57 protein-coding genes and 2 tRNA genes (2 of these 59 only partly in view) are annotated in these 56290 nt (G+C 68.1%); 31 read left to right on the forward strand and 28 right to left on the reverse strand.

From position 1 onward, the window contains the following. Together KZC51_RS15375 and KZC51_RS15380 are read left to right on the forward strand one after the other, a co-directional pair. A protein-coding gene (locus tag KZC51_RS15375; RefSeq protein WP_443677132.1) for a 2-isopropylmalate synthase crosses the window boundary here: on the forward strand, positions 1–1529 show its 3' portion. It extends 277 nt beyond the left edge of the window; only the last 1529 of its 1806 coding nucleotides appear in the window; its start codon lies beyond the left edge, outside the window; its stop codon occupies positions 1527–1529. 12 nt (positions 1530–1541) lie between these two features. Then, positions 1542–1615, forward strand: a tRNA-Arg gene (locus KZC51_RS15380). Positions 1616–1636: 21 nt separating this feature from the next. Here the strand turns inward: KZC51_RS15380 and KZC51_RS15385 are convergent. The 3 genes from KZC51_RS15385 to KZC51_RS15395 form a co-directional block, all read right to left on the reverse strand. After that, on the reverse strand, positions 1637–2134 hold the full coding sequence (locus tag KZC51_RS15385) for an HNH endonuclease (protein WP_141871132.1): 498 nt from the start codon (positions 2132–2134) through the stop codon (positions 1637–1639). Between the two features lie 312 nt (positions 2135–2446). Continuing rightward, positions 2447–3169 (reverse strand): M23 family metallopeptidase, encoded by a 723-nt coding sequence (locus KZC51_RS15390; protein WP_247630906.1) that lies wholly within the window; start codon positions 3167–3169, stop codon positions 2447–2449. 329 nt (positions 3170–3498) lie between these two features. Then, positions 3499–4200: an iron-dependent transcriptional repressor DtxR gene (locus KZC51_RS15395; RefSeq protein ID WP_247630907.1), complete on the reverse strand. Its 702-nt coding sequence runs from the start codon at positions 4198–4200 to the stop codon at positions 3499–3501. A gap of 100 nt (positions 4201–4300) precedes the next feature. Between KZC51_RS15395 and serC the strand changes: the two genes are divergently transcribed. Continuing rightward, on the forward strand, positions 4301–5413 hold the full coding sequence (serC, locus tag KZC51_RS15400) for a phosphoserine transaminase (protein WP_247630908.1): 1113 nt from the start codon (positions 4301–4303) through the stop codon (positions 5411–5413). Positions 5414–5423: 10 nt separating this feature from the next. Here the strand turns inward: serC and KZC51_RS15405 are convergent, their stop codons facing one another. Together KZC51_RS15405 and KZC51_RS15410 are read right to left on the reverse strand one after the other, a co-directional pair. Beyond that, the gene (locus KZC51_RS15405) at positions 5424–6002 is read right to left on the reverse strand and encodes a DUF3027 domain-containing protein (RefSeq protein WP_247630909.1); all 579 of its coding nucleotides are present in this window, start codon (positions 6000–6002) and stop codon (positions 5424–5426) included. Beyond that, positions 5986–6366, reverse strand: coding sequence for a cold-shock protein (locus tag KZC51_RS15410; RefSeq protein ID WP_247630910.1), 381 nt, complete (start codon positions 6364–6366; stop codon positions 5986–5988). The genes KZC51_RS15405 and KZC51_RS15410 overlap by 17 nt, the downstream gene beginning before the upstream one ends. A gap of 116 nt (positions 6367–6482) precedes the next feature. Between KZC51_RS15410 and KZC51_RS15415 the strand changes: the two genes are divergently transcribed. From KZC51_RS15415 to KZC51_RS15440, 6 genes are all read left to right on the forward strand, one after another. After that, positions 6483–6758: a multidrug ABC transporter ATPase gene (locus tag KZC51_RS15415; protein ID WP_247630911.1), complete on the forward strand. Its 276-nt coding sequence runs from the start codon at positions 6483–6485 to the stop codon at positions 6756–6758. A gap of 10 nt (positions 6759–6768) precedes the next feature. Next, complete coding sequence (locus KZC51_RS15420; protein WP_247630912.1) at positions 6769–8478, forward strand: helicase-associated domain-containing protein; 1710 nt, start codon at positions 6769–6771, stop codon at positions 8476–8478. Positions 8479–8515: 37 nt separating this feature from the next. Next, positions 8516–10156 carry a DNA repair helicase XPB gene (locus tag KZC51_RS15425; RefSeq protein ID WP_247630913.1) on the forward strand — a complete coding sequence of 547 codons (1641 nt, stop codon included), beginning with the start codon at positions 8516–8518 and terminating at the stop codon, positions 10154–10156. 86 nt (positions 10157–10242) lie between these two features. Then, positions 10243–10935, forward strand: coding sequence for a response regulator transcription factor (locus KZC51_RS15430; RefSeq protein WP_141871123.1), 693 nt, complete (start codon positions 10243–10245; stop codon positions 10933–10935). A 40-nt stretch (positions 10936–10975) separates the two neighbouring features. Beyond that, the gene (locus tag KZC51_RS15435; protein ID WP_247630914.1) at positions 10976–12664 is read left to right on the forward strand and encodes a sensor histidine kinase; all 1689 of its coding nucleotides are present in this window, start codon (positions 10976–10978) and stop codon (positions 12662–12664) included. Positions 12665–12790: 126 nt separating this feature from the next. After that, complete coding sequence (locus KZC51_RS15440) at positions 12791–13078, forward strand: WXG100 family type VII secretion target (protein ID WP_247630915.1); 288 nt, start codon at positions 12791–12793, stop codon at positions 13076–13078. Positions 13079–13174: 96 nt separating this feature from the next. On the opposite strand, the gene groL is transcribed toward KZC51_RS15440, so the two are convergent. The 4 genes from groL to KZC51_RS15460 all read right to left on the reverse strand — a co-directional run bounded on the left by groL (position 13175) and on the right by KZC51_RS15460 (position 16825). Further along, on the reverse strand, positions 13175–14794 hold the full coding sequence (gene groL, locus KZC51_RS15445; RefSeq protein ID WP_247630916.1) for a chaperonin GroEL: 1620 nt from the start codon (positions 14792–14794) through the stop codon (positions 13175–13177). 124 nt (positions 14795–14918) lie between these two features. Next, on the reverse strand, positions 14919–15497 hold the full coding sequence (locus KZC51_RS15450) for a LytR C-terminal domain-containing protein (protein WP_308194312.1): 579 nt from the start codon (positions 15495–15497) through the stop codon (positions 14919–14921). A gap of 68 nt (positions 15498–15565) precedes the next feature. Further along, complete coding sequence (locus KZC51_RS15455; RefSeq protein WP_247630917.1) at positions 15566–15823, reverse strand: DUF3263 domain-containing protein; 258 nt, start codon at positions 15821–15823, stop codon at positions 15566–15568. 9 nt (positions 15824–15832) lie between these two features. After that, positions 15833–16825 carry a DUF2332 family protein gene (locus KZC51_RS15460; RefSeq protein ID WP_247630918.1) on the reverse strand — a complete coding sequence of 331 codons (993 nt, stop codon included), beginning with the start codon at positions 16823–16825 and terminating at the stop codon, positions 15833–15835. A 70-nt stretch (positions 16826–16895) separates the two neighbouring features. Between KZC51_RS15460 and msrB the strand changes: the two genes are divergently transcribed. Further along, positions 16896–17300 carry a peptide-methionine (R)-S-oxide reductase MsrB gene (gene msrB, locus KZC51_RS15465; RefSeq protein ID WP_247630919.1) on the forward strand — a complete coding sequence of 135 codons (405 nt, stop codon included), beginning with the start codon at positions 16896–16898 and terminating at the stop codon, positions 17298–17300. Continuing rightward, a complete protein-coding gene (locus tag KZC51_RS15470; RefSeq protein ID WP_247630920.1) occupies positions 17297–17851 on the forward strand; it encodes a nitroreductase family protein in 555 nt (184 codons plus the stop codon). Before msrB ends, KZC51_RS15470 begins: the two co-directional genes overlap by 4 nt. Positions 17852–17855: 4 nt before the next feature. On the opposite strand, the gene KZC51_RS17895 is transcribed toward KZC51_RS15470, so the two are convergent. From KZC51_RS17895 to KZC51_RS15490, 4 genes are all read right to left on the reverse strand, one after another. Beyond that, the gene (locus KZC51_RS17895) at positions 17856–18770 is read right to left on the reverse strand and encodes a DMT family transporter (RefSeq protein WP_372491810.1); all 915 of its coding nucleotides are present in this window, start codon (positions 18768–18770) and stop codon (positions 17856–17858) included. Positions 18771–18853: 83 nt separating this feature from the next. Next, a complete protein-coding gene (locus tag KZC51_RS15480; protein ID WP_247630922.1) occupies positions 18854–20119 on the reverse strand; it encodes a polysaccharide pyruvyl transferase family protein in 1266 nt (421 codons plus the stop codon). Further along, positions 20112–23405, reverse strand: a complete 3294-nt coding sequence (locus tag KZC51_RS15485) for a hypothetical protein (RefSeq protein WP_247630923.1) — start codon at positions 23403–23405, stop codon at positions 20112–20114. Before KZC51_RS15485 ends, KZC51_RS15480 begins: the two co-directional genes overlap by 8 nt. Beyond that, positions 23386–25905 (reverse strand): hybrid sensor histidine kinase/response regulator, encoded by a 2520-nt coding sequence (locus KZC51_RS15490; RefSeq protein WP_247630924.1) that lies wholly within the window; start codon positions 25903–25905, stop codon positions 23386–23388. Before KZC51_RS15490 ends, KZC51_RS15485 begins: the two co-directional genes overlap by 20 nt. 265 nt (positions 25906–26170) lie before the next feature. On the opposite strand from KZC51_RS15490, the gene KZC51_RS15495 reads away from it, so the two are divergent. From KZC51_RS15495 to KZC51_RS15545, 11 genes are all read left to right on the forward strand, one after another. Next, positions 26171–27397 carry a glycosyltransferase gene (locus tag KZC51_RS15495; protein ID WP_247630925.1) on the forward strand — a complete coding sequence of 409 codons (1227 nt, stop codon included), beginning with the start codon at positions 26171–26173 and terminating at the stop codon, positions 27395–27397. Then, a complete protein-coding gene (locus tag KZC51_RS15500; protein WP_247630926.1) occupies positions 27394–28677 on the forward strand; it encodes an MATE family efflux transporter in 1284 nt (427 codons plus the stop codon). The genes KZC51_RS15495 and KZC51_RS15500 overlap by 4 nt, the downstream gene beginning before the upstream one ends. Then, a complete protein-coding gene (locus KZC51_RS15505) occupies positions 28677–29528 on the forward strand; it encodes a dolichyl-phosphate beta-glucosyltransferase (RefSeq protein WP_247630927.1) in 852 nt (283 codons plus the stop codon). The genes KZC51_RS15500 and KZC51_RS15505 overlap by 1 nt, the downstream gene beginning before the upstream one ends. Further along, a complete protein-coding gene (locus KZC51_RS15510; RefSeq protein WP_247630928.1) occupies positions 29525–29848 on the forward strand; it encodes an STAS domain-containing protein in 324 nt (107 codons plus the stop codon). Before KZC51_RS15505 ends, KZC51_RS15510 begins: the two co-directional genes overlap by 4 nt. Further along, positions 29845–31197 (forward strand): PP2C family protein-serine/threonine phosphatase, encoded by a 1353-nt coding sequence (locus tag KZC51_RS15515; RefSeq protein ID WP_247630929.1) that lies wholly within the window; start codon positions 29845–29847, stop codon positions 31195–31197. The genes KZC51_RS15510 and KZC51_RS15515 overlap by 4 nt, the downstream gene beginning before the upstream one ends. Next, the gene (locus KZC51_RS15520) at positions 31194–31619 is read left to right on the forward strand and encodes an ATP-binding protein (RefSeq protein WP_247630930.1); all 426 of its coding nucleotides are present in this window, start codon (positions 31194–31196) and stop codon (positions 31617–31619) included. Before KZC51_RS15515 ends, KZC51_RS15520 begins: the two co-directional genes overlap by 4 nt. Then, positions 31612–31977, forward strand: coding sequence for an STAS domain-containing protein (locus tag KZC51_RS15525; protein WP_247630931.1), 366 nt, complete (start codon positions 31612–31614; stop codon positions 31975–31977). The genes KZC51_RS15520 and KZC51_RS15525 overlap by 8 nt, the downstream gene beginning before the upstream one ends. Beyond that, on the forward strand, positions 31977–32348 hold the full coding sequence (locus tag KZC51_RS15530; RefSeq protein ID WP_247630932.1) for a response regulator: 372 nt from the start codon (positions 31977–31979) through the stop codon (positions 32346–32348). Before KZC51_RS15525 ends, KZC51_RS15530 begins: the two co-directional genes overlap by 1 nt. 86 nt (positions 32349–32434) lie before the next feature. Next, complete coding sequence (locus tag KZC51_RS15535) at positions 32435–33331, forward strand: endonuclease/exonuclease/phosphatase family protein (RefSeq protein ID WP_247630933.1); 897 nt, start codon at positions 32435–32437, stop codon at positions 33329–33331. Between the two features lie 4 nt (positions 33332–33335). After that, a complete protein-coding gene (locus KZC51_RS15540; RefSeq protein WP_247630934.1) occupies positions 33336–33989 on the forward strand; it encodes an SOS response-associated peptidase family protein in 654 nt (217 codons plus the stop codon). A 3-nt stretch (positions 33990–33992) separates the two neighbouring features. Further along, on the forward strand, positions 33993–34376 hold the full coding sequence (locus tag KZC51_RS15545) for an MmcQ/YjbR family DNA-binding protein (protein WP_247630935.1): 384 nt from the start codon (positions 33993–33995) through the stop codon (positions 34374–34376). A gap of 21 nt (positions 34377–34397) precedes the next feature. Here KZC51_RS15545 and KZC51_RS15550 read toward each other — a convergent pair whose 3' ends face one another. The 4 genes from KZC51_RS15550 to KZC51_RS15565 are packed head-to-tail and all read right to left on the reverse strand — an operon-like array spanning position 34398 to position 37815. Then, a complete protein-coding gene (locus KZC51_RS15550) occupies positions 34398–35012 on the reverse strand; it encodes a response regulator (RefSeq protein WP_308194313.1) in 615 nt (204 codons plus the stop codon). Then, positions 35009–36100 carry a sensor histidine kinase gene (locus KZC51_RS15555; RefSeq protein WP_247630936.1) on the reverse strand — a complete coding sequence of 364 codons (1092 nt, stop codon included), beginning with the start codon at positions 36098–36100 and terminating at the stop codon, positions 35009–35011. The genes KZC51_RS15550 and KZC51_RS15555 overlap by 4 nt, the downstream gene beginning before the upstream one ends. Before the next feature lie 9 nt (positions 36101–36109). Beyond that, entirely contained in the window at positions 36110–36871 is a 762-nt protein-coding gene (locus KZC51_RS15560; RefSeq protein ID WP_247630937.1) for an ABC transporter permease, read from the reverse strand. Further along, on the reverse strand, positions 36868–37815 hold the full coding sequence (locus tag KZC51_RS15565; RefSeq protein WP_247630938.1) for an ABC transporter ATP-binding protein: 948 nt from the start codon (positions 37813–37815) through the stop codon (positions 36868–36870). Before KZC51_RS15565 ends, KZC51_RS15560 begins: the two co-directional genes overlap by 4 nt. Positions 37816–37992: 177 nt before the next feature. Between KZC51_RS15565 and KZC51_RS15570 the strand changes: the two genes are divergently transcribed. The 6 genes from KZC51_RS15570 to KZC51_RS15595 all read left to right on the forward strand — a co-directional run bounded on the left by KZC51_RS15570 (position 37993) and on the right by KZC51_RS15595 (position 44249). After that, the gene (locus tag KZC51_RS15570) at positions 37993–38904 is read left to right on the forward strand and encodes an ABC transporter ATP-binding protein (RefSeq protein ID WP_247630939.1); all 912 of its coding nucleotides are present in this window, start codon (positions 37993–37995) and stop codon (positions 38902–38904) included. Continuing rightward, positions 38901–39713 (forward strand): ABC transporter permease, encoded by an 813-nt coding sequence (locus tag KZC51_RS15575; protein WP_247630940.1) that lies wholly within the window; start codon positions 38901–38903, stop codon positions 39711–39713. Before KZC51_RS15570 ends, KZC51_RS15575 begins: the two co-directional genes overlap by 4 nt. A gap of 10 nt (positions 39714–39723) precedes the next feature. Further along, positions 39724–40968, forward strand: a complete 1245-nt coding sequence (locus KZC51_RS15580) for a sensor histidine kinase (RefSeq protein WP_247630941.1) — start codon at positions 39724–39726, stop codon at positions 40966–40968. Continuing rightward, a complete protein-coding gene (locus KZC51_RS15585) occupies positions 40965–41654 on the forward strand; it encodes a response regulator (RefSeq protein ID WP_247630942.1) in 690 nt (229 codons plus the stop codon). The genes KZC51_RS15580 and KZC51_RS15585 overlap by 4 nt, the downstream gene beginning before the upstream one ends. 100 nt (positions 41655–41754) lie before the next feature. After that, positions 41755–43257: a D-serine/D-alanine/glycine transporter gene (gene cycA, locus KZC51_RS15590; RefSeq protein ID WP_308194314.1), complete on the forward strand. Its 1503-nt coding sequence runs from the start codon at positions 41755–41757 to the stop codon at positions 43255–43257. Then, positions 43254–44249 (forward strand): SecDF P1 head subdomain-containing protein, encoded by a 996-nt coding sequence (locus KZC51_RS15595; protein WP_247630943.1) that lies wholly within the window; start codon positions 43254–43256, stop codon positions 44247–44249. Before cycA ends, KZC51_RS15595 begins: the two co-directional genes overlap by 4 nt. Before the next feature lie 47 nt (positions 44250–44296). On the opposite strand, the gene KZC51_RS15600 is transcribed toward KZC51_RS15595, so the two are convergent. The 4 genes from KZC51_RS15600 to KZC51_RS15615 all read right to left on the reverse strand — a co-directional run bounded on the left by KZC51_RS15600 (position 44297) and on the right by KZC51_RS15615 (position 46722). Next, positions 44297–45250: an aldo/keto reductase gene (locus tag KZC51_RS15600; protein ID WP_247630944.1), complete on the reverse strand. Its 954-nt coding sequence runs from the start codon at positions 45248–45250 to the stop codon at positions 44297–44299. Positions 45251–45312: 62 nt separating this feature from the next. Next, a complete protein-coding gene (locus KZC51_RS15605; protein ID WP_247630945.1) occupies positions 45313–45585 on the reverse strand; it encodes a hypothetical protein in 273 nt (90 codons plus the stop codon). A gap of 64 nt (positions 45586–45649) precedes the next feature. Continuing rightward, positions 45650–45722: transfer RNA gene (locus KZC51_RS15610), tRNA-Thr, on the reverse strand. 43 nt (positions 45723–45765) lie between these two features. Then, on the reverse strand, positions 45766–46722 hold the full coding sequence (locus tag KZC51_RS15615; RefSeq protein WP_247630946.1) for a DsbA family protein: 957 nt from the start codon (positions 46720–46722) through the stop codon (positions 45766–45768). Between the two features lie 228 nt (positions 46723–46950). Between KZC51_RS15615 and KZC51_RS15620 the strand changes: the two genes are divergently transcribed. Beyond that, positions 46951–48054 carry an ABC transporter ATP-binding protein gene (locus KZC51_RS15620; protein ID WP_247630947.1) on the forward strand — a complete coding sequence of 368 codons (1104 nt, stop codon included), beginning with the start codon at positions 46951–46953 and terminating at the stop codon, positions 48052–48054. An 82-nt stretch (positions 48055–48136) separates the two neighbouring features. Continuing rightward, the gene (locus tag KZC51_RS15625) at positions 48137–49441 is read left to right on the forward strand and encodes a DUF4032 domain-containing protein (protein WP_247630948.1); all 1305 of its coding nucleotides are present in this window, start codon (positions 48137–48139) and stop codon (positions 49439–49441) included. A 145-nt stretch (positions 49442–49586) separates the two neighbouring features. On the opposite strand, the gene KZC51_RS15630 is transcribed toward KZC51_RS15625, so the two are convergent. From KZC51_RS15630 to KZC51_RS15650, 5 genes are all read right to left on the reverse strand, one after another. After that, positions 49587–50228 carry an NAD(P)-dependent oxidoreductase gene (locus tag KZC51_RS15630; RefSeq protein ID WP_247630949.1) on the reverse strand — a complete coding sequence of 214 codons (642 nt, stop codon included), beginning with the start codon at positions 50226–50228 and terminating at the stop codon, positions 49587–49589. Positions 50229–50292: 64 nt separating this feature from the next. Continuing rightward, positions 50293–51300, reverse strand: coding sequence for a 23S rRNA (guanosine(2251)-2'-O)-methyltransferase RlmB (gene rlmB, locus KZC51_RS15635; protein WP_247630950.1), 1008 nt, complete (start codon positions 51298–51300; stop codon positions 50293–50295). Beyond that, positions 51293–52696 (reverse strand): cysteine--tRNA ligase, encoded by a 1404-nt coding sequence (cysS, locus tag KZC51_RS15640; protein ID WP_247630951.1) that lies wholly within the window; start codon positions 52694–52696, stop codon positions 51293–51295. The genes rlmB and cysS overlap by 8 nt, the downstream gene beginning before the upstream one ends. A 103-nt stretch (positions 52697–52799) precedes the next feature. Continuing rightward, positions 52800–54020, reverse strand: a complete 1221-nt coding sequence (gene ispD / locus KZC51_RS15645) for a 2-C-methyl-D-erythritol 4-phosphate cytidylyltransferase (protein ID WP_281732198.1) — start codon at positions 54018–54020, stop codon at positions 52800–52802. A 131-nt stretch (positions 54021–54151) separates the two neighbouring features. Next, positions 54152–54634 (reverse strand): CarD family transcriptional regulator, encoded by a 483-nt coding sequence (locus KZC51_RS15650; protein ID WP_017201416.1) that lies wholly within the window; start codon positions 54632–54634, stop codon positions 54152–54154. A gap of 135 nt (positions 54635–54769) precedes the next feature. Here KZC51_RS15650 and KZC51_RS15655 point away from each other — a divergent pair, with 135 nt between their 5' ends. Then, positions 54770–55240 (forward strand): DNA modification methylase, encoded by a 471-nt coding sequence (locus tag KZC51_RS15655; protein WP_247630953.1) that lies wholly within the window; start codon positions 54770–54772, stop codon positions 55238–55240. Positions 55241–55317: 77 nt separating this feature from the next. Here the strand turns inward: KZC51_RS15655 and KZC51_RS15660 are convergent, their stop codons facing one another. Together KZC51_RS15660 and KZC51_RS15665 are read right to left on the reverse strand one after the other, a co-directional pair. Next, positions 55318–56001 carry a response regulator gene (locus tag KZC51_RS15660; protein ID WP_247630954.1) on the reverse strand — a complete coding sequence of 228 codons (684 nt, stop codon included), beginning with the start codon at positions 55999–56001 and terminating at the stop codon, positions 55318–55320. Continuing rightward, positions 55998–56290: the 3' portion of a sensor histidine kinase gene (locus KZC51_RS15665; RefSeq protein ID WP_247630955.1), read on the reverse strand. Its footprint extends 928 nt past the window's final position; the window shows 293 of its 1221 coding nt (coding positions 929–1221); the start codon falls outside the window, past its right edge — the gene reads right to left on this strand; its stop codon occupies positions 55998–56000. The genes KZC51_RS15660 and KZC51_RS15665 overlap by 4 nt, the downstream gene beginning before the upstream one ends.

Consider the following 56290-nt stretch of genomic DNA (forward strand, 5'->3'; position numbering starts at 1 on the left):
TCGAGCTGATGGTCGCGATGGGCTACAAGGAGATCGAGGTCGGCTACCCCTCGGCCTCCCAGACCGACTTCGACTTCGTGCGACTGATCGCCGAGTCCGCACTCGCGCCGGACGACGTCACGATCGTCGTCTTCACGGCAGCCCGCCGCGACCTGATCGAGCGGACCGTCGCCTCCGTCCGCGGCATCCGAAACCCCGTCGTGATCCACGTGTACACCGCGACGGCGCCGACCTGGCGCGAGCTGGTGCTCGGACGCGACCGCGACGAGCTCAAGGACCTCATCCTGTCGGCAGGGCGCGATGTGCTCGAGCTCACCACCTACCTGCCGAACGTGCGGTTCCAGTTCTCCCCCGAGGTGTTCAACCTGACGGAGCCCGACTATGTGCTCGATATCTGCGACAGCATCACGACCCTCTGGGATGCGACGCCGGAGCACCCTGTCATCCTGAATCTTCCGGCCACCGTCGAGATCGCCACACCGAACGTCTATGCCGACCAGATCGAGTACATGCACCGCAATCTCGCTCGGCGCGACGGCGTGATCCTCTCGGTGCACCCGCACAACGACCGCGGTACAGGCATCGCGTGCGCCGAGCTCGCCGTGCTCGCCGGTGCACAGCGCGTCGAAGGCTGCATCTTCGGCAACGGAGAACGCACAGGCAACGTCGACATCGCGACCCTCGCCCTGAACCTGCACGCGCAGGGCGTCGATCCGATGATCGACTTCTCCGACATCGACGAGATCCGTCGCACCGTCGAGTACTGCAACCGGATCGAGGTGCATCCGCGGCACCCCTACGTCGGCGACCTCGTGCACACCGCTTTCAGCGGCACGCATCAGGACGCGATCCGCAAGGGTCTCGCCGCGCACCGGGCGAAGGCGCAGGCCATCGGTGCCGACGCCGGAACTCTGGACTGGCGCGTGCCGTACCTGCCGATCGATCCCGCCGACATCGGCCGCGGCTACGACGCCGTGATCCGTGTGAACTCGCAGTCCGGCAAGGGCGGGATCGCCCATCTGCTCGAGAGCGAGTTCGGCGTCGAGCTACCACGGCGTCTGCAGATCGACTTCGCACGGCACGTGCAGCAGCAGGCGGATGCGAGCGGAGACGAGCTCTCCGCGCAGTCGCTGTGGGAGCTGTTCACGCGGTGCTACCTTTCCGAGCGCTCCGACCAGGTTGCGCTCACGGATTACCGGGTGGACCGCGGCTCCACCCAGGTGCGGCTGATGGTCGGCGGGACGGCCTCCACCTCGGTCCACGAGGGAGTCGGTCCCCTTGAGGCGCTCACGGCGGCACTGCAGGCGGCGGGGGTGCGCATCGAGATCCTGACGCTGAACCAGACCAGTCTGGGAACCGGCAGCGCGAGCGAGGCCATCACCCTGCTCGAGTACCGCGACGAGTCCGGCGTGCGCTGGACCGCCGGCCGTGCCGGGTCCGTGATCGACGCGAGCTTCGACGCGGTGATCCGGGCCGCAGACCGTGCGATCACCACCGGGGACTCCACTGCGACCCGCACCGTCGCTTAGACTGGATCGCACGCCCCCGTAGCTCAGCAGGATAGAGCAGCCCTCTCCTAAAGGGCAGGTCGCAGGTTCGAATCCTGTCGAGGGCACACCCGGGCGGAGGCCGCCTGTCACGCCGCGAGCTCGAGATACGGCTCCCACCGCGGGTCGCTGCGCTCGGTCCCCCGCACCGTCCAGGCGGTTCCGTGCGGAGGCCGTGGCGTGAACCGCAGTTCCCATCGCATCTCCTGCGGGGTCCGGTCGCTCTTGACGTTGTTGCAGCGCAGACAGCACGCGACCAGATTCTCCCAGGAGTCCGCTCCGCCACGGGAACGGGGAAGCACGTGATCGATCGTCGACGCCGCCTTGCCGCAGTACCCGCAACGGTGATTGTCCCGTCTGAGCACGCCGCGTCGCGTCACCGGCACGCGTCTGCTGTTCGGAACGCGCACATAGCGGGCCAGGATGATGACCGCCGGCCGATCGTAGACCCCGTGGCTCCCCCAGACCGGGTCATCCTCCACACGTTCGATCACCGTCGCCTTGTCGTTCATCACGAGCACGAGGGCTCTCTTGAAGGACACGATCGCAAGCGGTTCATATCCGGCGTTCAGGACTAGTGTGCGCATTCGGAATCCTCTCGATCCGCCGGGACGGCTTCCCGGCACTCTCGAATCACGAGGTCGCGCAGAAGGCAGAGCGTTCGCAGGAACAAGAAAAGGCGCCGTCTAAAGACAGCGCCTTCCCTACACGGCCGTGCCGTGCAGTTCCTGCGGGCGATGCAGAAGGACGTGACGACCGAGTCCATCCATGGTTCGGATGTCCGGTATTCGCGTCATCAGCCTCTCCCGTCCGTGCGACAACGGGATCAGGCTAACCCATTCCCCTGAGAGCGGGGCGAAACTTCCGGTGAACGCTCGGGGCGTGTCCCGGTGCGCAGCTCAGCCGGCGTTGGCAGCCAGCCAGGAGTACGGCTCGACGAGCCCGCCGTTGATCCAGACCTCGAAGTGGAGGTGGTTCGCGGTGGAGCGACCGGTACTGCCGACGAAACCGATCAGCTGACCGGCCGCGACGGTCTGCCCCGCCTGCACCTGGCGCGTGCCGTAGGTCATATGACCATAGGTGGTCTGCACGCGCTGTCCGCCCACGACGCTGTCGATCATGACGCAGACGCCGTACCCGCCGATGCTCTCCGCGGAGGCACGGACGACGCCGGCGGATGCCGCGTAGATCGGGGTCATCGCGGGCGCGAGCATGTCGGCACCGTTGTGGCCACCACCGATCGTGCGGCCCTGGGTGTAGGAGCCGACGGGGAGCGGGTAACGCACCTCACCGGAACCGGGCGAGACGAGCGCGTACCCGGCGGTGCTGAAGTTCGATGCTGCGGCAGAGGACTTCGCGGCCGCAGCAGCGCGGGCGGCAGCGGCTTCCTCTGCCTTCTTCTTCTCGATCTCCTCCGGCGTCGTGGCCGTGAAGGTTCCGCGTGCGAGTGGAGCCGCGGTCGCCTGCGAGGCGACGACCAGGGACTGCGCATCGACCGCGGCGAGCTGCTGCACGGTCGTTGCGGCCTCGGCAGGCTTGGTTGCCGCGTAGGCGGGCAGAGCGATGCCGGCGACGAGCGCACCGACCGCGCCGAAGATGGCGACAGAACGGAGCGGCCTCACGGTCTTTCGAGCGACTGTCCGGCGGGCGGGTACTCGGTCTTCAGATTTCTTCGCGGGCGGTTCGATGTCTGCGGCCAAAACTTAGTCCTCCTGCGCCTGTGCGCTTCGGGTAGCGCTGGCTCGTCGGCACTCTGCTTCTCGGGGCACGAATGTTTCTCGGATACTCAGTGCGTTCATGCCGTGAAGATGACGAGCCGAAAGGCAATCTTCGCGGTTCACCGCCAGCGGGCTTCTTCGCTGACGACCTGACCGAGGCTACCCGAAGATAACGATCGTGTCACCCTGTGAACCTGGCAATCCTCGGGGAGGGAGCGAAAAACTCCGGAATATCAGGCCGGTTCACCCACCAGGAAGATGTGGGAAGCGAGCTCGACAGGCAATTCCAGTCCATCTTCCTTGCCGTCCATCTCGATCAGGACGTATCCCTCGCTGAAGCGGAAGTCGCCGTGGGCGCCGGGCACGACTCCCGCATCACGCAGCTGCTCGAGGAGCTCGGGGTCGACCTGCGCGGGCTCAGCCAGGCGACGCACGGTGCCGTCGATCGGAGCACCCGCGGCGTTCAACTTCTGGACGAGGCCGATGACGCCCTCGTCGAAAGTGCGAGCGGGGAGGTCGCCGAGCTGGTCGAGACCGGGGATCGGGTTTCCGTAGGGCGATTCCGTGGGGTGGCCGAGGAGCTCGACAAGTCGTCGCTCGACCTGCTCGCTCATGACGTGCTCCCACCGGCAGGCCTCTTCGTGGACGAACGCCCAGTCGAGTCCGATGACGTCCGAGAGCAGGCGCTCGGCGAGACGGTGCTTGCGCATCACGTTGACCGCCTTGTTCCGGCCGGAGTCCGTGAGTTCGAGCGTGCGGTCCTCTGAGACGACGACGAGCCCGTCGCGTTCCATGCGTCCGACGGTCTGCGAGACCGTGGGACCCGAGTGACCGAGGCGCTCGGAGATGCGTGCGCGCAGCGGCACGATGTTCTCCTCCTCGAGTTCGAGGATGGTGCGGAGGTACATCTCCGTGGTGTCGATCAGATCCGTCATGTGCAGGCCCTCCGAGGTTCTTAGGCAAGCCTACATTCCCGTGGGGACATCAGCCTCGCCCCGGTGATCGGGCCCTGCTCGCGCACTCTAGAATCGACCCATGGCGATCGAGATTCCCCGTGACCTCCTGCCCGTCGATGGCAGATTCGGCTGTGGCCCATCGAAGGTGCGCCCCGCGCAGCTCGACGCGCTGCTCGCTTCGGGGGCCACGATCCTCGGCACCTCGCATCGGCAGGCTCCGGTCAAGAACCTCGTCGGCAGTGTGCGGGAGCAGTTCGCCGCGCTGTTCCGCATCCCCGAGGGCTACGAGATCCTGCTCGGCAACGGCGGATCGACCGCGTTCTGGGACGCCGCGGCATTCGGCCTGATCGAGCGCCGCAGCCAGAACCTGGTGTTCGGGGAGTTCGGCGGCAAGTTCGCCGGCGCCGCGGCGGCCCCGTGGCTCGAGACGCCCGACGTCCGCAAGGCCGAGCCCGGATCCCGCGTCTCCGCCGAGATCGTCGAGGGCGTCGACGTGTACGCCTGGCCGCACAACGAGACCTCCACCGGCGTCTCGGCTCCCGTCGAGCGCGTCGCATCCGACGGCGCCCTGACGGTGATCGACGCGACCAGCGCCGCCGGCGGCATCGACTTCGACGCGACGCAGGCCGACGTGTACTACTTCGCTCCGCAGAAGAACCTCGGCTCCGACGGCGGTCTGTGGTTCGCCGTCGCGTCGCCCGCTGCGATCGAGCGCATCGAGCGCATCGCCGCATCCGACCGCTACATCCCCGAGTTCCTCAGCCTGAAGAATGCGGTGGACAACTCCCGCCTCAACCAGACGCTGAACACTCCCGCGTTGACCACGCTGCACCTGCTCGACAGTCAGCTGCGCTGGATCCTCGACAACGGCGGCCTGAGCTGGGCCGACACCCGCACCGCGGAGTCGTCCGCCGTGCTGTACGACTGGGCAGAGGCTTCATCGGTCGCCACCCCGTTCGTCGCAGATGCCGCTCATCGCTCCCCCGTCGTCGTCACGATCGACTTCGACGAGAGCATCGACGCCGCCGCCATCGCGAAGACGCTGCGCGCCAACGGGATCGTCGACACCGAGCCCTACCGCAAGCTCGGACGCAACCAGCTGCGTGTCGCCACGTTCGTGTCGATCGAGCCGGAAGACGTGCGTCAGCTCACGCGTTCGCTCGACTACGTGCTGGAGAACCTCGGCGCCTGAGCGCCGGGGGTCATTCCTCCTCGTCGACCTCGTCGGCGTCGATATCCTCGTCGGAGTCGTCGTCGGAGTCGTCGTCGGCCGCTTCATCGAGCTCGTCGATGTCGACGCCGTCGAGGTCGCCGGCATGCAGGATATCGGCCTCGTGATCGTCGTCCTCATCCAGATCATCGTCGTCGTCGAGGTCGCCCTCGTCGAGCTCCGAGTCCTCCTCGGGGGCATCGGAGGCGTCCTCCGCACCCACTGCCGCAGCCGCCTGTTCGGCGAGCTCGGCCTGGTGCGAGCGGTATTCGGCGAGACGCTCGACCCAGGGCACCCACTCCGGAGCGAGAAGTGCGCCGTCTCCGGGAAGGAGCTCGACCTCGAGAACCGTGGGGTCCTCATCGTCGACGCGCGCGACGGTCACCGTCCAGTACCACCCCGGGTAGCCGGGCAGCCTGTTCTCGAAGCGCAACGACACGGAGCCGTCGTCTTCCACCAGGTAGCCGGCGGCAGGACCGATGGTCGTCGCGGGAGTGATCTCGCGCAGCGCCTGCAGAGCGAGATCGTGAGCGTCGAGGAGACGCGCGTCGGCGTCAGGCTTCGAGGTCATCGGCGACCTTGCGCAGGACGGCCGCGATCTTACGGCCGTGACTCGACGATGGGTAGCGGCCGCGCCGCAGGTCGCCACCGATGCCGTCGAGGAGCTTCACGAGGTCCTCGACGATGATCGCCATGTCGTCGGCGGACTTGCGCTTGGCCTTCGCGAGGCTCGGCGGCGCTTCGAGGACGCGGACCGAGAGCGCCTGAAGACCACGCTTGCCATCGGCCACACCGAACTCGACGCGAGTGCCCGCCTTCACAGCCGTGCCTGCGGGCATGGCAGAAGCGTGCAGGAAGACATCCTGACCGTCATCGCTGGCGATGAAGCCGAAGCCTTTGTCTTCGTCGTAGAACCTGACCTTGCCGGTGGGCATGGGAGAACCTCGCTGAGTCGGTGCGGAAAAGAAGGCGCGCTCACGCGCGTCCTCCCCCAGCCTACCGGTCGCAGGCGGGGGAACTCGAAGGTCGCGGTGAGAGTAGGGTGAGAGAGATGAGTGCACAGAATTCCGAACCGGAGGTCTCCATCCGGCGCCTGGATCGCTTCCTCGCTTTCGCTGCGCTCGGAATCGCCGCCGCATCCGTGATCTGCTTCTTCGCGATCATCATCGGCACGGCGGTCGGCATGGATCAAGCCGCTTTCGGCGAGGGCGCCTGGCCCGCGGTCGCCGCCATTCCCTTCTACGGGCTCCCGGTGGCATTCCTGATGATCATGGTCCTCCTGGTGATGAGCTTCATCCGAAAAGGGCGCGCGGCATCGCGGTCCTGAGGTCTTCGGCATGACCGCGCACGCACGCCCACTGGCCGACTGGCTGGCCGCGGCGAGCGATGAGGAGCTTCTGCACCTCTTCACCGAGCGCCGTGTGCGTGCCGATGTCGGATGGCACGACTTCTTCGACGCCGCCGAAGCACTGCTCGACCCGGCGTCGATCGCGAAGGCGCTTCCCTCGCTCACCCGCCCGGAGGCGACAGCCCTGCTGCGCGCGGCGGCGGGCGAGGATGCCGGAGCGGAACGCGACGCCCTGACCGCACGCGCGCTGCTCCGCCCTGACGGCACTCCCCCGGCACCGGTGACCGCCGCCCTCAGCGGCCGCACTGCACCGCCGCAGACGACCGCGGTCTCCGCCCCCGCCGCACCCGCGGACCTGGCCGCGCACGCCGCCGAGCGCGCCTTCACGACCGTGTCGATCCTGGCCGACCTGCTGCTCGTCGCGAGGGACTCCCCGTTCGCCCTGCTCGCAGGGGGGACCGTCAGCGCCGGCGAGAAGCGCCAGCTGAGCGAGAAGGGTCTGCCGATCGAGGTGATCGACCCGCTGCTCGCGATCGCCGTGGATGCGCGTCTGGCCGTCATCGACGGAAGGCGCCTGCGCACAAGCACGACGGCGGAGCAGTGGCTCCGCTCTTCCGCTCCCGAGCGCTGGAGCGTGCTCGCGACGGCGTTCCGTGATGCGCTGCCCCGCGGCGTCCGATCGACGGATGGCGGATGGATCGCTCCCGCCGACTGGCCGCACGCGCATCCGTGGGATCCCGCGTGGCCGGAGCGCAGCCGCGCGCTGCTCCACGCCGCGACGTTGCTCGGCGTCCTCGCCGAGGGCGGCACGGAGCCGGTGTGGTCGATCCCGCTGCGCAAGGGCGAGCCCGCCGACCCGACAGAGCTCGCCCGGCTGTTGCCCGCCGAGGTCGACAAGATCTTCCTCCAGAACGACCTCACCGCGATCGCTCCCGGCCCCCTCGCGCCGGCTCTCGACGTGCGGCTCCGCGCGGTCGCCGCACGCGAGTCCGCCGCACAGGCGTCGTCGTACCGGTTCACCACCGAGTCGATCGCCCGCGCATTCGGTGCGGGCGAGAGCGCGGAGTCGATCCTGGAGTTCCTGGGCCAGATCTCGCTCACCGGCATCCCGCAGCCGCTGAGCTACCTGGTCGCCCAGACCGCGCAGCGGCACGGCCTGGTGCGGGTATCCACCGACGACGAGACCGGACGCACGCGTATCGAGAGCACCGACCCCCATCTGATCGAGGCGATGGCGATCGATCAGAGCCTGCGCCCCCTCGCGCTGACCAAGCACGTCGACTCGCTGACCACCCGCGTGGGCCGCGACACCGTCTACTGGGCGCTCACCGACGCCCGCTACCCGGCGACCCTCGTCGGCGCGGACGGCAGGGCGCTCGTGAGCGAACGTCACCCCGCCGCCCCGGCCGAGGCCGATGCCACGTCGTCGAGCGACCTGCTGCCGCTGGTCGCTCGACTGCGCTCTCAGCAGGGCCCCGATGCGGACGCCGCGTGGCTGGACCGCGAGCTCGAGGCCGCCGTACGCGCCAGAGCCGTGCTGCGCGTGACCGTCGGGATGCCCGACGGCTCGACGAGGGAACTACTGCTCGAGGCGACCGGTCTCGGCGGAGGACGCCTGCGCGGACGCGATCGTGCGGCGGATGTCGAACGCACTCTGCCCGTCTCGAGCATCCGCGCGGCCAGCGTCGTCTCCCCATAGCGCCCCCTCCTCCCCCGGCCCGGTAAACTGGACAGCTATGTCTGATGGCCCCCTGATCGTCCAGAGCGATCGCACCGTCCTGCTCGAAGTCGCGCACGCGGATGCGGAGAGCGCCCGTCACGAGCTGGCGATCTTCGCCGAGCTGGAACGCGCGCCCGAGCACATCCACACCTACCGGATCACCCGCCTGGGACTGTGGAACGCCCGTGCGGCCGGCCACACCGCCGAAGACATGCTCGAGACCCTCGACCGCTGGTCGCGCTTCCCCGTGCCTCCGTCGGTCGCCGTCGACCTGCGCGAGACCGTCAACCGTTACGGGCGTCTGGTGATCGAGCGAGACGACGAGGGCACACTGATCCTTCGGTCCTCCGACCCGGCCGTGCTGACCCAGGTCGCGAACAACAAGCGCATCCAGCCGCTGCTGATCGGCCACCCGTCTCCGACGACCTTCGTGGTCGACGCGTGGGCGCGCGGACAGATCAAGCAGGAACTGCTCAAGATCGGATGGCCCGCCGAGGATCTCGCCGGATACACCCCCGGCACGCCGCATGAGATCGACCTGGCCGAGGACGGCTGGCAGATCCGCCCCTACCAGCAGGATGCCGTCGACGCCTTCTCGAAGGACGGCTCAGGGGTCGTCGTGCTCCCCTGCGGGGCCGGGAAGACGATCGTCGGCGCGGGCGCCATGGCCGCCACCAAGACCACCACGCTCATCCTCGTGACGAACACGGTCTCGGCGAGGCAGTGGCGTGACGAACTGCTCAAGCGCACGAGCCTGACACCCGAGGAGATCGGCGAATACTCCGGCCAGGCCAAAGAGGTCAAGCCGGTCACGATCGCGACCTACCAGATCCTCACGGCGAAGCGGAAGGGCGAGTACGCCCACCTCGCTCTGCTCGACGCGCTCGACTGGGGCCTGATCGTCTACGACGAGGTCCATCTGCTCCCTGCCCCCGTGTTCAAACTCACGGCCGACCTGCAGGCACGCCGCCGTATCGGGCTGACCGCCACCCTGGTGCGCGAGGACGGACGCGAGGGCGACGTGTTCAGCCTCATCGGCCCCAAGCGGTTCGACGCACCCTGGAAGCAGATCGAAGCGCAGGGCTTCATCTCCCCCGCCGCCTGCTACGAGGTGCGTGTCGACCTCCCACCGGACGACCGGCTGGAGTACGCCGCCGCGACAGACGACGAACGGTACCGTCTCGCGGCATCCGCGCCGGCGAAGATCGACACCGTGAAGGAGCTCATCGCCAAGCACCCGGATGAGCGGATCCTGGTGATCGGGCAGTACCTCGACCAGCTCGAGACGCTGTCGGAGGCGTTGAACGCGCCGCAGATCACCGGAGCGACCCCCGTGGAGGAGCGCGAGGAGCTGTACCGCCAGTTCCGCGAAGGCGAGATCTCGCTGCTCGTGGTCTCGAAGGTCGCGAACTTCTCGATCGACCTGCCGGAGGCATCCGTCGCGATCCAGGTGTCCGGCTCGTTCGGCTCTCGTCAGGAGGAGGCCCAGCGTCTGGGCCGTCTGCTGCGTCCGAAACAGTCGGGGCATACCGCGAGCTTCTACACGCTGATCGCCCGCGACACGATCGATCAGGACTACGCGCAGAACCGCCAGCGGTTCCTCGCCGAGCAGGGATACAGCTACACGATCCTCGACGCCGACGCGCTCGCCGCCTGATCCCGGACCGGGCGTCATCGCGCCGCTTCGACGCCGCTCCGACAGATAATCAGCCTGAGCATCGACGAAGTCACCATAATGGGGTCATGACTGCTGCGCGCATCCTGGTCGTCGACGACGAACCCAACATCCGTGACCTGCTCTCCACCGGTCTCAGCTTCGCCGGGTTCCAGGTGAAGACGGTCGCCAACGGCGCCGCGACCATCTCCGCCGTCCTGGAGGAGGAGCCGGACCTCATCATCCTCGATGTGATGCTGCCCGACATGAACGGATTCAGCGTCACCAAGCGCCTCCGCGGGGCCGGATTCACGGCGCCGATCCTGTTCCTCACAGCGAAGGACGGCACCGAGGACAAGATCGAGGGACTGAACGCCGGCGGCGACGACTATGTCACCAAGCCGTTCAGCCTCGACGAGATCGTCGCCAGGGCCCAGGCCATCCTGCGCCGCACGATGCAGGCCGACGAGGAGTCGATCATCCGCGCGGGTGAACTGGCGATGGATCAGGACACGCACGACGTGCACGTCGGCAAGGAGCCGATCGAGCTGAGCCCGACCGAGTTCAAGCTGCTGCGCTACCTGATGCTGAACCCGAACCGCGTGCTGTCGAAGGCTCAGATCCTCGACCACGTGTGGGAGTACGACTTCAACGGCGACGCCGGCATCGTCGAGAGCTACATCTCGTACCTGCGCCGCAAGATCGACCCGCACACCGAGGAGTCGCTCATCCAGACCAAGCGCGGCTTCGGCTACATGCTGAAGGTCGGCAAGTCGGCCTGATCGCCGCCTGCACCGCACGACGCCGAACCGGGAGGACCGCATGGCGCACAAGCCGGATGCGGTCACCGGTTGGTGGCGGCGCATCAGCCTTCGGGCGAAGGTCACCGGCGTCACGGTCGGCGTGCTCGCGCTGGGACTGCTGATCGCCGGCATCGGCACCGTCCCCCTGCTGCGCACCGCACTGGTCGGGAACATCGAGTCACAGCTGCCCGCACTCGTATCGAGCGACCTCGTCAACCGCTACTTCGACACCACCATGGTCGACGGCGATCCCATCTACACCCGCCGAGACGAGCAGCCCCGTGACTTCTTCGTCGCGATCTACGATGCGGAAGGGGTGCTGCAGGCGACGGCGGGGAACACCTCCGCAGAGGCCCCGCAGTTCCGGCAGACGTTCCCCCTCGCTGAGGCGAAGAGCAGCGAAGACACGGTGATGCCGCTGGTCGGCGAAGACGGCGCCCTGTTCAGCTCCTCGGTCGCCGTCCTGCCCTCCGAGGGCGGCGCGCTGCGCACCCAGGTCGTGGCGGTCCCGCTCGCGCCGGCCAACCGGATCGTCGGACAGTACTTCAGCATCTACATCACGATCGCGTTCATCACGATCTTCATCGCCGCGCTCCTCACGCGCTTCCTGGTGACGCTGACCTTCCGACGCCTGGGCCAGGTGGAATCGACGGCGATGTCCATCGCCGCCGGCGACTTCAGCCAGCGACTGACGGATCTCGAGCCCACCACCGAGGTGGGCCGCCTGAACTCGGCCATCAACACCATGCTCGACCGCGTCGACGGCTCGCTCGCGCAGCGTGATCGCACCGTGCAGCACATGCGACGTTTCATCGGCGATGCCAGCCATGAGCTGCGCACCCCCCTGGTCAGCGTGCGCGGATACGCCGAGCTCTATCGCATGGGTGCGATCAAGGGCGAGGAGGACACCGCCAGGGCGATGGAGCGCATCGAGAAGGAGGCGATCCGGATGGGCGTGCTGGTCGAGGACCTGCTCGCCCTCGCCCGCCTCGATGAGGAGCGCGAACCGGAGATCGTCGCCCTCGACCTGCGCCCGATCGCCCGCGACGCCGCCCTGGACGTGCGCGCAGCGGCGCCAGGGCGCACCGTGACGATGATCGATCTCACGATCGAGAGCGTCACCGCCCCGACCCGGAGCATCCCCAAGCTGGAACCGGAGCAGCCCGCGCCCCGCGGACTATCGCGGGCTGCGCTGTCACGGCTTCGTCGCCGCCCCCGCGTCACGCCGGAGGAGCCCACGCCCGCATTCGACTTCTCCGAAGCACCCGACACCCCGGTGCGCACGCCTCCTATCGTGCTCGGCGAGGAGAACAAGGTCCGCCAGGTGGTGACGAACCTCCTCGGCAACGCCCGCCGGTTCTCCTCCGAGGACAGCCCGATCGAGATCGTGGTCGACTCCGATCGTGCCCGCGGCACCGGCAGCATCGCCATCGTCGACCACGGAGAAGGCATCCCCCCGCAGATCCGCGAGCAGATCTTCGAGCGGTTCTGGCGCGCCGACACGTCTCGCGCGCGCGAGACCGGCGGATCGGGACTCGGACTGGCGATCGTGTCGTCGATCCTGAAGGCCTTGCACGGGTCGGTCGCCGTGTCCGAGACCCCGGGCGGTGGCGCGACGTTCACTGTCACACTCCCCCTGGCGCCCTCGCGAGCGACACCCGCGCACCTGCTCGAGGAGACGCAGCCGCTCGATCATCTCGACCTCTGAGAAGCGGTTCTGCACGGCGCAGGAGTTCGTGTGGTTCTGCACAGGGGTCAGGACCGGGTGCCTCATCGCCGTCGGCGTGAGGCTGTCCGCTCCTAGCCTCGGAACTCCATCAGAGAAGGAGTAACCATGTCCGTCTTCACCGTCGACACCGAAGCAGTCCAGGCCGCACAGGGGGCGGCCCGCGCCACCATGGAGCGTCTGCAGAGCGAGTCTGCGGCCCTCACCGCGCAGCTGACGCAGCTGCAGTCGTCGTGGGTCGGCGCTGCGTCGAGCGCCTTCCAGAGCTGCGCGGAGCAGTGGCGAGGCGCTCAGCTGCACGTCGAACAGGCGCTCGAGTCGATCGGCATGGCTCTCGGGTCTGCGGCGACCCAGTACGCGGATGCCGATCAGTACTCCGCAAGCCTGTTCCGCTGAGGCGCTCGCAACCCATCACAACGCAGAGACGCCCCGGCCGGAGCCGGGGCGTCTCTGTTCAGCGAACTCAGTGCAGTGTTCCCTGATCCGGAGGGATCAGAAGTCCATGCCACCAGACGGGTCGCCCATCGGAGCCGCAGCCTTCTCGGGCTTGTCGGCGACGACGACCTCGGTCGTCAGGAACAGACCGGCGATCGATGCGGCGTTCTGCAGAGCGGAACGCGTCACCTTGGCGGGGTCGATGATGCCCTGAGCGAAGAGGTCTCCGTACTCGCCGGTCGCGGCGTTGAGGCCGTGTCCGGTCGGAAGCCCGGCAACCGTGTTCGCGACCACACCCGGCTCGAGACCGGCGTTGAGGGCGATCTGCTTGAGCGGAGCCTCGATCGCGACACGAACGATGTTCACACCGGTCGCCTCGTCACCCGTGAGGGTGAGCGTGGCGAGGGCCTTGGTGCCGGCCTGGATCAGCGCGACGCCACCACCGGGGACGATGCCCTCCTCGACGGCTGCCTTCGCGTTGCGGACGGCGTCCTCGATGCGGTGCTTGCGCTCCTTGAGCTCGACCTCGGTCGCGGCTCCGGCCTTGATGACGGCGACGCCACCGGCCAGCTTGGCCAGACGCTCCTGCAGCTTCTCGCGGTCATAGTCGCTGTCGGTGTTCTCGATCTCGCGACGGATCTGGGTCACGCGACCGTCGATCTGGTCTGCCTCACCGGCGCCCTCGACGATCGTGGTCTCGTCCTTGGTGACGATGACCTTGCGCGCACGGCCCAGCAGGTCGAGCGTGGCGTTCTCCAGCTTGAGGCCGACCTCTTCGGTGATGACCTGACCACCGGTGAGGATCGCGATGTCCTGCAGCTGCGCCTTGCGACGGTCGCCGAAGCCGGGAGCCTTGACGGCGACAGACTTGAAGATGCCCTTGAGCTTGTTCAGCACGAGCGTCGCCAGTGCTTCGCCCTCGACATCCTCGGCGATGATGACGAGCTCCTTGCCGTCCTGGATCACCTTGTCGACGATGGGCAGAAGGTCCTTGATGTTGGAGATCTTCTGGTTCGCGATCAGGATGTACGCGTCTTCGAAGACGGCTTCCTGGCGGTCGGGGTCCGTGACGAAGTACGGGTTCAGGTAGCCCTTGTCGAAGCGCATTCCCTCGGTGAGCTCGAGCTCGGTGCCGAAGGTCTGCGACTCCTCGACGGTGACGACGCCTTCCTTGCCGACCTTGTCGATCGCCTCGGCGATGAGCTCGCCGATGGCCGGGTCAGCAGCGGAGATGGAAGCCGTGGCGGCGATCTGCTCCTTGGACTCGATCTCCTTGGCGCTGGACAGCAGCTCCTCGGTGATCGCGGCGACGGCCTTCTCGATGCCGCGCTTGAGCGAGATCGGGTCAGCGCCGGCTGCGACGTTGCGCAGACCCTCGCGCACGAGCGCCTGGGCCAGAACGGTGGCGGTGGTGGTTCCGTCGCCCGCGACGTCGTCGGTCTTCTTGGCGACCTCCTTGACGAGCTCCGCGCCGATCTTCTCGTACGGGTCGTCCAGCTCGATCTCCTTGGCGATGGACACACCGTCGTTCGTGATGGTGGGGGCGCCCCACTTCTTCTCGAGCACGACGTTGCGACCACGCGGGCCGAGGGTCACCTTGACCGCGTCGGCGAGGATGTTGAGGCCGCGCTCGAGGCCGCGGCGGGCCTCCTCATCGAAAGCAATGATCTTTGCCATGAGTTTTTTCGTCCCTCCTGGACGTAGACGTTGGGTTTAGCACTCAGAGTGTGAGAGTGCTAACGCCATTCTGGCACTCGACCCCTCCGAGTGCAAGCCGCCGGAGCAGGGCGGCGCTCGTGCGTCAGGAGGCGGGATCGTCGCTGGGCGCCACCGGAGCCGTGGTGGAGCGGTCGAGGCCGATCACGACGGTGAGCTGCTCCCCGTCTGTGCGGTTGAGGCCTGCGTACACATCGCTCTGCTGCACGTCGGCGCCGCCGATGAGGTTCGCCAGACCGATCGCCGCGAGCTCATCGTCGTCCTCGACGTAGTACACGGTCGTCGTGGCGAAGTCCGTGCTGTCGCTGTCGCTCGCGTAGACCGTGTCAGCGGCCCAACCGTTGTTGATCAGGAGCTCGCGCATCAGCGCGTCGAGGCCCTCGTCCGGCGTCGCGTTGAGGATCATCACCGAGAAGGCGGTGTCGACCACTCCGGTCTCCTCCGGGGTGGGCACGGCGCTCGGCGCGGATTCGGGGAAGAGGTCGATGCGCCCCATGACCACGAGAGACCCGAAGATACCGGCGATGATCAGCACGAGCGCGGCGACGAAGGACCACAGCAGCACGACCCAGCCGTTCATCCCCGGGGCTTCTGCACGGTGCGCCCCGACCCGGCCGGAGGTGCGAGGGACATCATCGAAGCGATCGCGGGTGGGCTTTGACACCCCTCGATGCTAGCGGCACACACCTGGCAATCCGCATCCACGCGCGCAGATGGCGCAAGCGCAGGCTCTCAGCCCACGAAGCCGGGAGTGCGCATGGCACGATGGGAGGCGCGGGAATCGCGAAGTCTGCGCAGACGCCGCACGAGCATCGGGTCGTATTCGAGAGCCGCATCCGACTCGACCAGACGCCCGAGCACCTGGTAGTACCGCGCCGCGCTCATGCCGAGCTGAGCACGGATGACCTCCTCCTTCGCCCCACTGTGGCGCGGCCAGGCCGCCTCCAGGTGGAGGACAGCGCGATCGCGCTCCGTGAGGTCTCCGAGCATGGCTCCAGGTTAGGACTCCTGCGCCGCGGAAGCGCCGCGCCACTCCCAGTGACGGCCGAGCGGATCCGCCGATGCGCGGACATCGCCGTCCAGGGCGACGACGAAGCCCGGCCAGGTCGCAGGGTCGACCGCGGGAGTCCAGATGTCGAGCAGAGCGGGAGGATCGATAGTGATCCATCGGGCAGGAAGCTCCTTGAGCCGTTCGACCAACGCCGTGCGGTGCGCGCGCGGGATGTGCACGAGCACCCCCGGGGTGGTGATCACGAGCGTCGCATCGCGCGGCGCCTGGGCCACGAGCGCGTCCAGCTGTGCCAGCGCATCGCCGGCGACGAGCCGGGGAGGGTCGGCGGCGACGATGGCCGCCGCAGCCTCGATGCGGTCCTCGCGTCCTGACTCCCCTGGCCACACGAGTCCTCGCAGCCAGCGCCGATCTCGCTCCTCCGTGACGTCCAGGGGCGCGAGGTCGATCCCCGCCCGCCACACCACGTGGGGCAGGCGCACGCGCGGCAGCGCGCCGGTCACCCGGCTCGTCAGCACCACGGTCGACTCGCCTGACGCCGGATCGAGTGCGGCACGGAGGCGTCCCTCTTCGCCGACGAACCGGTACGAGTAGCGATCGGGGTACAGGCACAGCCCGGCAGCGGCGCCGAGCTCGAGCAGTGCGAGCGGTCCGTCGATCTCCGACAGCACCGGCAGCAGAGCGGCGAGTCGCAGCGGCTCGTTGGTCTGGAGCGAGCGGACCGCGCACTCCGTGACGACGTCATCCGCATGACGGAGCACGAAGTCGCGCCAGTGCGGATAGCCCTCGAGCGGCGCACCGAGCAGGCGGGTCACGGCGAACACGAGCGGAGGCTGACGGCGGTTCTCCGGGATGCGCGCGAGGATCTCCCGGATCTCGGCGTCGTCGGCGACGCCGCGAGCCCACTCCTCGTACAGGGCGCTGCGGCCGGGAGCCTCCTCTGCGGCGAAGCGGGCGTAGCGCAGCTGCACGGCATCCGTCATACGCCCATTGTCGCCCTCCGCAGCCGTCACCCGTCGAAGGAGGGACAATGGAAGGGACCCAGGAGGACGCATGGCCTACAGCGTGGACAAGACCGAAGACGAATGGCGCGAGGAACTCGGCGCTGAGCAGTACGCCGTATTGCGCCAAGCGGCGACCGAACGCGCCTGGACCGGAGAGCTGCTCGACGAGGGCCGCGCCGGCCTCTACACGTGCGGCGCCTGCGGGGCAGAGCTCTTCCGGAGCGGCACCAAGTTCGACTCCGGATGCGGATGGCCGAGCTTCTACGAGTCGATCCGCCCCGAAGCGGTCGAGCTGATCGAGGACACGACCCTGGGCATGGTGCGCACCGAGGTGCGCTGCGCGAATTGCGGCTCTCACCTCGGCCACGTCTTCCCCGACGGCTTCGGCACGCCGACCGGTGACCGGTACTGCATGAACTCGATCGCGCTGAACTTCACCCCCGAAGCGTCGTGACCGCGCTCGACGCCGTCCGCGCACGCCAGTCCTGGTCGAAGGTCGACGACACCGCACCGTCTCACGAGGAGCTGCTCACGCTCGTCGCTGCGGCAGGGCGCGTCGCCGACCACTCCTCGCTACGCCCATGGCGGCTGATCGAGCTTCGCGGCTCCGACCGCGAGGTCCTGGGCGCCGCGATCTCGAAAGCGCAGGGAGACACGTCACCGTCGACGAAACCGCTGCGCGCCCCGCTGCTGATCGCCGTCGTCGCCAGCTATCGCAAGAGCGACAAGGTGCCTCGCTGGGAGCAGGAGGCGGTCGCCTCGGGTGTCGCGCACATGCTGAGCCTGCTGCTCGATGATGCCGGATGGGGCGTGCTCTGGCGCACCGGGCACTACACGCGGGCGAAGGCCATCGCGAAGGCGCACGGGCTGGGCAAGAACGAGGAGCTCCTGGGCTGGCTCTACGTCGGCGGCAAGCCTGCGGGTAAGAAGCCAGGACGACGCAAAGCCGTCGACGCGCGGAAGCACGTCAGCCGGATGCCGAAGCCGAAGCCGAAGAAGAAGTAGCCTCTTAGGCTCTGCGACGGCGACGCGGCAGCGCCACGGCGACGGATGCTGCGGCCACGACCACCATCCCGATGATCTGCCAGGCGGCAGGGCCGGATGCCGGGGGCCAGAGCAGGTCGATGACGACCGAGGTCGTCAGCTGTCCGAGCACCGATCCGAGTCCCATCAGCAGCACACCGGTCTGGCCGACGATGAACGCGCCGAGCAGGATGTAGGCGAAGCCGAGGAATCCGCCGAGATACAGCCAGGGTTCGCCCGGAAGGGCGTTCGGGGCACCGCGCAGGGCGATGCTCACCCCGGCGGCGAGCAGCAGCACGACGGTCCCAGCGATGAAGCTCATGAGCGTCGCGACGATAGGCGACTGCACCCGCTGTGCGAGGCGGCCGTTCGTCGCGGCCTGCCAGGCGATTCCGACACCGGCGGCGAACGGCAGCAGCAGCATCCACAGCGGCGCCGTCGCCAGCACATCTCCGCTGAGCGAGATGCCGACCGCGGCGAGCGCGAGCAGCCCACCGAGAACGCGCCCCGGCGTGACCGCGACCACCCCGGCCGGACCGAATCCGATCCGATCGAGCACGAGCCCGTGCAGCGTCTGCCCCGCGACCACCCCGACCGTGAAGAGCGAGACGCCCAGCACGCCGGCGGTGAGGCCCTGGGTCGACACGGTGAGCGCGCCGCAGGCGCCACCCAGCAGCATCCACACCGGGATAGCGCGGCCGCGAACCCCGCGCCACAGCCGCCCGACGCCGCGGCGTCCGGAAGGAAGCGCGGCGACCACGACCACGAGCGCGAGCAGTCCCACGCTGAAGGACACGAAGCCGGCGACGATGCCGTCATCGAGGCGGACGCCGAGGACGCCGTTGATGCGCGCCTGGATCGCCGTCATCATCCCGATCGCGACCGCTCCCCCGAGTGCCACCGGAGCGGGGAGTACGCGGGTCGGGGTCACCTGTCGAGCCTACCCGCGCGGATGGTGCGGCCCGGCGGCTCCGCTCAGAGGCGTCATTCGTCCGGCTCGGTCCGAGCCACCGCGCCTGCGGGCCGCGAACGACGTCGAGTTCGTGCCACCCACTGTCGGGCACGCGCGAAGTTCGCACGCGCGTCCTCACGCAGCTCTGCGCTGCGCTGCGCCACCTGGGCGCCGAGGACGACGCGCTGATCGATCACGCCGATGATCCGGTCGCTCACTGCGGTGACGTCGAACGGCTCGTTGATGTCGACGCTCCAGGGCGTGAGCTCGAGCGTGGTCGCCAGCTCCCTGACCTTGACGTCGTAGGCCAGCACGAAGGACGGACGGCCGATGATCGACGCGATGACGATCGCGTGCAACCGCTCGCTGATGAGGAGGTCGCAGCTCTCGATGACGCGCGCGGCGTCGAGATGGGCGGCGAGGTCGTGCGGGATGAAGCGGAGCGACGGCACGCGGGCAGCGAAGCCCTCCAGCACCTCCACGTCGTCGTGCTGTTTGAAGCCCTTCTGCATCGGAAGTGCGTGCAGCTCGAGGGGGTGCGCAGCGTGCACCCTCTCGAGCACGAGTCCCAGCTGTGAGAGGAAGGGCTCCCAGTTGTCTGCGTTCTCGATGTCGTAGTTCAGGTTGAGCGCCACCCGCACCGGGGTGCGAGGCGATGCGGGGGTGCTCGAGCGCGTCGTCGACTCGTCCGAGCCGTCCGCGCCGTCCGAGCCGCCCGATGCGGGCCGCCGCGGATCGTTCGCCCCGAGAAGCCACTCGGCATCCGCAGAGAACACCGCATCGGTGGCGAGCCGCGGCTCGATGCCGACGGAACGACACGTCGCAACAGATAGCGCGTCGCGGACGGTCAGCTCATCGACCTGGGACAGGATCATCCGGGCGATGCGCAGCCCGCGAGGGCTGCGGATCGGACCGACCCCGACGTTGAGCATCGCGATGGGCCGACGCGCGATCCGGCGCGTGAACGTCACGATCGCGAGGATCATCAGCATCGTCGAGTAGGCGTTGCGGCCGGTGGAGGCGTAGAGCTCCTTGATGATCGAGCCGCCGCCGAAGCACAGCAGGTCGCACCGGAGGAGTTCGCGCAGCAGTCGTCGCCGGTCACGGGCGGTGTCGATCACATCGACGTCGAACCGGCCCTGCAGTTGCGACCGGGTGAAGTCCGGATCGTAGCTGTTCACGATGTAGTGGTGCTGGTCGCCCAACTGGGTCAGGAACGTCTCCAACAGCAGTTCGTCGCCGATGTTGCGCTGGCCATGAGTGCCGAGGAACACGATTCTGCGCGAGTCGTCATTCATGCGGGGACTCCTTCGGTGGGGGCGGCGGATGGTCGTCTGGTGCCGCGGACTCCTGCTCGTCGTCGCCCGGGTGCAGCCGGGAACGCCATCGCACCACGAGTCCGCTCGCGATGAGCAGCAGGAGCGTGAGGGCGACGCCCATCCAGCTGGATCCGACGACACCGCCGGCAGGAGGTGCGAGGTCCTGCACGTCAGCGGCCGCGAGGTTGAGCAGCTCGTCTTCAGTCAGGTTCGCGTGCTCAGGGTTGGCTGCAGGGTCGACGTAGCCGTCGGTGGTGCCGGTGCTGGGCGTGAACTCGGAGCAGTCGAGGTCGTTCGGGTCCGTGATCGGGGTGACGTTCGCGGGGAGTCGCAGGCCCTGGTAGATCTCCTCCGGGACGAGCATCATGCCCTCGAAGAGCATCGGATTCGTGTCGGTCTTGTCGATCGCGAACGTATGGGTCCCGGCCGTCGCGTCCACGACGCCGAGGTCCTGGTAGCTGTAGCCGAAGTTCACCGGCACGAGCTCGTCCGGGATCGACTTCTCGAGATCGGCGACGGACAGTGCCGAGGCGTCGACCGCGACCCGATCCGTCCCGTACACGTCGGCCGTGGGGAACAGCTTCATGTTCTCGCTGGGTGAGCGCAGCTCGAGGGTCTCGTCGTAGTCGAGCGTCGGCGCGGTGACATGGAGCACGTTCGCCGTGTTGGCCGTGCGCATCAGCACGCGGTACCTGCCGGATTCGGGAACCTTCACGGGGACGCTGATCTCGGTTGCCCGAGGGAGACCGATGAAGGAGCCGCGAAGGGTGCCGAAGACGCCCGGCGTGATCATCCCCGTACGGTTCCACTTCGTGTTCGAGAACAGGAGGAAGGAACGGAACATCGGCGACAGGTAGTAGTTGGACGCGACGACGTCGGGGTTGAACGCGAACATGCGCTCGTCCGGCCCGGAGATGGCGTCTGGATGGTCCAGCAGCCAGAGGTTCAGCGCCGAGGTGCCGACGTCGTCCGTGAGGAGCTCCACCGGAGCACCCGGGGTGAGGCTGCCCGGTTCGAAGTACGGGGTGAACTCGAAGTCGTAGCAGCGACTCAGGTTGCGCCGGTTGAACACGAGATCGAGATAGCTCTGCCAGCTCGAATCCACGAGGAGTGTGACGCGGTCCGGTCGCGGTTGATCGGTGATCTCGTAGAGGGCGTAGCTGTCGTTCTCGAACCGGAGCGCGACGTCATCCTTCAGGCGCGCGAGGCCCGGCTCCACGAAGCTCTCCACATTCGGCAGGTACTCCGCCCCGATCCCGCCGTTGGAGTGGATCTTGCGATTCACGACGATGTACTTCACATCGATGTCGCGTGCGACATTGATCCACCAGTCCTGCTGGTAGTACAGACCGCGCAGGATGAGGAAGAAGTCGAACTTGTTCTTCACATCCCCCGTGAGCCCGTAGTAGTAGCTCGGCTTGTCGAGGTAGTAGATGAAGAACTTGTCGATGAACTTGTGGTCGACCCCGTTGGTGTCGGCGACCAGTTTCGCGGTCTCCGTCGGCGGCAGGACGACGGTCTTCCCCTCGGGGAGTTCGTTGAGGGCGTGCTTGAGCTCCTTCAGATCGCCCAGGGGGAACGGCGAGAGGAAACCTGCCATGTTCCCCGAACCGAACACCGTCCGATACGGATCGTTCGCCCAGAACGGCGTGAAGAAGATGGCACCGATGCACGCGGTGGCGAGGAGTTTGAGAAGGAGCGCGCTGCGGGCACGTGCGGTCGCGGCTCCCGCCCGAGCGACGCGGCGTGGCCGCGGCACTCGGGCCAGGCGCTGCCTGCTCGGGCGCAGCCAACGAGCGCTCACCGCATCGATGAGGTAGGCGAGCGTCAGCGACATGACGAGCGGCGCCAGCATGAACAGGATGAGTTGGAATCGGTGCGGGAACCGGAGGATCTGCACCACGGTGCCGGCTGCCGTCACGATCAGGTTGCCGATCGCGGAGTGGCTCTCATTCGCGGTGATCGCGAGGGCCGCGAGCGTCCGATGGAAGGTCGGGAACCACAGCGGTTCGCCGTAGCCGATGGTCGCCCAGAGCGCGAAGCCGATCGCGACGTAGATGACGCCGAGCAACTGCCGGTGCGGGCGCGTGCGAAAGAGCCGTCGGCGCACCGGCGGAATCAGGAGCGGGACGAAGAGCAACAGGCTGTAGAGGGCGTCGGGATAGCGGGGCACCTTGGCCAGGTAGTCGCCGAAGAGGATCTTGTCGGTGATGCCGGCCAGGTCCCAGGACAGCTCGTGCAGCCACGACACCGATGCATCCTGGATGAAGTAGAAGTCGCCGGGCACGGTGTCGGAGAGGTTCGACACCCCCGCGAGCGCGACGTACTTCACGAAGAGCGCATACGGCACGAGCGTGACCACCGCGTAGATGAGCACAGCGAGAACCACGCGCCCGGTCGTCGTCGCAGACCAGCCTCGGAACCATACCCGCAGTCGGGTCCATCGCCGTCGTCCGACGAGGACGCGCCGCACGCGTCTCGGGAGCGATCGCAGCCGCGCCGGGCCGCCGAGCCGGATCCAGTGACCGATCTCCCCGATCAGCAGGGTGACCACCGTGATCGCGAAGAACAGAGTGAACAGGACGAGGTAGTGGATGGCGGGATTCAGCAGGGTCGCCAGACTCGCGATCAGCATGTACCGCTTCCACGACCGGCCGGCGAAGAGCAGCGCGTAGAGCATCCAGAGCGAGGAGATGGTCATGAGGACCAGGCCGAGGATGAGCGTGTAGAAGTGGGTGATCTTGGCGTACACCATGATCAGGTAGATGAGCGAGACGGGGAAGAACGTCGCGAGATAGATGGCCTGCGAGGACAGGGACGAGAACACCCGGTCCATGAAGCGGGCGACAGTGAGGTAGACGGCCCAGAAGAGCGACGGGATCACGAGGAGGATCGCGAACGGAAGGACCGTGTAGTAGCGGAGCCACGTCGTCAGGAACGCGTATCGGACCCGGAACTCGTATCCGTTGACCAGTTGGTTGAACTGTCCGGCCGCTTGATCGAGGAGCTGACTGTGCCAGTTGAAGAACGGCACCAGCTCGTCGCCCGCGATGACGGCGTCGCCCCGCAGCACGGCGGGGATCGCGAAGAGGACGTCGCGGAAGATGATGAGCGCGGAGATGTAGAAGACCGCCCCGGCGATGAGCGCGATCGTCCGTGTCGACAGGCCTGCTACTGAGGCAGGGCGCGATAGCTGCTCCGATCGGACGGGCGGTACCTCGAGGGCGCTCTCCGCTGCCTCGGAGCTACGTCGTCGGAGACGCATGCGTCGTCGATCCGATCGCCTGCACCACGTCGTCGAGCGCATTCCGGACGGCTTCGAGCAGCGCAGGGTCAGGGGCGGAGTCGTCAGGAGCCTGCTCGACGCGCAGACAGGCCTGGGCGAGTTCGGAGGCACCGAGCGCCAGGCTGCTGCCGCGCATGCGATGGGCGATGAAGCGCAGGTCTCCGGCGTCTCGGTCCGCGAGCGCGCGATCGAGCATCCGGAGATCATCTGCGCTGCGCAGGACGAAGGCGCGGAGCACCTCCGCCTTCGCCTGCGCACCCAACTCGTCGAGGGCGCTGAACGCCGTGGCCGGCTCCACAGCGGGTGCGCCACCGTTCGCGTGGGATCTGACCTCCATGCCGAGGAACGCACGGCGCAGATCCTCACCGGTGAACGGTTTGGAGATGTACCCGTCCATGCCCGCCGCCGCGCACTCCTCCCGATCGCGCTCCGTCGCTCCGGCGGTCAGCGCGATGATGTAGGGCTGCGTCACCACTGCCGCGGAGGAGCGGATCCGTCTCGCCGCCTCGAGGCCGTCCATGAGCGGCATGTGGACGTCCATCAGGAGGACGTCGTAGGCGGCCCTCTCGACGGCTTCGAGGGTCTCAGCTCCGTTGGACACGGTCGATACGCTGTGACCGAGCCGAGTCACCAGGCGAGTGGAGAGAAGCTGAAGGGTCTTGTTGTCCTCCGCGACCAGCACGCGCAGCACTCGCGGCGATCGGCGCTCCGTCACCCCCCGGGTGCTCACGGCGTCCATCGGCTGCTGATGATCGTCCGGCGCGACCTCGGGCACGGCGGCGGCCGCCAGTTCGATCTCGAACCAGAACCTCGACCCCACGCCCGGCTCACTCTCCACCTGGACCCGACCTCCCATCATGCCGACGAGCGACTGGCATATCGAGAGCCCCAGCCCGGTGCCGCCGTGCACGCGGGTCGTGGATTCGTCGGCCTGTGTGAACGGATCGAACAGCCTGGTGAGCTGCTCCGCAGGAATGCCGACGCCGGTGTCCGAGACCTCGAATCGGATCCGATCCGGGGTGCGTCCGCGCGCCACTCGCAGTCGCACCTCACCATGTGCGGTGAATTTCACCGCGTTCCCGAGCAGGTTGATGAGCACCTGGCGAAGACGTGTGGGATCGCCTCGGACCACTGTCGGGCAATCCGGGGCGTAGTCGGCCACGATCGGGAGCTTCTTGCTCTCGGCGGCGAAGGACAGCACGGTCACGCTGGCGTTGACGAGGCGGGCGAGATCGAAGGAGCGATTCTCCAGTTCGATCGCACCCGCCTCGATCTTCGAGAAGTCGAGGATGTCCGTGATGAGTTCGAGGAGCAGCGACCCGCTCAATGACGCGTTCTCGACATACTCGCGCTGTGTCTCATCGAGGTCCGTGTCGAGGAGCAGCTCGTTCATTCCGAGCACGGCGTTGAGGGGGGTGCGGATCTCGTGGCTCATCGTCGCGAGGAAGACGCTCTTGGCCGAAGCAGCCTCGAGCGCCGCGTCACGCGCCTGGGCGAGACGGACGTTCAGGTCGCGTTCCCGCCGACGCAGGCGCTCCGCATCGGCCACCGAGATCAGCAGGCGGATGATGCCGACGGCAAGGGCAGCGAGCGCGAAGTACTCGGGGACGTCGACGGCCGCACCCAGTTCGTTGACGATGAGCACTGCGAGAGCGGAGAACGAGAACAGGGCGGGCGCGAAGACGATCCCGCGGAAGGGGGTGTCGCGCTTCGGCGGCGGTACGGGAGAGACCCATGAGGCGAGGGCGATGAGCACGGTCGCCAGCGGCCAGAGGACGTCGACGGGAGCCCCGTACGTGTACGTGCCGGTGGCGAGTGCCTGGTGGAGCGCGACGTTCGACGCCGTCATCAGGAGCGCGGCCCCCAGCTGGAGCCACCACGCAGGGCTCGGCCGACGGTCGAGCGCCGTGAGGGTGCCGACGAGGACCGCGATGAACAACAGAGGTGCGGCCGGATAGACGAGCTCGATCATCTCACCGCCGGTGAGCGTCTCTCCGCGGGTCACTGTGAAGGCCGAGACCACGGCGAGCAGGGCGAGTGCAGCGATGAGGCCGTCGAGCCAGACCGAGACGGAAGCACGTGCGACGCGAGCTCGGATGATGAGCCCGAGCGCGACGAAGACGCACACGACGAAAACGACGTAGAGCACCTGCGAGGAGGCCGCGTTCGGCTGACTCTCCCCCGGGCCGACCGCCAGCGATTCGATCGCGTCGCCGACGACGAGGGCGACGAGAGCGAGGCACATGACGCCCCAGGCCAGACGCTCACGGGGCACGACCACGGCCCTGAGACCGACGAGCACCGCGGCGGCGGCTTCGATCATCAGGTAGTTCGCGGTGAACCACCAGTGCGACGCGGTGCTCGGAGGCAGGACCCACAAGGACAGCCCGTAGACCGCGATCGCGACGAAGAGCACCAGGAACGCGCCGACGAGCAGCCGTGAGCGCGTCTCGAAGATCGGTGCACCGCTGTCCCGCATGACCACCGCCCCCCGACGTCGTCCTCTCGGCGTGGGCCGCAGAAGAGATCCCGCGACTTGCACTCAAGAGTGCAGCACCTCGACGGCCTGGTCAACGCTTCGGACGGAACGTGCGAGCCAGCCTCTTGCCCGACGAGCAGTCCAGCGTATGCTCAGTGCCACACCTCGTGATGGAGCGAGACGCGGCGACAGGCCGCATCCCGGCTCCGAGCCGAACAGGGTCGGAGCTCCATGCACGGGCAGCGCAGATCCGGGGGGCGAAGCGATGACGAGCGACGGTTCGACGATTCCGGCCGACGTGGGAGAGCGGCGCCGTCTGCGGATCGGCGTGATCACCGCCTTCCCGCCGAGTCGCAACAGCCTCAACGAGTTCGGTTACCACATGGTGAAGCACTTGTCGCGCCTCGAAGAGGTGGCCGAGGTGATCGTCTACTCGGACCGCACGGACGCCGGTGACCCCGTTCCCATCGACAAGGTGACATTCGTCCCCTCCTGGCGGTTCAATGCGGCGGGGAACCTCGCCTCGCTGCCTCGCGCGATCGCACGGACGAAACCGGATGCCGTCGTGCTGAACCTGCAGTTCGCCACCTTCGGCGACCGTCGCGTTCCAGGTGCGCTGGGGCTTCTGATACCGGCCGTGCTCCGCGCTCGCCGCACACCGACGCTGCTGATCCTCCACAACCTCGCCGACAACGTCGACATGCAGGACGCGGGCTTCGCCGGCTCTGCGGTGACCGCGAAGCTGATGACCTTCGCGGGTCGCGTCCTCACGAGGGCACTGCTGCGCGCGGATCTGGTCGCCTTGACCATCCCGCGATACGTGGAGTTCCTCCGCGCGAGCTACGGCGCGAAGAACGCGATCCTCGCCCCCCACGGCAGCTTCGAAGATCTGGCGGTGCCGTCGTTCACAGTACCGCCAGGGCGGCGGTCGATCATGGCATTCGGCAAGTGGGGCACGTACAAGACCGTCGACATGCTCGTCGCCGCCTACCAGGAACTCCTGCGGCGCGGGTACGACGACATCCGTCTGGTGCTGGCCGGCACCGACAGCCCCAATTCGAGCGGATACATGGCCTCAGCCCAGGCGCGCTTCGCCGATGTGCCCCATCTCGAGTTCCCCGGCTACATCGCCGAGAGCGAGGTCGGGCCCCTGTTCCTCGCGTCGTCCGTGGTCGCGTTCCCCTACACCTCGACGACCGGAAGCTCGGGGGTGCTGCATCAGGCCGGCGAGTACGGCCGTGCCGTCGTGCTGCCACGCATCGGCGACCTCGTGGACATCATCGAGGAGGAGGGGTTCCGGGGTGTGTATTTCGAACCGGGTGACGCCGTGAGCCTCGCGGATGCCATCGCTGAGGTACTCGATGATCCGGACACGCAGACGGCGCTGGGGCGTCGGAACTTCGCGGCGGCGACGGGCATCCCGATGTCCGAGGTCGTGCAGTGGCACGTCGCCCATATCGATCGGCTCCTCGAACGGCAAGCCCGACGATGACGGCGCCGGAGGGAGTGGCGCTCGGCTCGGGGCGGCGCCTCGTCGGGGGCGGCTCGCTGCTCGCCGGTGCCATGCTCCTCGCGAACGGCGGGAACTATCTGCTCAACCTCTTCCTCGGGCGGGTGCTCACACCGGCCGAGTTCTCCGACGCCAACCTGATGGTGACCTTCCTCTTCACCCTCACCTCGATCGCGCTCTGCCTGCAGCTCGTCGCCGCCCGCTTCATCGCCCGGTCCGATGCGCTCGGCTTCCCCGGCGATTCCGATGCGCTCGCACGGCGGCTCCGACGCATCGCGCTCGCTGCCGGCATCACGACGGGGGCGGTCCTGGCTGGCGCCTGCACGTTCTGGTCGTTTGTGTTCCAGACCGCGTCGCCCTGGCCGTTCGTGATCCTCGCCGTCGGCGTGCCGTTCTGGCTCGTGCAGGCGGTGGGTCGTGGCGTGATGCAGGCGCGGCTGCGGTTCACACCGCTCGCGATGTCCTTCATCGTCGAGATGGTGACGCGAGTGGGTCTCGGTGTGATGCTGGTCTCCCTCGGTCTCGGTGTGCCGGGCGCGACCGTGGCCCTGTCGGTCTCGTTCATCGTCACCTCGCTGATGGTGAGCCTGGTCAGCCGATCACGGAACACGCTGACCGGCGACGGGATCCCCGGCGAGGAGGTCCGGGCATACGCTGCGCTCGTCTCGGTGCTGCTGCTCGGGCAGATCATCGCGAACAACAGCGACATCTTCATCGCGAAGGTCGTCTTCACACCGACCGAGGCGGGCATCTACGCGGCCGTCGCACTCGTGGGGCGTGCCGTCTTCTTCCTGGCCTGGTCCGTTGCGACCGTCATCTTCCCCGTGGTCGCACGGCGACATGCTGCCGGTCAGGGCTCCGCGGCGGTATTGCGCACCGGCGTCCTCGCCGTCGTGGCCATCGGCGCAGGCTGCTCCCTTGCTGCGCTGTGGCTCGGCGGCCCGGTCCTCGGCGTCGTCCTCGGTCCGGTATACGGAGATCTGTCCGTCCCCCTCGCCGCCTACGCCGGCATGACCACGCTGTTCGCCATCGGCAACCTCATCGCCAGCTACCGTCTGTCCCAGTCCCGCGTCACCGAGTCCTGGCTGCTGTTGGGCGCTTCCCTTCTGCAGCTGCTGCTCCTGCTCATCTGGCACGCCGACATGGGAACCCTCATCGCTATGCAGCTGATCGCCATGAGCGTCCTGATGATCGTCCTGTGCATCCGCGCGGTGGTCCACCGCGTCGGCATGTCCGCCCGTTCGCCCCGAGAGGCACTGTGATGACCGAACTCTCCGCCGCCTACCGCGCCTATCGCGCATGGGTCACCGAGCCGTTGACCGTTCCGCCGGCAGTATCGGTGGTGATCCCCTCCTACAACGAGGAATGGCGCATCCTGCCGACCATCGGTGCGATCGCGACGCACATGAGCGCCCGAGGCGAACCGTGGGAGCTCATCATCGCCGATGACGGTTCCTCGGACTCGACCGTCACGCTCGTCGAAGACCTCCATTTCGCCAACCTCCGTCTGCTCGTCGCCGAACACAACGCCGGAAAAGGGAGCGCCGTCCGACGAGGGATGCGCGACGCGAAAGCCCCTCTGATCCTGTTCGCCGACGCGGACCAGTCCACGCCGATCGAGCAGTTCGACCGTCTCGCCGCGCTGGTCGACGACGGCTACGACGTCGTGGTGGGATCGCGGGCCGCCAAGGGCGCCGAGGTGAGTGGGAAGAGCCTGACCCGCCGAATCCTCAGCAGCGGGCTCCACCTCATCGTCTCGCGCGGGTTCGGCATCTCCGTATCCGACACTCAGTGCGGATTCAAGCTGTTCACCGCAGAGGCCGCACGGGACTTGTTCTCGACGCAGCTGATCGACGGGTTCTCGTTCGACCTCGAGGTCCTGTATCTCGCACACAAGTTCGGCTACCGTGTCGCAGAGGCTCCGGTGGAATGGATCGACGCACCAGGGTCTCGGGTGGATGCGGCGAAGGTCAGCCTGCAGTTCCTGCGCGATCTGAACCGCATCCGCTGGTACGACATCCGTGGTCGCTATTCACGAACCGGAACAGGGGCGGCGAGGCAGGACGACGCCGGATCCACCACAGCGACGATCCGCAAGGGGGCACCGACATGATCATCCGCGTTGAGGTCGACGCCAGGCGACGCACGGTCCGACTGGTCGGCCGGTTCGATGCACACGAGACTCCGCAGTTCCGCGAGACGGTGGCACCGCTCCTCACCGAAGACGCCAACGTCCTGAGACTCGACCTCTCCCAAGTGGCATTCGTCGATTCGTCGGCGCTGGCCGAACTCATCGCGCTGCAGAAAGCGGCCCAGCGGCTGGGCGGAGAGGTGATCCTCGAGCAGATCTCGGATCCGGTGCGCGTGATCCTCGAGATCACGGACCTCTCCGAGCTGTTCACGATCGAGGATGGGGCGACGGGCACGAGATGAATGCCCCGACCCGTGGCCGCGCGCAGCCCTCGTCGATCGAGGAAGCGATGGACCTGCTCGCCCGGCAGGCGATGAAGCCGTGCGAAGACGGCGACGTGGGTCGCGCCCTCGATCTGGTCCGCGCCGAACTCGACCGGATGGGCACGGTGCAGGTCGAGCTGACCGAGGCGCTGATCGCCAGCCAGGACCGTGTCCACGCGATGAAGGCGCTCGCGCAGATCAACGTCCAGGGTGTGGCGAGCGACGCGACGATCGGCCTCCTGCTCGAGAAGGCGCTGACGCTGACGGACGCTTCGCTCGTGTTCGTCTTCACCCGGAGCGGCCTCGTGGCCACCGCCGGCGACACGACCCGCGTCGACAGCTGTGTCGAACTCGCGACGCAGACCCTCGCGCACGCCTCGCAGGGCCTTCTCTGGTCCACGCCGGATGACGGCGCGATGGTGGGCGCCCTCGACCCCGACGGCGCCACGGAGAGATACGTGGGTTTCTTCCGGCCTGACGGACACGCCTTCTCCACTGTCGACATCCCGCTCGTCGAAGCCATCGTGTCGGCGCTGGGCGTGATGCTCGCGTTCAACGAGCTGCATCAGCATGAGCTCGCGCAAGCGGCCGTGGAACGCGAGCACCAGCTCGCCTCCGCGCTGGCTCAGTCCGTGATCACCGATCAACCGCCCGTCTCACCGCGCATCGACATCTTCGCCAGGACAACACCCGCATCTCTCACCGGGGGCGACTTCTACGTCTTCGGCCAGACCGACGGCTCGATCTGGTTCGCGGTCGGCGACGTCGCCGGCAAGAGCCTGCCCGCGGCGATGCTCATGACCCGTGCCGTCGCCGCTTGCCGGATCGCATTCCTGGCGAACCATGACGCCTCGGTGGTCGAGGCGTTCTCCCGCATCGAGGACGAGCTCTTCGACCATCTCGACGACGTCGGCCTCTTCATCACGATGGTCGTCGGAGTCGTCGACGAAGCGCAGCGCACCGTCTCGCTGGTCAACGCCGGGCACTCGCCGGTCGTGGTCGTGCGTGACGGCGAGACCCAGTTCGTCCCGGCGTCCGTGCCCCCGGTCGGAGTGGTCCGCAACAGGGTGCCGCGCACGGAGACAGTCTTCCTCGATCACGACGACTGCGTCATCCTCGGCTCTGACGGCCTCGCCGAGCAGTCCGACCCCCGCGGCGAGCTGTTCGGCTACGACCGCTTCCGAGCGCTGTGCGAGCAGACGTATGAGCTCCCCACCGCGCAGTTGGGCGAGGCCATCTTCGACGCGGTCGACGCCTTCGCGAAGGGAAGCCCGGTGTCGGATGACGCGACGCTCGTGGTGTTCAAGCGAGCGGCGGTGGAGCGATGACGGTATTGGCGGCGTCGCGCATCCGGCTGGAGCCGACTCCAGTCGCGCTTCGCGCCATCGGAGGCTGGTTGCGGCAGGCGACCGCTCGTCTCGATGCCGATGCGGCGGCAGCGATGCTCAGTCGCGCGGAGCTCGCCGTGCACGAAGCCTGCATGAACGTGATCGAACATGCAGGCCTGCCGGAAGGAAGCGAGATCGACCTCGAGCTCGAGCTCACGACGGATCGACTCACCATCCGCGTGAGCGACGCCGGCGACGTGTTCGACCTGGATGCCGTCGCGGACCCGGCCCCGCATACCCTGCAAGAGGGCGGGTACGGCGTGAAGATCATCCGTTCCCTGGTGGACGAGCTGACCTACCGGCGATCCAACTCGATGAACGAGTTGGAGCTGCGGCTGAACCTGGGGAGCACTCATGCGTGACAACGACCACATGGCGGCGGATGAGGAGCTCCGGATCGACGTCCACCAGACCGACGCCGACCACGTCCTGATCACTCTCGCCGGGCGCTTCGACGTGGCCGAGGCGACACGCGTGCGCACCCGCTTGGCCGCGAGCGAGGTCAGCGGTGCCGGACACCTCGTGATCGATCTCACCGACGTCACCTTCGTCGACAGCGCGGGACTCGCCGTCCTGGCACGGGCACGCCGCGATCGCGTACTGCAGCAAGGGTCGGTGACGCTGTTCCGTCCCGCGTCGGAAGACGCCATGCGGGTGTTCCGACTCACACAGTTCGACGAGATCTTCACCATCGTCGCCCGTCCTGACGGGAACATCTGATGCCGAGGCATGCTCTCGTCGTCGACGACGATACGGTCACGAGGCTGGTGTTGTGCCACATGCTGCAATCACTGGGATGGTCGGTGGATCAGGTCGGAGACGTACCGGATGCGCTCGATCGTCTGCGTGAGAGAGACGTCGATCTGGTGGTCGCCGACTTCCATCTGCCATCCGGGACCGGGATCGACGTGCTCGAGGCAGCGGAGCAGCGCGCACCCGCGCCCGCCTTCATCCTGGTGACGGGCATCATCGAGCATTCGTCGCTGTCCTCCGACATCGCACCCCGACTCGCCGCCCAGCTCACCAAGCCGGTGGGTTCCGAGATGCTTCGCAGCGCTCTGGGCAGAGTCTTCCCGTCGGAGGACGCGTGAAGCGGTCCGGGCGGAAGCGGACGAGCCGATCGGGGCCGGCGATCTCCCACGCATTCGGCTGGGTAGCAGCGGCCGGCCTCTGTGCCGTGGCCATCTCGCGCCTCGTCCGGTCGGAGTCGGTACCCATCCTGATCGGCCTGCAGGGTGTCGCGCCCTGGGCGCTGCTGCCCGCCTATCCGCTGTTGGCGTTCGCCATCTGGAAGCGCCGCGTGGCACTCATCGTCGTGGCGGGCGCCCTGGTCGCGGCACAGCTCTTCTGGATGCTGGGCATGGTCGGATGGCGCGGGCCGCAAGGGCTGTCGCCCGGCGTGACGAAGGTCCGGCTCGTCTCCGCGAATGTGCTGTACGACAACCAACACCTCCCTGCGCTCGGTGACGATCTCGCCGGTGATCGAGCCGATGTCGTCGTGGTGCAGGAAGTCACCGACGACGTCCTCTCCGCGGTGCAGCAGTCCGCACTGTGGACCGACTATCCGTATCGCGCGCTCGCGCCGGCGCCGTTCTACCACGGCGCCGCGACGTTCTCGAAATACCCGATCTCGAATGCCCGGACGATCATGGTCGGCTCGTCGCCCATGCTGCTCACCGATCTGCAGACCTCGGGTGGCACGCTCCGATTGATCAACGTGCACACGGTCGCCCCGCTGACCACCGCAGACGCGCGGACGTGGGCGGATCAGTTCGCGGACCTTCACGGAGTCCTCGATGCCAGCCCGTACCCGATCGTGCTCGCCGGGGACTTCAACGCCACAATGGACCATGCTCCGCTCGACCGTCTGGTGCACGGAGACGTCCGTGATGCCTTCACCGTCGCCGGCTCCGGCTTCGGCACCACCTGGCCCCGCTGGTCCTGGCCGATGCCGTCCGTGATGCGACTCGACCATGTGCTGGTGAGGGGTGCGGTGGAGGTGGGGTCGGTGGTCGAACGCACCAGCATCGGAAGCGACCATCGGCGGCTCGTGGTCGAGTTGGGGCTACGCTGACGGCATGTGCGCGAGCTATGGACTCGATCCCCGTTTCTCCGATGCGGAGCTCCTCGCCGCGGCTGATGAGTCCGTGCTCGAGGGTCTTCGTCTCTGGGCGCAGGAGAATGCCGGCGAGACCGTGCGTCCTACCGGCAGGAATCTGCGCAATCTGAACCCGATCGTCGTGCAGCCCGAAGAAGCACCCACGCTCGAGACCGCCTGGTGGGGATTCCTGGTCGGAGGGGAACCGGCCAAGTTCCCCTCGATCAACACCCGCTCCGAGCGCCTGCAGGAGCGGCCCGGCGGTCTGCGCTCCCGCGCGCTCGTCCCGGCCACCAGCTGGTACGAGATGCAGAAGCCGTCCCGCCAGTGGCACCAGTTCCTCGTCGACGACGGCGCTCTGTTCGGCATGGCGGCCGTCACGCAGCGCGGCAAGACCAGCGACGGCAGCTGGTTCACCTGCTACTCGATCGTGATGCGGCCGGCACCCGCGCATCTCGCCGGTGTCCACGACCGCATGCCGGTGCTCATCCCCACCGCCTTCGCGCAGGAATGGCTGACCGCAGAGGGCGGACGTGACGTGATCGATGACGCCCTCCTCGCAGCCGCGAGCCTCGACGATCGCGTCGCCGCGGTGCCACGCGGCGATGATAAGAATGCAGATCGGCTGTTCTGAGGCATGGACGCGAAAGAGCTGACCTCGACGGCGGCGGCGCGCGCGGAAGAGCTGCCCGGTTCCGAACGTGAGAACCCGTTCGGCCCGGAGTGGGACGTGTACAAGGTGCGCGGCCGCGTGTTCCTGCTGCTGCCGGTCGACGGCACCGGCCGTGTCACGCTGAAGTCGCATCCCGACGACGCCGTCGCACTGCGCGAGACGTTCGCCGACATCGTGCCCGGCTATCACATGAACAAGAAGCACTGGATCACGCTGAACCCCGGCGCCTCGCTGGAAGAGGGGCTGGTGACCGAGCTCGTCACCGAGTCGTATCTGCTCGTGGTCGAGAAGCTCCCCCGAGCGCAACGCCCTGTCGACCCCGCCCTGTTCGGTCGCCGGGAGGAGTGAGCGGAGCGGATCGGCGACAGCTCAGATCCACCCCTTGTCCCGCGCCATCCGCGCCGCCTGCGCGCGGTTCTCCGTCGCCGTCTTGCCGATGGCCGACGACAGGTGGTTGCGCACTGTCCCCGCCGACAGGAAGACCTCCGCAGCGATCCGCGATATGGGCCGCCCATCGGCCGACAGCCGGAGCACCTGTTGCTCACGCTCACTCAGCGGATTCGCTCCCTCGAAGAGCGATGCCTCGGCGAGTGCGGGATCCACCACCCGCAGTCCCTGGTGCACACGGCGCACGGCATGCGCGAGATCGGTGGCAGGGGTGTCCTTGGCGATGAAGCCGCTCGCGCCGGCATCCAATGCCTGCCGCAGATATCCCGGCCGGGCGAACGTCGTCACCACGAGCACCCTGGTCTCGGGGCTCACCTCACGCACGAGACGGGTCGCGGCGATGCCGTCGACGCCGGGCATCTGGATGTCCATGAGGCAGACGTCGGGGCGGTCCGCGCGTGCGCGTTCCGCGGCCTGCGCCCCGTCGCCGGCCTCGGCGACGACGGTGAGGTCGTCCTCGAGCTCGAGCAGCGCGCCCATGGCACCGCGCACCAGCGCCTGATCATCGACGAGCAGCAGTCGGATCGGTTCGGTCACCAGGTCACACTCACTCTCGTGCCGCCGCTCGAGGTCTCGTCCACGGCCAGAACAGCACCTGCGGCGGCCGCCCGCTCCGACATCCCTCGCAGTCCGCTGCCTGCCGGGCCCCGCACACCGCGCCCGTCATCCTCGATCGCGACCTCGCCCGGCGCCATGGTGATGCGCACGTGCTGCGCACGGGCGTGCCGGAGGATGTTCGTGGTCGATTCCCGCACGATCCACCCCGCGGGCAGGGCCTGGGCAGGCGACAGCGCCGACGGGTCGCCCTCGACCCTCACCTGAAGACCTGCCGATTCCAGAGCGACCGTGCTCGCCTGGATCTGCTCCGACAGCGCAGCGCCCCGGATACCGGTCACCGTGCTGCGCACGCCGGCGATCGCCTCGCCCGTGAGGTGCACGATCTGCGCGAGCTCGGCCTTCGCCCGCTCCGGATCGGCGTCGACCAGCCGCTCGGCGAGTTCGGCTTTCAGCTTCACCGCCGTCAGCGTGTGCCCGAGCAGGTCGTGGACGTCACGGGCGATCGATGCGCGCTCGTCGCTGGTGGCGAGCTCCATCCGCACCTTGTCGGCGTCGACCGAACGACTGATCAGCCACGTGTTGACCGTGTTCACCACCGCGATCAGCACCACCACGACCAGCAGTTGGAAGTGCCCGTCCAGGCGCCCGCTGAACACGACGACACCGGCGGCGAGCGCGACGCCGCTGACGGTCGTCACCCAGTGCCACGCCCCGCGCAGCCCATAGCTGGCGTACGACATCAGGTACGGCAGGAAGCTGAGCGCCTGTGTCTCGATCGCCGGGATCGTCGCGATCGCACACGCGATCTGCACCCAGAACAGCGTGCGCACCACAGGGCGCGGCTTTCCCCAGGACGACCGCATCCCGACCACGAATCCGATGACATAGACGACGGCGAAGGCGATCAGCGCCGTCCAGCCGAGCACAACCCAGCCGACCGCTGCATCCGACCCCCTCAGCGACAGCACCGGGTAGACCAGGAAGACCATCCATACGACGGCCATCAACCAGCCCCAACGCTCCCAGGGGCCCGTGTGCGCGTCGGCCTCCGGCCGCTCGGTCGTCATCCGCTCAGCCTAACGACGCCGACGTGAGCGCAGCACGCCGAGGCGGACGAGGGCCGCGAACAGGATGGCCCAGACGGTGACGTTCAGGAGCACGACCCACAGGGGATCCGCGCCGCCGGCGACGAGCGTCCCGTCCGTGGCCGGCCACCGGACGAGGGCGACGTAGCCGTACATCGGAGTCCACTTCGCGATGTCGAGCATCGCGCCGTCCAGGGGGATGAAGACGTTGCCGAAGAACCCGAAGAACGTGATCGAGATCGAGGCGAGCGCGGCAGCCGAATCCGAGTTGAAGGCCAGACCGACGCCGAGACCGAACAGACCGAAGACGAGACCGAGCCCGAGCGTGATGCCGGCGGCAGCGAACCAGCGCCAGGCATCCTCCGCCTCGGCACCGGTGGCGAGACCCGCCGCATACACGAACACCACGGCGAGCGCGGCGAACGACACCGCAGCGAGCACCTTGGTCACGGCATATCCCGTGGTCGTCAGGGGCGTGAGAGCGAGCTGTCTCCCCCACCCTTGCCCGACCTCGGACGCCGCGAGGGAGCAGAGCGAGCTCATCGCGGTCGCGGTGCCGAACGCCCCCATCGAGACCATGACGTAGAACGAGACGTTCGCGTGACCGACGCTCTGCGACGCGTACGACATGCTCGCCCCGAACAGCAGGTACATCGCGACCGGCATCGCGAGCGTGAAGGCGAGGGTGTACGGGTTGCGGATCTGGCGCACGAGCTCCGTGCGGTACAGCGCCGGGGCGATGAGCGTGGTCATGACTGGTCCTCCGTGAGCGAGGTGAAGGCGGATTCGAGAGTCGGAGCGACGATCTCCAGATCGGTCGCGCCGAGTGAGAGGAGCCGTCCGGCGAGGATGTCGGATGCGGCGGTGCGGACGGTGAGCCGATCGGCATCCACCGACACCTCTCCGACCGCGGGATCCGTGCGGAGCTCGTCGACGAGTGCGGTGACGGAGGCGAGAGGCACCGTCGCAGACACGCTGCGGCCGCCGAGCGAGGCGCGCAGACGAGCAGTGGCGCCATCGGCCACCACCCGCCCGTGGTTCATCACGACCGTGCGCCGGGCGAACTGCTCGGCCTCCTCGAGGTAGTGCGTGGCGAAGAGGATCGTGCGACCGGCGTCGGCATCCGCGCGCATCGCCTCCCAGAATCGGCGGCGCGCCGTGACGTCCATCCCCGCGGTCGGCTCGTCGAGCACCAGCACGTCCGGATCCGGAAGCAATGCGAGCGCGAACTTCACCCGCTGCTTCTCGCCGCCGGAGCACTTGCCCACCCGGCGGCGGGAGATCGCCCCGAGGTCGGCACGATCGATCACCTCGGCGATGCGGCTGTGGGCGCCGTGCAGCCCCGCCACGACCGACACGGTCTCGCGCACGGTGAGGTCGGAGAGCAGTCCGCCCGTCTGCAGCACGGCCGCCAGTCGCCCAGCGGCGACCGCGTGACGGGGGTCTGTTCCCAGCACACGCGCGGTACCCTCGTCGGGTTCGGAGAGGCCGAGCAGCACGTCGACCGTGGTCGTCTTGCCCGCACCGTTCGGGCCGAGCAACGCGACGACCTCTCCCCGCTCGATGCGCAGGTCGACCCGGTCCACCGCGACGACACGGTTCGCGCCGTATCCGAACCGGCGGACGACGCCGGTCAGGTCGACGGCGGGGGCGTCGGAGTGCGGAGGTGCGGTCGCGGCGGTGGTGGGTTTGCTCATGCTTCCACTCAACCGCGCGCTCGCACGCGACGCCGGAGGCGGATGTCACACCCTCGGGATGACATCCGTCATGTCCTGCCATCGTGCTGGGGGTCCATCGGCAGGATGACCCTGAGGCCGAGGAACGGTACTCGGGGAGGACGCGCAGCCCCCCGCCTGCTCCGTAGCGTGGTGCACATGATCACAGCAGAGGGCCTCACGAAGAGGTTTGGAGACAAGACAGCCGTCCAGGACGTGTCGTTCACGATCCAGCCGGGCACCGTCACCGGATTCCTCGGGCCGAACGGTGCCGGGAAGTCCACCACGATGCGGATGATCGTGGGCCTCGACCGGCCGACGTCGGGCCGCGCGACCGTCGCAGGCACGGAATACCGCAAACTGCGCGCCCCGCTCAGCGAGGTCGGCGTGCTGCTCGATGCCAAGGCCGTGCACACCGGTCGCACCGCTCGCAACCACCTCCGTGCCATGGCGGCGACCCACGGCATCCCGGCCTCGCGCGTGGACGAGGTGATCGAGCTGGCAGGGATCAGCTCGGTCGCGCGCAAGCGCGCAGGCAAGTTCTCGCTCGGCATGGGCCAGCGCCTCGGTATCGCCTCGGCACTGCTCGGAGATCCGCACACGCTGATCCTCGACGAGCCGGTCAACGGCCTCGACCCCGAGGGCGTGCGCTGGGTGCGTCAGTTCGTGCGTCACGCCGCTTCGGAGGGCCGCACCGTGCTGCTGTCCAGCCACCTGATGAGCGAGATGGCGCAGACCGCCGATCACGTGATCGTGATGGGCCGCGGCCAGGTGCTCGCCGACGCCCCACTCGACGAGCTCGTGCGGGCATGGACGCGCAACACCGTGCGCGTGCGCACTCCCCGCGCTGCCGATCTCGCGGCAGCCGTCGGCGGCCCCGAGGTCGAGATCGTGAGCACCGCGCCCGATCTCCTCGACATCGTGGGACTGCCCGCCGCACGCATCGGTGACCTCGCCGCCGACCGCGGCATCCCGCTGCACGAACTCACCCCGACCACCGGTTCCCTCGAAGACGCGTACCTCGCGCTCACGGGCGACTCCGTCGAGTACCGGACCAAGGAGATCTCATGACCACCCAGGCCCCGCCTCTCACGCGTGCCCGCGTCGACTCCGCCCAGCGCCTCACCTTCCTCCGTGCCGTTCGCAGCGAGTGGATCAAGCTGGCCAGCGTCCGATCCACCTGGTGGTCGATCGGCATCACCGCCCTGCTCACCGTCGGCATCGCGGTGCTGATCGCCCAGGCCGTCGACATGCCGGGGTTCGAGCCGATCCAGGCGGTCGTCTCCCCGATCCAGTTCACGATGCTCCTCGCCGGCATCCTGGGCGCGATCGCGGTCACGGGCGAGTACTCGACCGGCATGATCCGCTCCACCCTCGCCGCCAACCCGGTGCGCGGCTCGGTGCTCACGGCCAAGGCGCTCGTGCTGGCCGCTTTCCTCTTCGTGTCCTCGCTCGTGATCTTCTTCGGTGCGGCACTCGCGGTATCGCTGGTGGTCGCCGCACGCGATCAGAGCATCGACTGGTCTGACGCCTCCGCGTCCTTCCTGCCGATCATCGTGGCCTCGTTCACGATGGCCGTCTTCGCGATCATCGGCGTCGCGTTCGGCTTCCTCCTGCGCTCCGGTGCGGGTGCGATCGCCGCGACCGTCGGTCTGCTGTTCGTGCTGCCGATCATGACCAACTTCTTCTCCTTCGCCGGGGAGAGCTGGAAGTGGGTCACGGAGGCGGCCGCCTACCTGCCGGCCTCCGCCGCGCAGAGCATCATCCTGCCCAGCGATGGCGCGATCGTCGATGTGCCCACCGGCTACCTCACGCTCGGATGCTGGGCCGTGGGCACCCTGCTCGCCGCGTGGGCCGTGCTGCGCACACGCGACGCGTAAAGTCAGGCAGGTGAGCAGAACGCGAAGCCGCAGCGCCTCGGTCCGTGAGGACGAGGAGCTGCGGCTTCCGCGTCCCCCTGGCATCCTCCGTCGGTTCTGGGCGCGGCATCCGCGCGTCGCGGACGTGCTGATCGCGCTCGTGTGCCTCTTCCTGTCGCTCACGCCGGCGATGCGGATCAGCTCTGATCTTCCCGGCGGGGTCTCGGTGATCCTTGCCGTGCTGCTGCCCGCCGCCGTGGTCTGCGCGTGCGTGACGCTGTTCTGGAGACGGCGTACGCCGCTCATCCCCTTCGTGGCCTCCTTCGCCGTCGAGGCTGCCTTCCTCTTCATCGACATGCCCGTCGGCACTCCGCTGATCCTCGCGACCTGCTACGCCCTCGCCGTGTACCGCTCGACCGCGTTCGCGTGGAAGGGCTTCGCGATCGCACTGGCCGCGCTGACCGCGTTCGCGGCGCTTCTCACCCTCACGGGCATGATCGGTCTGCAGATCGCCGCGAACGCGGTCGTCAGCGCTCTCGTGCTCGGTCTGATCGGCACGCTGATCGGCGTCAACGTCGGCGGCCGCAAACGGTACATTGCCGCCGTGATCGACCGCTCTCGACAGCTGCTCGTCGAGCGTGATCAGCAGGCGCAGCTCGCCGCGGCCGCCGAGCGCGCGCGCATCGCCCGCGAGATGCATGACATCGTGTCGCACTCGCTCACCGTGATCGTCGCACTCTCCGAGGGCGCCGCCGCCACCTCCGACCCGGCTCAGGCGCGCGCCGCATCGACGGCCGCCGCCGAGACGGCGCGGAGCGCCCTCGCCGAGATGCGATCCATGCTCGGTGTGCTCCACGCCGACGACGATTCCCTGCCCCTCGCCCCGCTCGAGGCGCCTTCTCCGCACGAGACCGTCGCGACCGCGCAGCGGGCGGGTTTCCCGGTGTCGCTGTCCGTGACCGGGACGGCTGCTCTGCCCGCGGCCGCTGCGCACGCCGTCTCGCGGACCGTGCAGGAGGGCGTCACGAACGCCATGCGCCATGCGCCATCGCTGACATCTGTCGTCGTGCGTCTCGTCTATGCGACGGAGGGAGTGACCGTGGAGGTGACGAACGACGGCGCTGCACCGTCGACCGAGACCCCCGGGTTCGGACTGCGCGGACTCTCGGAGCGCGTCACGCATGTGAACGGGAGCATCACGTACGGCCCGTCCGACGGCGGACGATGGGCGCTGCGCGCCGAGATCCCGACCGATGAGAGGGTGGAGAGACCATGACGACCGAACCGATCCGAGTACTCCTCGTCGACGACCAGCAGCTCATCCGCCTCGGCTTCCGGATGGTCCTGGAGGCCGAGGACGACATCATCGTGGTCGGCGAGGCCTCCGACGGCCGGGAGGCCATCGCCCAGGCGGGGGCGCTGGGACCGGACCTGGTGCTGATGGACATCCGGATGCCCGGACTGGACGGCATCGCCGCGACCGAGGCGATCGTGCGCGCGCATCCGCAGACCCGTGTGCTCATTCTCACGACCTTCGACCTCGACGAGTACGCCTTCGGGGCGATCCGTTCCGGAGCGAGCGGCTTCCTGTTGAAGGATGTGCAGCGCCACGAGATGCTCTCCGCGCTGCGAGCAGTTCACCGGGGCGACGCCGCACTGTCCCCGCGGATCACACGCGTGCTGCTGGAGCACGTGACGTCGTCGCTGCCGTCATCGGAACCGGGTGCCCCCGCCGACCTCGCCGCCGAGCTCACCGACCGTGAACGCGACGTCTTCCTGGCGATCGGCCGCGGACTCACCAACGCCGAGATCGCGCAGAGCCTGTTCGTGAGCGAGTCGACGGTGAAGACGCATGTGGGCCGGGTACTGGCGAAGCTCGGCGCGCGGGACCGCATCCACGCCGTCATCCTCGCGCATCGCCATGGTCTCGTCGACGAGGGGCCGCTGCCCGCGGAGGCGTAGACAGCCACCCGAGTCCTCGACCCGCGGTCCTGCGTTCATCCCCTGCCGCCGCCGTCGACTAACCTGCATCAGCACGCTGCAACGACCGGAGGGGGCCGCAGTGACGAGGCAGGAACAGGAAAACCGCGATACGACCGCCGCGCAGTCGGCCGCCCATGAAGGCGGAGCGGACGGCGGCGACCAGCAGCTCCGGCGCGCGCTGAGCAACCGTCACATCCAACTGCTCGCGATCGGCGGTGCGATCGGCACCGGCCTGTTCATGGGGAGCGGCAAGACCATCTCGGTCGCCGGCCCCTCCGTCATCTTCGTGTACATGATCATCGGCTTCATGCTGTTCTTCGTCATGCGGGCGATGGGCGAGCTGCTGCTGTCAAACCTCAAGTACAAGTCGTTCAGCGACTTCGCGAGCGACCTGCTCGGCCCCTGGGCGGGCTTCTTCACCGGGTGGACGTACTGGTTCTGCTGGGTGGTCACCGGCGTCGCCGACGTGATCGCTATCGCGGGCTACACGAACACGCTGATCCCGGGTATTCCGCTGTGGATCCCCGGGCTGGCGGTCATCCTGATCCTGCTCGCCCTGAATCTGCCCAGCGTCGCCGCGTTCGGCGAGATGGAGTTCTGGTTCGCGCTGATCAAGATCGTGGCGATCGTCGCGCTCATCATCACGGGTCTCGTGATGATCTTCACGAGATTCCAGCACGATGCCGGAACGGCCAGCTTCGCGAACCTGTGGAACCACGGCGGGATGTTCCCGCACGGCTTCATGGGGTTCGTCGCCGGATTCCAGATCGCGGTCTTCGCATTCGTCGGCATCGAGCTCGTCGGCACCGCGGCCGCCGAGACGAAGGATCCGACGCGCAATCTCCCCAAGGCGATCAATGCGATCCCGATCCGCATCCTGCTGTTCTACGTGGGCGCGCTGGTCGTGCTGATGGCGGTCACCCCGTGGACGGAATACGTCGCCGGAGAGAGCCCGTTCATCGCGATGTTCGCGCTGGCCGGCCTGGGCATCGCCGCCACGGTCGTGAACCTGGTGGTGCTCACCTCCGCCATGTCGAGCGCGAACTCCGGCATCTACTCGACCTCGCGCATGGTCTTCGGACTCGCGCAGGACGGCGACGCCCCACAGCTGTTCGGCCGGCTGTCGCGGCGCCGCGTGCCGCAGAACGCCCTGTTCCTCTCCTGCATCCTGCTGCTCTCGGGGGTCGTGCTCCTCTATGCGGGCAAGGACATCGGAACCGCCTTCGACATGGTCACCACCGTCTCGGCCGTGTGCTTCATGTTCGTGTGGACGATCTTCCTGCTCAGCTACATCGTGTACCGCCGGAAGCGTCGAGAGGAGGCAGCGCGCTCGACCTTCCGGATGCCGGGTGGCGTCGTGATGGTCTCCGTGGTGCTCGCGTTCTTCGTGTTCATCCTGTGGGCGCTGACCACACAGCCCGACACGCTCACCGCGCTGCTGGTGACGCCGATCTGGTTCGCCGTGTTGTGTGCGGCCTGGCTGTTCGTCCGGCGCTCGACCACCCACCTCGCCCGGCATGCGGCACACATCGCGTATCTGCGCGGCGACTCCGCGGCAGCGGACGGAACGGAAACGGCATGAGCTACCAAAGACCCGATACCGCGCAGCGCACGAGCGGACTGTCCCTCGTGTCCCTCCTCCTGGCGGTGCTGATCCCCGTGCTGGGGGTGATACTCGGCATCGTGGCACGCGTGCAGGCGAGACGCGCCGGAGCGCCGACCGTGATCGCCACCGTCGCCGTGGTCGTCGGCGCTGTTCTCAGCGCGATCTGGACGATCGGCATCGCGTTGGTGGTGTGGGGCGGCCTGACGCTGTTCACGCAGGAGGCTCCGTCGAGCGAGGCGTCCGAGATCCCCATTCCGGACTCGGCGAAGTCCGTGGTGCTGGAGCTGACGGCGGAACGCGATCTGGATGCCGAGACGCTGGCCGCCGCGCGCGCCGTCGTCGATCAGCACGCGACGCAGGCGGGCATGGCGGTGCTGGCGGTCAACGCATCCGACGGGGACTCCCTGGTCGTGTCGTTCGATGAGGACACGGCGGATGAGCTCATCGCCCAGTTCGGGCAGTCGCTCGCCTCACCCCCGGCGAACGGGTTCTCGCAGGTCCTCGCGGTGGTGCCCGGAGACGGCGGACAGGTCGACGGCATCGATGAGATGTCGCCGTCGTGCGCAGATCTGCCCTTCGGCAGCACGCGGTGGAACGAGCTCACGGTGGTGTGCGATGACACCGATGAGACGCAGTACCTCTTCGCGGACGGACCGCGTGTACCGGGCTCCGACATCGCCGAGGTCATCGTCTCCGGCGACATCCTGACAGTCGCGCTCTCCCCCGATGCGGCGGCAGAGTTCGAGGAGTGGACCGGACAGCTCGCCGCACAGGCGGATGGAGGCCGGATCGCCATCGTGGACACGAACGGGGTGTTGAGCGCACCGGTCGTGCAGGCCCCGATCGCCGGGGGCGAGTTCCAGATCTCCGGTGGCGGGCCGGACTTCGACGTGCAGGAGACCGCAGACCGCCTCCGGGTACTCGGCGCCGGTGTCACGTTCAGCGTGGCGGGCGCGAAGGCCGGCTGAGCGAGGAGTGGGCCCGGCGCGATGCCGGGCCCACTCGGTTCCTCGTCTCAGGCCTGAGCGGGAGTCCACTCCGAGACGCGGTTCAGCACCTGCACCTCATCGGCCGTCAGCTCGAGCCGGGCGCCGGCGAGCAGATCCGGCACCTGTTCCACCGTGCGTGCGCTCGCGATCGGTGCGGCGACCGTGGGCTGCGCACGGAGCCAGGCCAGCGACGTCGCCGCGATCGACGCACCATGGGCCTCGCCGATCTCCTCCAGTGCATCGATGATGCGGAGTCCGGCATCGGTCGCGTACGTGGCGGCGCCCTGCGCGCGCGGCGACGACTGCCCGGCGGCATCCGTGGAGCGGTACTTGCCCGTCAGGAACCCGCTCGCGAGCGAGTAGTAGGGAACAAGCCCGAGACCGAACTCCTCCGCCACCGGGATGATCGTCTCCTCGACCTCGTTACGGTGCACGAGGTTGTAGTGCGGCTGCACCGCGACCGGCACCGCGACCCCGGTCCGCTGCGCGATCTCGATCCACTCGCGGATGCGCGCGGCCGAGTAGTTCGAGACGGCGACGTGGCGCACCAGACCATCGGTCACGAGCTGCCCGAATGCCGCGACGGTCTCCTCGAGCGCAACCGTCTCGTCGTCGAAGTGCGCGTAGTACAGGTCGATCGCGTCGACGCCCAGACGTGCGAGCGACGCCTCTGCGGCCTTGCGCACGTTCGCACCTGCGAGTCCGCGGAACTCGGGGTGCTGGCTCACCTTGGTCGCGACGACGACGTTCTCGGGCTTCCGGGATGCCAGCCACTCCCCGATGATCGTCTCGCTCTCGCCACCGGAGTTGCCCGGCACCCACGCACTGTAGGAGTCGGCGGTGTCGATGAAATCGCCCCCGCCTGCCACGAAGGCATCGAGGACGGCGAAGGAGGTGTCACGGTCGGCCGTCCAACCGAACACGTTGCCGCCGAGCGAGAGCGGGAAGACGTCAAGATCACTGGTTCCGATACGAGTCATGATCGTCACAACGGGGTGCGGCCAGGCCGCATTCCCCGATGACGGCATGTTGCAGAGGACCCCTAGAGCTTCCACAGCGAGAGCATCTGCCAGCCCTCCGGCACCTGCGCCTCGAGGGCGGCCATGTCATCGGCCTGGATCTCGGTGACGCCGTCGCGGCGAGCGAACTTGCCCTCGACGACGCGGATGCCGCCGGGCTTCATCTCGACGTGGGCGGAGACCATGTCCCATCCCTCGGGAACCTGGCTCAGGAGCTCCGCCCGCAACTCCGGGATCTCGATTCCCTCGACGGTTGCCGTACGAGATTCAACAGGACGGATCAGAGCGGCGAGCATGACTCCAGCCTACGAGTGATCCTGGCCGGGCGGCACCGGCACAGAGCGAGCATGATGATGTGAGAGCCGACTACGGGACTCGAACCCGTAACCCCCGTATTACAAGTACGGTGCGCTACCAATTGCGCCAAGTCGGCGGGTGCCACCAGCTTAGCGATGGTGGCGGGCCAGCTCGAATCCCTACTTCGCGGGAGTCTCGGTCGGCGTGGCCGTGGGTGCAGGGGTCGGGGTGGCCGTTTCGTAGTACGCGTCGCTGGCGACGGTCAGCACGAACTGCGAGAACTCGGACGGGTCGTCGAGCGCTCCGACGTAGGCCTCACCGTTGGCGACGATCATCGGCGCCGACGTGAGCACGAGGTCGTCGGAACCGGCGAGCGGCCCATCCAACGCACGGGTCGTCGCTTCCTTCGCCCAGCTCACGAAGTCCGCGTCCTCGATGCAGGAGCGCACGGCCTTGGGGTTGTCCACTCCGACCGCTCCCGCCACATCGGCCAACTCGACATCGGAGAGGCCGTCGCTGCCGACCTTGGGCTGGTCGTCGAGAAGATCGTGGTTGAACGCGTAGAACTGCTCAGGAGAGTGGGTGGCCACGCACGCGGCGGCAGCAGCCGCGCGGAGGGAGTACTTGGTGCCGTTGGAGCTGGCGGTGAGCAGCGCGACCGGGTGGTAGCTGACTGTGACGGCCCCCTCAGTGATCCAGTTCGCGAGCTGACGCGCGTTCGCGCGCTCGAACTCACCGGCATCCGGGGAAAGGTAGTCGACATAGATGTGGATGTCGACGCGCTCGGAGGCGGTGGGCTCCGGCGTCGGAGTCTCTTCGGCGCCGGCATCCGAGGCGTCCGGAGTCGGGGTCGCGAGCGCGTCGCCGTTGGACGCACTGGGAACGAGGTTGGTGACGATCACTCCGTCGCCGTCCATGCCGGTGGGCGAGAGCTGCGGCTTGGACACCTGGGCCGAGACCGCAAGGGTCACGGCCGTGCCGATAGCACCCACGGCGACGACAGCGATCGCGCCGATGATGATCCGTCGCATGAGACGCGCCCTGGACTGCTGGGCGTGGACCTGCTGTGCCTTCTCCCGCACAGCCTCGCGGGAATTGCGAGGCGTGGGGACGTTCGGCGTTTCGTCGCTCGACATCGTTCCTCTTGAGTCTCAGGGGGGCAGGGTGGCCCCGATCGTCGCTGCGACGACGATCGCCGCGTCAAGCGGCCGTGTTCGATGTTAACCAGTGAGGCTGAGAAATACCCAGGTGCCGCTGTCCATGTCATACTGATCACGACCCAGAGTCGGGTCACGGCGGGTCACTCCGCCGCTTCCATCACAACGGATCGTCCGGCACGTACCTGCCGGTGAAGGAGAACCACCATGGCATCTGTCACTTTCGATGACGCCACCCGCCTGTACCCCGGCGGAACCCGTCCGGCCGTCGACAAGCTGAACCTCGAGGTCGGAGATGGCGAGTTCCTCGTCCTCGTCGGTCCGTCCGGTTGCGGTAAGTCCACGTCGCTGCGCATGCTCGCCGGTCTCGAAGAGGTCAACGCCGGCCGCATCCTCATCGGCGACCGCGACGTCACCGATGTCCCCCCGAAGGATCGCGACATCGCGATGGTCTTCCAGAACTACGCGCTGTACCCGCACATGACCGTCGCCGAGAACATGGGCTTCGCGCTCAAGATCGCCGGCGTCGGCAAGGAGGAGCGCGCCGCTCGTGTCCTCGAGGCCGCCAAGCTCCTCGACCTCGAGCCCTACCTGACCCGCAAGCCGAAGGCCCTCTCGGGTGGTCAGCGTCAGCGTGTCGCCATGGGCCGCGCGATCGTGCGTCAGCCGCAGGTCTTCCTCATGGATGAGCCGCTGTCGAACCTCGACGCCAAGCTCCGCGTCCAGACCCGCACGCAGATCGCGTCGCTGCAGCGTCGTCTCGGCGTCACCACGGTCTACGTGACCCACGACCAGACCGAGGCTCTGACCATGGGCGACCGCATCGCGGTCCTCAAGGACGGCCTGCTCCAGCAGGTCGGCTCGCCGCGCGACCTGTACGAGAAGCCGAACAACGTGTTCGTGGCCGGCTTCATCGGCTCGCCCGCCATGAACCTGTTCCCCGCCGACCTCGCCGACGGCGGCATCCGGTTCGGCTCTGAGATCGTTCCGCTCGACCGCGACACGGTCGGTCGCGCGAACGGCAGCCAGGTCACGGTCGGCGTGCGCCCCGAGGACATCACGGTCGGTCCGGCCGACGGCAAGGGCCTCGCGGTCACCGTCGACCTCGTCGAAGAGCTCGGCGCCGACGGTTACCTCTACGGTCACACCGAGATCAACGGCAAGCGCAGCGACATCGTCGCCCGCGTCGACGGTCGCAACCACCCGAACGCCGGCGAGACGGTCACCCTGGCCGCGAACCCGGGCCACGTGCACGCGTTCGACATCGAGTCCGGCGCACGTCTGAACGACAAGCCGGTCGTCTCCGCCTGATCGGTTCCACAGACGCGGCGCAGGCTGACTTCGGTCGCCTGCGCCGCGTCTCTTTTCGCCCACTCATCTCTCCGGGAGCGCCATGCAGGATTCGCTGCGGATCACCGCCAGCACGATCGATCCAGGACTGCTCTCCCTCCCCTGGTCCACGACGCTCGCAAAGTGGCCGTCCGAACACATCGTGTCCCTCCCCAAAGGCCTCTCGCGTCACCTGGTGCGGTTCGCCGATCTCTCCGGCCGCGTGATCGCCGTGAAGGAGACCACGGCAGAGATGGCGCAGCGGGAGTACGACATGCTCGGCAACCTGGCCCGCCTCGATGTGCCCTGCGTCGATCGCGTCGCGGTGATCGCCGGACGCACGGATGCCGACGGCGAAGCGCTCCCCGCCGCCCTGGTCACGGCGCACCTGCGCTTCTCGATGCCGTACCGTGCGCTGTTCACCCGCGTGCTGCGCCCCGACACCGCCAACCGGCTCGTCGACGCCCTCGCCCTGCTGCTCGTGCGGTTGCATAACGTGGGCTTCTACTGGGGCGACGTCTCGCTGTCGAACACCCTGTTCCGTCGTGACGCGGGCGCCTTCGCCGCCTACCTGGTCGATGCCGAGACCGGCGAGCTGCATGAGGAGGGGCTGACCGACGGGCAGCGCGCCTACGATCTCGACCTCGCCCGCACGAACATCGCCGGGGAGATCATGGACCTCGCCGCCGGCGGACGGCTGGAGCACGGCGTCGATGCGATCGCGATCGCCGACGGCATCGTCTCGTCGTACCGCTCGCTGTGGGCCGAGCTCACCGCCCAGGAGTCGTTCTCGTCCGCCGAGACCTGGCGGATCACCGAGCGCGTCGAACGTCTGAACGCCCTCGGCTTCGACATCGACGAGATGTCCATGTCGACCACGGCCGACGGTACCGTCGTCGAGATCCAGCCCAAGGTCGTGGATGCCGGCCATCACCAGCGCCGCCTCATCCGCCTGACGGGACTGGATGTCGAGGAGAACCAGGCCCGGCGTCTGCTGAACGACCTCGACGAGTTCCGCGCGCGCTCGACCAAGCAGTGGGCCGACGAGGAGATGTACGCGCACGAGTGGCTCACGCGCGTGTTCGAGCCGGTGGTCCGCGCCATCCCCTACGAGCTGCGGGCCAAGCTGGAGCCGGCGGAGGTCTTCCACCAGGTACTGGAGCACCGGTGGTACCTGTCACAGGCGCATGGGCGCTCGGTGCCGCTCGCCGAGGTGCTCACGAGCTACATCAACGAGGTGCTGCGCCATCGCCGCGACGAGGCCACCATCATGGGACCGCCGACCGAGACCATGAGCCTGCCCGTGATCACCGGTGCGACACCGGTCGCGGATGACGACGACGAGGTCGACTGGCGCGACCTCGTCTGAGCGCGGCATGCCGCGGGTTGCGCGCTGAGCGCCGAGTGCACGGGTTTCCACCGAGTGCACGGCGTCCGTGTGTCGGCACCCCGTGCACTCGGCACGATCCCGTGCAGTGGGCATCCGACGGAACGCGCGCCCACCGCAGCGAGGCTCAGTAGCCGACCGTGAAGCGCTCGCGGTGGTGGTTGCCCTGCTCGATCTCGTCGACCACCGCGACAGCGAAGTCGGCGCCGGAGATGTACGACTTGCCCTCGTCGTCACGCACGAGCACGTCGCCGCCGTCGCGGTAGTGGCCGGTGCGCTCGCCCTCGGCCCACGGACCGAACACCTCTGCCGGGTGCACGAAGAACCAGTCGAGACCGGCATCCGTGCCCTCGAGCAGAGCGAGCGAGTCGATGCCGACCTGCGCCTCGTGCTTGTACTCCTCGGGAAAGTCCAGGTCGAACAGGCGAGGGCCACCTGGGGCGACGAGGCTGCCGCCGGCACCGCCGATCACACCGAGGCGCGTCTCGGTGCCGGTGAGCCGGGCGGCGAGGTCGCCCAGCGCCTCGAGCACCCTGTTCTCCATGTCGCCACGGGGCGACAGCGCGGAGACGACAGCGTCCGCGCCATCGAAGGCCTGCGCGAGCGAGTCGAGATCCAGCGCCGAGCCCTGCAGGTAGACGGCTCCGGCGACCGGATCCTTCGGCTCGGACCGGGAGAGGGCGATCACCCCATGACCCCGTGACACCGCCTCCGAGACGATGTGACGACCGGCGTAGCCGGTTCCTCCGAGGACGACGATGCGAGCCATGCGGTTACTCCTCTGTTCAGACGTGCGGCGGTTCAGATCACAGCGATTCGGACGTGCGGTGGTGCTACTTCGCGGCGCGGAGCGTCGCCACCTGGTACAGCGCGACGGAGGTCGCGATGCCCGCGTTCAGCGACTCGGTGGCCGCGGAGATCGGGATCGAGACGATCTGGTCGCAGGTTTCGGCGACCAGACGCGACAACCCCTTGCCCTCAGAGCCGACCACGATCACGACGGGGCGGTCGGCCAGCTGGAGGGCGGGAAGGGCGATGTCGCCGTCACCATCGAGCCCGAGCACGAACACGCCCTGCTTCTTGAACTCCTTGAGCTGCGTGGTGAGGTTGGTCGCGAGAGCGACGGGCGTCCGCGCGACCGCTCCGGCGCTGGTCTTCCAGGCGGCGGAGTTCACCCCGGCCGAACGACGCTGCGGCAGGATGATGCCGTGGCCACCGAAGGCCGCGGTGGAGCGGATGATGGCTCCGAGGTTGCGGGGGTCGGTGATGCCGTCGAGCGCGACGAACAGCGGCACCTGGCCGCGGTCGATGACCTGTTCGAGCAGGTCCTGCGGGTGCGCGTACTCGTACGGCGGCACCTTGATCGCGACGCCCTGGTGCACGCCGTCGAAGCCGGCCATGCGGTCGAGCTCCGGACGCGTGACCTCCATCACCGGGATGCCCCGGTGCGTGGCGATCGACAGCATCTCCTTCACGCGGTCATCCATCTCGACGCGCTGCGCGATGTAGAACGCCGTCGCCGGGATCTTCGCGCGCAGGGCTTCGAGCACCGAGTTGCGACCCGTGACGTTCTCGGTGTCATCCCCGGCCTTCGCCTTCGGCGCACGGTTGCCGCCGCCACCGGAGCCCGGCCTGCTGCCACCGGGACGGCCTTTGCCGCCCGTCGCGGCGGCGTAGCGCTCGGCTGCAGCCTTGCGCTTGCCGGCGGGGTGCCAGGCGCGGTCCTCCGCCTTCGGGGTGGGGCCGCGGCCTTCGAGCGCCTTGCGTCCGAGTCCGCCGGTGCCCTTGGTAGGGCCCTTCTTCTTGCCGTTGCTTGCGCCGGGGCGCCCTGGCTTAACCATCAATACTCCAATGAGTTCCGTCTGCGGTGTCTTCGAGGACGATGCCGGCCGCCGCGATGGCATCGCGGATCCGATCGGCGGTCGTCCAGTCCTTGTCGGCTCGCGCCTGCGCGCGCTGGCCGATCATCGTCTGGACGAGTGCGTCCAGGGTCCTGTGTTCGGCGAGATCTCCGCCGCTGCTCATGAGCGCGTCGAGACCGAGCACACGCACCATCGCGTCCACCTCGACGAATGCGACCCATGCCTGATCTTGATCGCCCGCGTCGATCGCCGAGTTGCCGCGGCGCACAGTTTCGTGCAGGACCGCGAGAGCCTGCGGCACGCCGAGATCATCATCCATCGCGGTGGCGAAGGCCTCGGGGACCACGCCGATCCCCTGCTCCTCCGGCGCGCCGGGAAGAGTTCGGCGTACCCGCGCGACGAACGTGCCGATGCGGCCGAGCGCGGCATCCGCCTCGTCCCACGACGACGCGGTCAGGTCGAGGCTGGACCGGTAGTGCGCCGCGGCGAGGGCATAGCGCACCACGAGGGGATCGCGCTCCGAGAGCACGTCGGCGGCGAGGGTGAAGTTCCCGAGCGACTTCGACATCTTCTGGCCGTTCACTGTGACGAGGCCGTTGTGCACCCAGTACTGGGCGAATCCGTCGCCGGCCGCGGTCGACTGCGCGAGTTCGTTCTCGTGGTGCGGGAAGCGCAGATCGAGCCCTCCCCCGTGGATGTCGAACGCGCTGCCGAGGTAGCGCTTCGCCATCGCCGAGCACTCGATGTGCCAGCCGGGGCGACCGGCGCCCCACGGAGACGACCAGCTGGCGTCGGCGGGCTCGTCGGCCTTCGCGCCCTTCCAGAGGGCGAAGTCCTGCGGGTTCCGCTTGCCGCGGGGGTCCGCATCCTCTGCGGCCTCCATGGCGTCGACCGACTGGTGGGTGAGCGCACCATACTCGCTCCACGAGCGCACGTCGAAGTACACGTCTCCCGATCCATCCGCTGCAGGATACGCGTGGCCGCGCTCGATGAGCGTGCCGATCAGCTCCTGCATCTGCGGGATCGACGCCGTCGCACGGGGTTCATAGGTCGGGGGGAGGATGCCGATGCCGGCATACGCCGCGGTGAACTCCTGCTCGATCCGGTAGGCCAGCGCCCACCACGGTTCGGTCGCGGTGGCGTTCGCGAGCACCTTGTCGTCGATGTCGGTCACGTTGCGCACGAAGGTGACGCGGCCGTAGCGGTACTCCAGCCACCGGCGCAGCAGATCGAAGCTCAACGCCGCCCTGACGTGTCCGATGTGCGGCCCCGACTGCACCGTCGGACCGCAGACGTACATGGTGACGTTCTCGGGGTCGAGTGGCACGAAGTCGCGCAGTTGCTGCGCGCGGGTGTCGTGGAGGCGGAGTGTCACCGCTCAAGCTTACTGGGGGACGGCTGAGCAGCAGCCGTCAGGCGACGAATCCCGGAGCATGTGACGAATCACGGACCGATCGGGGGAAAAGCTCCGCGATCCGTCACATGTTCCGTGAACCGTCCGGCACCACCAACGCGACCGCGGTGACCGAGATCCCCTCGCCGCGACCGGGGAAGCCGAGTCCGTCCGTCGTCGTGGCCGTGATCGAGACGGGGGCTCCCCCGAGCGCCGCGGACAGCGCCTCTTCCGCCTCGGCCCGCCGTGCGCTGAACCGTGGACGGTTGCCCTGGAACTGCGCCGACACGTTGCCGATCGCGAAGCCCGCCTCCGAGAGCAGCTGCCGGGTTCGCGCGAGGAACACCGCGGCGTGAGCCCCCGCGTACTCCGGATGCGCGGTGCCGAAGTGCTGTCCGATGTCGCCGAGTCCGGCGGCGCCGAGCAGGGCATCCACGATCGCGTGCGCAACGGCATCACCGTCGGAATGGCCGGAGAGCGCCGGCTCCCCCGGCCATTCGAGTCCGGCCAACCAGAGATCCCCCTCGCCACCGAACGCGTGCACGTCGGTGCCGATACCGATCAGGGGCAGGCCGCCTCGCGTGTGAGGAGCTGGAGCGGAATGCACCTCAGCCGCCTCCGCCAGCAGGTGGCGGGCGCGCTCGAGGTCGGAGGGGGTCGTGATCTTGAACGCGCGAGCCGAACCGTCGATGTGGCGCACGAGGTGACCGGCGGCGGCGAACAGAGCCGCATCATCGGTGTACTCGACGCGGGATGACAGCGCCGCCGCATACGCCGACTCGAGGAGAGCGCGCGGGAACCCCTGCGGGGTCTGGGCCGCCGCGAGCTCCGACCGGTCCACGGCACCGATCACGGCGTCGCCATCGACGCGCTTCAGAGTGTCCACCACCGGCAGTGCAGGGATCACGCCCACCTCAGAGGTGACGGCGGCAACGACCGCGTCGATCTGCGCCGGCGGTGTGAGCGCGCGGGCGGCATCGTGCACCAGGACCGTGGCGATGTCGCCCCACAGCGCCGCGAGCCCCGCCGAGACGGACTGCTGGCGGGTCGATCCGCCGGTCACGACCCGCACGAGGTCCACGCGGTCACCGGCCGCCTCGCGCGCCTCGGTCTCGACATCACCCTCGAAGCCGGCAGGGGCCACGACGATCACCTGGGCGGGAGCCGCAGCGAAGACACCGTCGAGGGCATGGCGCAGGATCGAGCGGCTGTCGATGCCGACGAGGGCCTTGGGCGCTCCGGCATCCAGGCGAGTGCCGGAGCCGGCGGCGACGACGATGATCGCGGTGTCCGGAACGGGGAGCATGGTCACCCCCTCACGCTACCGTCTCACGGGGACGACGCACCGTCTCGCGGGAACGACGAAGGGGCGGATGCGAGCTGCATCCGCCCCTTCGTCACGGCCCGTCATTCATCGCGACAGGGCCGCTCACAGATTCAGGAAGCCAGTACCTCGTCGAGCAGAGCGCCCGCCTTGTCCTCATCGGTCTTCTCAGCGAGCGCGAGCTCGGAGATCAAGATCTGACGAGCCTTCGCCAGCATCCGCTTCTCACCAGCGGAGAGACCGCGGTCCTGGTCACGGCGCCACAGGTCGCGGACGACCTCGCTGACCTTGATGACATCGCCGGAGGCGAGCTTCTCGAGGTTCGCCTTGTAACGACGGGACCAGTTGGTGGGCTCCTCGGTGAACGGCGCACGCAGCACCTCGAACACATGGTCGAGGCCCTCCTTGCCGATCACGTCGCGCACGCCGACCAGGTCGACATTCTCCGCGGGCACCTCGATGATCAGATCACCCTGGGTGACGTTGAGCTTCAGGTACTTCTTCGCCTCACCCTTGATGATGCGCTCCTTGACCTCGATGATGGTCGCAGCGCCATGGTGGGGATAGACGACTGTTTCGCCAACCTCAAAAAGCATAAAAACGTGTCCTTTCGGCAACCTCAAGGATACCACAGGCAAGATGCGCTAAGGTTCGCGCCCCCACGTCTCCGATACGCCTGGCGCATACCCGTAGAATGGATGCGGACACCCCGTCGGACCTCAGGAGGACCCGTGAAATCGCGCCTTGTTGCGTCTGCCGCCATCAGCGCCCTCGTTCTTCTCGGCGCGACCGGCTGCACGTTCATCACGCCGCAGTCGACGAAGATCGAATACTCCGGCTCTGACGGCGTGAACATCTCCGACGAAGACGGTCCCCTCGCAGTGCGCAACGCATTCATCGTCGCGAACGAAGACGGCTCCGTCGGCAACTTCATCGCCGCGGTCGTCAACCCCACAGAAGAACGGGCGACACTGACGATCAGCGTCGCGGGCAACGACTTCACCGAGACGGTCCCCGCCGGTGACCGCGTGAGCTTCGGCGCAGACGCCGAACCGCTGCGCATCGTCGGCCTGAACGCGAAGCCCGGCTCCACGATCGAGATGCACTTCCAGTCGGGCGACTCCATCGGGGTCAAGACGCAGGTGCCCGTGCTCGACGGCTCGCTGCCGTACTACGCCGATCTCGTTCCTTCCGACGACTGATCCGCACCACGACCACCGATGGCTGAGGCCGGGCATCCCCTGGGGGTGCCCGGCCTCAGCCATCGGCGCGTCAGCGCTCAGCCCTCGAACCGATAGCCGAGTCCGCGCACGGTCACGAGCATGACCGGCTCGCCGGGGTTCTCCTCGATCCGCGAGCGGATGCGTTTGATGTGCACGTCGAGCGTCTTCGTGTCGCCGAAGTAGTCGCTCCCCCACACCCGGTCGATCAGCTGGCCCCGCGTGAGCACACGGCCCGAGTTGCGCATCAGCACCTCGAGGAGCTCGAACTCCTTCAGCGGCATGTTGATGACCGATCCTGCGACGGACACCGTGTGGCGATCGATGTCGAGCGACACCCGTCCACCGTCCAGCACCCGCTCGTCGAGCTCGCTGTCGGCCTGCACGACCCGCCGCAGCACCGCTCGCATCCGGGCCAGCAGCTCGCGCGAGGAGTAGGGCTTGGTGATGTAGTCGTCGGCGCCGAGCTCGAGCCCCACGACGATGTCGACCTCGGAGTCCTTGGCCGTGAGCATGATGATCGGCACGGCGGAGGTCGAGCGGATCTGCCGGCACACCTCGGTACCGGGCATCCCCGGCAGCATCAGGTCGAGCAGCACGATGTCGGCTCCGCGCTCACGGAACGCCGAGAGCGCCCCCGGCCCGTCCTCGGCGATCTCCACCTCGTATCCCTCACGGCGCAGCAGGTACGCCAGCGGGTCGGCGAGGTCGGGCTCGTCTTCGACGAGAAGGATGCGGGTCATGCTTTCTCTCCGTTTCGCACGCGTGCACCCGCGGACTTGTCCGCCTTGCGCGCGCGTTTCTTCTTGCGCTTCTTGCCCGTGTCTTCGATCACGGGGGCGTCGATCTGCGGGAGGCGGACCGTGAACGTGGAGCCGCGTCCGGGCCGCGACCACAGCCGCACCTCGCCGCCGTGACGTTGGGTGGCGTGCTTGACGATCGAGAGGCCGAGTCCCGTGCCGCCGGTGCGGCGGGAGCGTGCCTCATCTGCCCGGTAGAACCGTTCGAAGATGCGCTCGCGGTCGGCCTCGG

This window comes from Microbacterium croceum (assembly GCF_023091245.1).
In the GTDB taxonomy this organism is placed as follows: Bacteria; Actinomycetota; Actinomycetes; order Actinomycetales; family Microbacteriaceae; genus Microbacterium; species Microbacterium croceum.

Coding starts and splice junctions, on each gene's coding strand:
- KZC51_RS15385 (WP_141871132.1), bottom strand. CDS start 2,134: ATGCGCACACTAGTCCTGAACGCCGGATATGAACCGCTTGCGATCGTG.
- KZC51_RS15395 (WP_247630907.1), bottom strand. CDS start 4,200: ATGACGGATCTGATCGACACCACGGAGATGTACCTCCGCACCATCCTC.
- serC (WP_247630908.1), top strand. CDS start 4,301: ATGGCGATCGAGATTCCCCGTGACCTCCTGCCCGTCGATGGCAGATTC.
- KZC51_RS15405 (WP_247630909.1), bottom strand. CDS start 6,002: ATGACCTCGAAGCCTGACGCCGACGCGCGTCTCCTCGACGCTCACGAT.
- KZC51_RS15410 (WP_247630910.1), bottom strand. CDS start 6,366: ATGCCCACCGGCAAGGTCAGGTTCTACGACGAAGACAAAGGCTTCGGC.
- KZC51_RS15415 (WP_247630911.1), top strand. CDS start 6,483: ATGAGTGCACAGAATTCCGAACCGGAGGTCTCCATCCGGCGCCTGGAT.
- KZC51_RS15420 (WP_247630912.1), top strand. CDS start 6,769: ATGACCGCGCACGCACGCCCACTGGCCGACTGGCTGGCCGCGGCGAGC.
- KZC51_RS15425 (WP_247630913.1), top strand. CDS start 8,516: ATGTCTGATGGCCCCCTGATCGTCCAGAGCGATCGCACCGTCCTGCTC.
- KZC51_RS15430 (WP_141871123.1), top strand. CDS start 10,243: ATGACTGCTGCGCGCATCCTGGTCGTCGACGACGAACCCAACATCCGT.
- KZC51_RS15435 (WP_247630914.1), top strand. CDS start 10,976: ATGGCGCACAAGCCGGATGCGGTCACCGGTTGGTGGCGGCGCATCAGC.
- KZC51_RS15440 (WP_247630915.1), top strand. CDS start 12,791: ATGTCCGTCTTCACCGTCGACACCGAAGCAGTCCAGGCCGCACAGGGG.
- groL (WP_247630916.1), bottom strand. CDS start 14,794: ATGGCAAAGATCATTGCTTTCGATGAGGAGGCCCGCCGCGGCCTCGAG.
- KZC51_RS15455 (WP_247630917.1), bottom strand. CDS start 15,823: ATGCTCGGAGACCTCACGGAGCGCGATCGCGCTGTCCTCCACCTGGAG.
- KZC51_RS15460 (WP_247630918.1), bottom strand. CDS start 16,825: ATGACGGATGCCGTGCAGCTGCGCTACGCCCGCTTCGCCGCAGAGGAG.
- msrB (WP_247630919.1), top strand. CDS start 16,896: ATGGCCTACAGCGTGGACAAGACCGAAGACGAATGGCGCGAGGAACTC.
- KZC51_RS15480 (WP_247630922.1), bottom strand. CDS start 20,119: ATGAATGACGACTCGCGCAGAATCGTGTTCCTCGGCACTCATGGCCAG.
- KZC51_RS15485 (WP_247630923.1), bottom strand. CDS start 23,405: ATGCGTCTCCGACGACGTAGCTCCGAGGCAGCGGAGAGCGCCCTCGAG.
- KZC51_RS15490 (WP_247630924.1), bottom strand. CDS start 25,905: ATGCGGGACAGCGGTGCACCGATCTTCGAGACGCGCTCACGGCTGCTC.
- KZC51_RS15495 (WP_247630925.1), top strand. CDS start 26,171: ATGACGAGCGACGGTTCGACGATTCCGGCCGACGTGGGAGAGCGGCGC.
- KZC51_RS15500 (WP_247630926.1), top strand. CDS start 27,394: ATGACGGCGCCGGAGGGAGTGGCGCTCGGCTCGGGGCGGCGCCTCGTC.
- KZC51_RS15505 (WP_247630927.1), top strand. CDS start 28,677: ATGACCGAACTCTCCGCCGCCTACCGCGCCTATCGCGCATGGGTCACC.
- KZC51_RS15510 (WP_247630928.1), top strand. CDS start 29,525: ATGATCATCCGCGTTGAGGTCGACGCCAGGCGACGCACGGTCCGACTG.
- KZC51_RS15515 (WP_247630929.1), top strand. CDS start 29,845: ATGAATGCCCCGACCCGTGGCCGCGCGCAGCCCTCGTCGATCGAGGAA.
- KZC51_RS15520 (WP_247630930.1), top strand. CDS start 31,194: ATGACGGTATTGGCGGCGTCGCGCATCCGGCTGGAGCCGACTCCAGTC.
- KZC51_RS15525 (WP_247630931.1), top strand. CDS start 31,612: ATGCGTGACAACGACCACATGGCGGCGGATGAGGAGCTCCGGATCGAC.
- KZC51_RS15530 (WP_247630932.1), top strand. CDS start 31,977: ATGCCGAGGCATGCTCTCGTCGTCGACGACGATACGGTCACGAGGCTG.
- KZC51_RS15540 (WP_247630934.1), top strand. CDS start 33,336: ATGTGCGCGAGCTATGGACTCGATCCCCGTTTCTCCGATGCGGAGCTC.
- KZC51_RS15545 (WP_247630935.1), top strand. CDS start 33,993: ATGGACGCGAAAGAGCTGACCTCGACGGCGGCGGCGCGCGCGGAAGAG.
- KZC51_RS15555 (WP_247630936.1), bottom strand. CDS start 36,100: ATGACGACCGAGCGGCCGGAGGCCGACGCGCACACGGGCCCCTGGGAG.
- KZC51_RS15560 (WP_247630937.1), bottom strand. CDS start 36,871: ATGACCACGCTCATCGCCCCGGCGCTGTACCGCACGGAGCTCGTGCGC.
- KZC51_RS15565 (WP_247630938.1), bottom strand. CDS start 37,815: ATGAGCAAACCCACCACCGCCGCGACCGCACCTCCGCACTCCGACGCC.
- KZC51_RS15570 (WP_247630939.1), top strand. CDS start 37,993: ATGATCACAGCAGAGGGCCTCACGAAGAGGTTTGGAGACAAGACAGCC.
- KZC51_RS15575 (WP_247630940.1), top strand. CDS start 38,901: ATGACCACCCAGGCCCCGCCTCTCACGCGTGCCCGCGTCGACTCCGCC.
- KZC51_RS15585 (WP_247630942.1), top strand. CDS start 40,965: ATGACGACCGAACCGATCCGAGTACTCCTCGTCGACGACCAGCAGCTC.
- KZC51_RS15595 (WP_247630943.1), top strand. CDS start 43,254: ATGAGCTACCAAAGACCCGATACCGCGCAGCGCACGAGCGGACTGTCC.
- KZC51_RS15600 (WP_247630944.1), bottom strand. CDS start 45,250: ATGACTCGTATCGGAACCAGTGATCTTGACGTCTTCCCGCTCTCGCTC.
- KZC51_RS15605 (WP_247630945.1), bottom strand. CDS start 45,585: ATGCTCGCCGCTCTGATCCGTCCTGTTGAATCTCGTACGGCAACCGTC.
- KZC51_RS15615 (WP_247630946.1), bottom strand. CDS start 46,722: ATGTCGAGCGACGAAACGCCGAACGTCCCCACGCCTCGCAATTCCCGC.
- KZC51_RS15620 (WP_247630947.1), top strand. CDS start 46,951: ATGGCATCTGTCACTTTCGATGACGCCACCCGCCTGTACCCCGGCGGA.
- KZC51_RS15625 (WP_247630948.1), top strand. CDS start 48,137: ATGCAGGATTCGCTGCGGATCACCGCCAGCACGATCGATCCAGGACTG.
- KZC51_RS15630 (WP_247630949.1), bottom strand. CDS start 50,228: ATGGCTCGCATCGTCGTCCTCGGAGGAACCGGCTACGCCGGTCGTCAC.
- rlmB (WP_247630950.1), bottom strand. CDS start 51,300: ATGGTTAAGCCAGGGCGCCCCGGCGCAAGCAACGGCAAGAAGAAGGGC.
- ispD (WP_281732198.1), bottom strand. CDS start 54,020: ATGCTCCCCGTTCCGGACACCGCGATCATCGTCGTCGCCGCCGGCTCC.
- KZC51_RS15650 (WP_017201416.1), bottom strand. CDS start 54,634: ATGCTTTTTGAGGTTGGCGAAACAGTCGTCTATCCCCACCATGGCGCT.
- KZC51_RS15660 (WP_247630954.1), bottom strand. CDS start 56,001: ATGACCCGCATCCTTCTCGTCGAAGACGAGCCCGACCTCGCCGACCCG.